At 72.2% G+C, this 57,671-nt stretch carries 27 protein-coding genes (1 of these 27 running past the window's edge); 22 read left to right on the top strand and 5 right to left on the bottom strand.

The features are described from left to right. Positions 1-881, bottom strand: an 881-nt coding sequence (locus NMN56_RS29425) for an AfsR/SARP family transcriptional regulator (protein WP_283742519.1), incomplete at its 3' end; no start/stop codon positions are given. 1,016 nt (positions 882-1,897) lie between these two features. Between NMN56_RS29425 and NMN56_RS29430 the strand changes: the two genes are divergently transcribed. The 4 genes from NMN56_RS29430 (at position 1,898) to panD (ending at position 6,010) form a co-directional block, all read left to right on the top strand. After that, a complete protein-coding gene (locus NMN56_RS29430) occupies positions 1,898-2,971 on the top strand; it encodes an ornithine cyclodeaminase (protein WP_274042093.1) in 1,074 nt (357 codons plus the stop codon). A gap of 282 nt (positions 2,972-3,253) precedes the next feature. Next, the gene (locus NMN56_RS29435; RefSeq protein ID WP_274042094.1) at positions 3,254-4,984 is read left to right on the top strand and encodes an alpha/beta hydrolase; all 1,731 of its coding nucleotides are present in this window, start codon (positions 3,254-3,256) and stop codon (positions 4,982-4,984) included. Between the two features lie 167 nt (positions 4,985-5,151). After that, a complete protein-coding gene (locus tag NMN56_RS29440) occupies positions 5,152-5,538 on the top strand; it encodes a hypothetical protein (RefSeq protein ID WP_274042095.1) in 387 nt (128 codons plus the stop codon). A gap of 100 nt (positions 5,539-5,638) precedes the next feature. After that, entirely contained in the window at positions 5,639-6,010 is a 372-nt protein-coding gene (gene panD / locus NMN56_RS29445; protein WP_274042096.1) for an aspartate 1-decarboxylase, read from the top strand. Between the two features lie 40 nt (positions 6,011-6,050). On the opposite strand, the gene NMN56_RS29450 is transcribed toward panD, so the two are convergent. Continuing rightward, positions 6,051-7,094: a pyridoxal-phosphate dependent enzyme gene (locus NMN56_RS29450; protein WP_280842723.1), complete on the bottom strand. Its 1,044-nt coding sequence runs from the start codon at positions 7,092-7,094 to the stop codon at positions 6,051-6,053. A gap of 163 nt (positions 7,095-7,257) precedes the next feature. Here NMN56_RS29450 and NMN56_RS29455 point away from each other — a divergent pair, with 163 nt between their 5' ends. The 4 genes from NMN56_RS29455 to NMN56_RS29470 are packed head-to-tail and all read left to right on the top strand — an operon-like array spanning position 7,258 to position 10,818. Continuing rightward, on the top strand, positions 7,258-8,142 hold the full coding sequence (locus tag NMN56_RS29455; RefSeq protein WP_274042098.1) for an ABC transporter ATP-binding protein: 885 nt from the start codon (positions 7,258-7,260) through the stop codon (positions 8,140-8,142). Further along, positions 8,139-8,984, top strand: coding sequence for an ABC transporter permease (locus tag NMN56_RS29460; RefSeq protein WP_274042099.1), 846 nt, complete (start codon positions 8,139-8,141; stop codon positions 8,982-8,984). Before NMN56_RS29455 ends, NMN56_RS29460 begins: the two co-directional genes overlap by 4 nt. Further along, positions 8,942-10,186: a sensor histidine kinase gene (locus NMN56_RS29465; RefSeq protein ID WP_274042100.1), complete on the top strand. Its 1,245-nt coding sequence runs from the start codon at positions 8,942-8,944 to the stop codon at positions 10,184-10,186. Before NMN56_RS29460 ends, NMN56_RS29465 begins: the two co-directional genes overlap by 43 nt. Continuing rightward, entirely contained in the window at positions 10,183-10,818 is a 636-nt protein-coding gene (locus tag NMN56_RS29470; protein WP_274042102.1) for a response regulator, read from the top strand. The genes NMN56_RS29465 and NMN56_RS29470 overlap by 4 nt, the downstream gene beginning before the upstream one ends. A 108-nt stretch (positions 10,819-10,926) precedes the next feature. Here the strand turns inward: NMN56_RS29470 and NMN56_RS29475 are convergent, their stop codons facing one another. Both NMN56_RS29475 and NMN56_RS29480 read right to left on the bottom strand, forming a co-directional pair. Then, positions 10,927-11,742, bottom strand: a complete 816-nt coding sequence (locus NMN56_RS29475) for an alpha/beta fold hydrolase (RefSeq protein ID WP_274042103.1) — start codon at positions 11,740-11,742, stop codon at positions 10,927-10,929. A 4-nt stretch (positions 11,743-11,746) separates the two neighbouring features. After that, complete coding sequence (locus NMN56_RS29480) at positions 11,747-13,081, bottom strand: MFS transporter (protein ID WP_274042104.1); 1,335 nt, start codon at positions 13,079-13,081, stop codon at positions 11,747-11,749. A 227-nt stretch (positions 13,082-13,308) separates the two neighbouring features. Between NMN56_RS29480 and NMN56_RS29485 the strand changes: the two genes are divergently transcribed. The 10 genes from NMN56_RS29485 to NMN56_RS29530 all read left to right on the top strand — a co-directional run bounded on the left by NMN56_RS29485 (position 13,309) and on the right by NMN56_RS29530 (position 53,084). Continuing rightward, complete coding sequence (locus NMN56_RS29485) at positions 13,309-18,891, top strand: type I polyketide synthase (protein WP_274042105.1); 5,583 nt, start codon at positions 13,309-13,311, stop codon at positions 18,889-18,891. Between the two features lie 204 nt (positions 18,892-19,095). Continuing rightward, a complete protein-coding gene (locus NMN56_RS29490) occupies positions 19,096-19,308 on the top strand; it encodes an MbtH family protein (protein ID WP_274042106.1) in 213 nt (70 codons plus the stop codon). Further along, positions 19,305-20,276, top strand: a complete 972-nt coding sequence (locus NMN56_RS29495; protein WP_274042107.1) for an LLM class flavin-dependent oxidoreductase — start codon at positions 19,305-19,307, stop codon at positions 20,274-20,276. The genes NMN56_RS29490 and NMN56_RS29495 overlap by 4 nt, the downstream gene beginning before the upstream one ends. Before the next feature lie 35 nt (positions 20,277-20,311). Further along, complete coding sequence (locus tag NMN56_RS29500) at positions 20,312-25,711, top strand: non-ribosomal peptide synthetase (protein ID WP_274042108.1); 5,400 nt, start codon at positions 20,312-20,314, stop codon at positions 25,709-25,711. Then, positions 25,708-29,052, top strand: coding sequence for an amino acid adenylation domain-containing protein (locus NMN56_RS29505; RefSeq protein WP_274042109.1), 3,345 nt, complete (start codon positions 25,708-25,710; stop codon positions 29,050-29,052). The genes NMN56_RS29500 and NMN56_RS29505 overlap by 4 nt, the downstream gene beginning before the upstream one ends. Then, a complete protein-coding gene (locus tag NMN56_RS29510; protein ID WP_274042110.1) occupies positions 29,049-36,389 on the top strand; it encodes a non-ribosomal peptide synthetase in 7,341 nt (2,446 codons plus the stop codon). Before NMN56_RS29505 ends, NMN56_RS29510 begins: the two co-directional genes overlap by 4 nt. A gap of 64 nt (positions 36,390-36,453) precedes the next feature. Next, the gene (locus NMN56_RS29515; RefSeq protein ID WP_274042111.1) at positions 36,454-37,230 is read left to right on the top strand and encodes a thioesterase II family protein; all 777 of its coding nucleotides are present in this window, start codon (positions 36,454-36,456) and stop codon (positions 37,228-37,230) included. Next, on the top strand, positions 37,227-44,072 hold the full coding sequence (locus tag NMN56_RS29520) for a non-ribosomal peptide synthetase (RefSeq protein WP_274042112.1): 6,846 nt from the start codon (positions 37,227-37,229) through the stop codon (positions 44,070-44,072). The genes NMN56_RS29515 and NMN56_RS29520 overlap by 4 nt, the downstream gene beginning before the upstream one ends. Beyond that, the gene (locus NMN56_RS29525; protein ID WP_274042113.1) at positions 44,069-52,006 is read left to right on the top strand and encodes a non-ribosomal peptide synthetase; all 7,938 of its coding nucleotides are present in this window, start codon (positions 44,069-44,071) and stop codon (positions 52,004-52,006) included. The genes NMN56_RS29520 and NMN56_RS29525 overlap by 4 nt, the downstream gene beginning before the upstream one ends. A 136-nt stretch (positions 52,007-52,142) precedes the next feature. Then, entirely contained in the window at positions 52,143-53,084 is a 942-nt protein-coding gene (locus tag NMN56_RS29530; RefSeq protein ID WP_274042114.1) for an ornithine carbamoyltransferase, read from the top strand. Positions 53,085-53,198: 114 nt separating this feature from the next. Here the strand turns inward: NMN56_RS29530 and NMN56_RS29535 are convergent, their stop codons facing one another. Next, the gene (locus NMN56_RS29535; RefSeq protein ID WP_274042115.1) at positions 53,199-53,654 is read right to left on the bottom strand and encodes an Lrp/AsnC family transcriptional regulator; all 456 of its coding nucleotides are present in this window, start codon (positions 53,652-53,654) and stop codon (positions 53,199-53,201) included. Positions 53,655-53,781: 127 nt separating this feature from the next. On the opposite strand from NMN56_RS29535, the gene NMN56_RS29540 reads away from it, so the two are divergent. From NMN56_RS29540 to NMN56_RS29555, 4 genes are all read left to right on the top strand, one after another. After that, entirely contained in the window at positions 53,782-54,942 is a 1,161-nt protein-coding gene (locus NMN56_RS29540; RefSeq protein WP_274042116.1) for an asparaginase, read from the top strand. Next, complete coding sequence (gene aspA, locus NMN56_RS29545) at positions 54,939-56,411, top strand: aspartate ammonia-lyase (protein ID WP_274042117.1); 1,473 nt, start codon at positions 54,939-54,941, stop codon at positions 56,409-56,411. The genes NMN56_RS29540 and aspA overlap by 4 nt, the downstream gene beginning before the upstream one ends. A 97-nt stretch (positions 56,412-56,508) precedes the next feature. Further along, positions 56,509-57,057 carry a hypothetical protein gene (locus tag NMN56_RS29550; RefSeq protein ID WP_274042118.1) on the top strand — a complete coding sequence of 183 codons (549 nt, stop codon included), beginning with the start codon at positions 56,509-56,511 and terminating at the stop codon, positions 57,055-57,057. An 86-nt stretch (positions 57,058-57,143) separates the two neighbouring features. Beyond that, a protein-coding gene (locus NMN56_RS29555; RefSeq protein WP_274042119.1) for a class I SAM-dependent methyltransferase crosses the window boundary here: on the top strand, positions 57,144-57,671 show its 5' portion. The gene runs 375 nt beyond the window's last position; 528 of the gene's 903 nt are visible here — the first part of the coding sequence; it begins with the start codon at positions 57,144-57,146; the stop codon falls past the right edge of the window.

A 57,671-nucleotide genomic window follows, 5' to 3' on the forward strand; every position in this document is an offset into this window, starting at 1 on the left:
AGACCGGTGCCCACACCGGTCTGGACCCCGGCCCTGTCCGTCATGGTCCGGGCCGCGTGCTCCCTCTCGGCGGCGCACGCATGCCCCGCGCGGATCAGCGGCAACCGGGACCTGGGCGGTACGACGACGCCCGGCACAGGGGAGCGGTGGACCGTGCCCCCGACGTTCACCGGCCCCCTGGCGAGGACCACGCGGTACGCCTCCGTCAGATCGGGGCCCAGCTCAAGCCCGTGTTCCTGCACCAGGATCCGGTGGCCCTCCTGGTAGGTCGCGATCGCCTCCTGGCGCCTGCCGACCCGGCCCAGCGCACGGATGAGGTGCAGCCGGAAGCGCTCGCGCAGCGGGTGCGCGCGCACCAAGGACCTGAGTTCGCCCAGGACCTCATGGTGCCGTCCGAGGACGAGATCCGTGCCGACCCGCTCCTCGGTCACGATGATCCAGTGGTCCTGGAGCGTGATCGCGCCGGCGCGTATGCCGGGTGCGGAGACCTCCGGCGGGCGGATGTCCTCGAAGGCGGGGCCCCTCCACAGGCTGAGCGCTTTCCGGTAGCTGCGCGCCGCCTCCTCGAACTCACCGCGTGCCGCCGCCCGCCTGGCTTCCTTGACGCATGTGTCGAAGAAGACCAGGTCGATCGACGAGGGTTCCAGTAACAGCAGATAGCCGCCCGCCTGGTTGACGATCTGCGGCCGGCTTTGAGGGGCCTCGTCGGGGAACGCCTGGTTCAGCAGCTCCCGCAGTTTCCACACCTTGATCTGGATCTGCCGCAGCGCGGTGCGCGGCGGGTTGTCCCACAGCGCGGCGGCCAACGCCTCGCCGCCGACCCGGTTGTTGGCCCGCAGGGCCAGTACCGCCAGAAGCGCGCTCTGGAGAGGGTCACCCACCGGGAAACTACTCTCCCCGTCGGTGAGTTCTGTGATTCCCAACAGGCGCAGTCTCACCGGAATCGTGTCGGCGACGGCCGCTGGCTCAGTGAAGCTCGTCAAGTTTTCCCCCATGATGTCCGTGCTTCCCGCGGTGCTGGTGGTGCCTCGTAGCTCCTACGGGGTCGTGAGCGGTACTTCCTCGGGTGTCCCAGGCGCGGATCGGTTGCCGGGGAGACGAAGGCGTCGTGGAGTAGGGACCGGCGTTCGTGGTCAGCGGTCGGATACGGAGTCGGCGGGTGCGGACTGTCCGAAGGTGAGGCGGAACGGGCGTGCCCATGAGGCGTGCGGCAGCTCGGGCAGTCACCGGTGGGGGGCGGTGACCACGGGCTCGGGACGGTGGGTGCGGAAGCGGCGCCGTCAGCACGGCGGGACCACGGTGAAGCGGCCCGGCTCATCGGAAACGCGGCTCTGCACCCATCGGTCACACCTCTGCCCACAGAGCCGGCGGGCCTCGAACCGCGGCTGCTTCGGGCGGAGATGACGGCGTCATCCTGACAAAGAAAGTGCAAAATGCCCAGTGGAACCAAGCTGTCCGCTTATGTGCGGCGCACGCACGGACTCCGGAAGCGTGATCGCGCGTGGTGGCGGACAGGCGTGCGCGGTCCGGCTCCGCACACACCGGGGACCCACCGGAAGCGGGCAGTCCGCCACCAGGGTCCGTAGTGGCCACGCCGCTCTTCCGTGGGAGCATGCATGTCTGGCTCCGTTCCGCCGTCGAGAGACATGCCCTGCCGCGAAGGAGCGCCTGCGGCCGTCGGGCTGTTCCAGGTCTGTGTCTCGGACCCGACGATCCCCCATCGCAAACGGGACTCGCGTCGCCGCGCGCGGATGGCGACAACACGCCAGCGGCCTTGTGCCCGCATCGTGCCCGGTGGTTGCGTGCAGAGCCCTGATCTTCAGGAGAGCCCTCGCGTCATCTCTACGTTCCGCCGCCGTCAGCGAGGCCGGAACCGAGCGTTTGGATCGATAGCCGGATGCTGCACTTCGACGAGTACCCGAACACCGACCTGCTCTACCTCTCCAGGAACGACGTACGGCTCGCGGCCGAGGACGTCGATGTCGTGCCCGTCGTGCGCGACGCGATCGTGCGGCACGCGCAGGGCCTGACCCTGCTGCCCGACGAGGCGTACCTGGGCTGGACGACCGGCGACGGGTTCTCCGCACGTTCCCTGGCCATGCCCGGTGGCATCCACACCGACTCCGGGCTCGAACTGGGGCTGAAGGTGATCAACGCGTCCCTCGGCAACCCGGGCAAGGGCGTGGCGAGGTCCCAGGGGCTGATGCTCCTGTTCGACCACGAACTCGCCTGGCCCCGCGTGGTGATGGAGGCCGCGTACGTCAGCGCCTTCCGTACCGCGGCCGTCAGCGCCGTCGCCGCGCTCGCCCTCGGCGTCCACCCGGTGCGGCGGCTGGCCGTGCTGGGCTGCGGCACGCTGGCGCGCGCCCACGTGCAACTGCTCTCCCGGGTGCTCGAAGGACTGGAGACGATCACGCTCCACGACCTCGACCCCGCGCGCGCGGGCGCCCTCGCCGACGCGATCAACTCCGACCCGGACTTCGCCGGGGTACGCGCCCAGGCAGCGGCCGATCCGGAGACCTGCGTCAAGGACGCCGAGCTGGTGATCCCCGCGACCGTCACCACGGAGGGATACCTGCGTGCCGAGTGGTTCGCGCCCGGGGCGCTGATCGTGCACGTATCGCTGGACGACCTGCTGCCCGAGGTCGTGACGGCTGCCGGCCTCGTGGTCGTCGACGACTGGGGCCTGGTCAGCCACGACCACCGCAGGCTGCTCGGCCGGATGTACCGCGAGGGCACGCTGCTGGGGCCCGGGGGCGAGAGCGCCGAGGACACCGAGCCGGCGCCCGGCGCGCGCCGCGTCGACGGCACGCTGGGCGAGGTGCTGCTGGGTACGGGGCCGGGCCGCGCGGCGGACACGGACGTGGTGGTGTGCAACCCGTTCGGCATGTCGATCCTGGACGTCGCACTGGGCAGCGCGGTGGCCGCAGCCGCCGAGCGGCAGGGGCTCGGGAGGCGCATCCCCCGCTGAACCCGCGTCGGCCGCAGCGCGTCGGTTGTAGCGCGTTCGGCCGCAGCTCGCCCGCCGCAGCTCGCCCGCCGCAGCTCGCCCGTAGCAGCTCGCCCGTAGCAGCGCGTCGCCTCCCGAGCCTCGGCTGTCACTCGTGCACCGCGGCACGCCGGCGAAGCGCTTCCGTGCCGTCGTACGCGACTGCCTCACGGCGGCTCCACGACTGCCTCACGGCGGCCCCACGACAGCCCCAACTCACGTTGTACGCAGGCCCATTGGGCCACGACCGAGGAGAAGCACACCGTGCTCAGACCCCGCGTCATCGTTCCCGCCACGCTGCTCGCGCTGACACTGGGCGCTGTGCCAGCGAGCGCCAGGCCGTCAGCCGAGCCGGCCGAAGCGGTCGCCACGAAGGTGAGCGAGAGGTTCCGCGCCCAGCAGCTCAAGTGGCAGCCCTGCTTCCCGGAGTCGGCGCCCGGGCTGCCGCCCGGCGGCGAGCGGCTGCAGTGCTCCGTCATGAAGGCCCCGCTGGACTGGAACAAGCCGGACCGCGGCACCGTCGACCTCGCCGTCAGCAGGCTCCGTCCCGAGCACGGCGAACCGAAGAACCTGCTGCTGACCAACCCCGGCGGGCCCGGCGAGGAAGGCACGATCGTGCCGCTGCTGTTCCTCGACCCCCGGCACGCCGCCGTCGCCGACTCCTCGGAGATCGTCGGCGTCGACGTACGCGGAACAGGGCGCTCCACCAATGTGACCTGCGGCGGCGAGACGATCGGCCGCGAACGCGATGTGCGCGACCGCGGCCGTACCAACGAGAACGCGATGCTGGACGACGCGGAGAGCATGGCGCGCGCGTGCCAGACCGCCTCGAAGCCGGTCGGCGACTACGTCAACACCGCCCAGACGGTGCGGGACTTCGACCTGCTGCGCTCCCTGCTCGGTCACGACAGGACCAACTTCTTCGGCTTCTCGGCCGGGACCTGGCTGGGCGCGCACTACGCGACGGCGTTCCCCTCGCGGGTCGGCCGCTTCGTCTTCGACTCCAGCGTGAAGTTCACCGGCACCTGGCAGCAGATCTACGCGTTGCAGCCCATGGGGTTCGAACGCCGTTTCCGGCAGGACTTCCTGCCGTGGGCCGCGCGTTACGACGCGGTGTACGGGCTGGGGGATTCGGCGCGCGCCGTGCGTGCCGTGTACGAGCGCACCAGGGCCCAACTGGCCGAGCAGCCGCTGGACATGGGCGACGGCACGGTGGTGACCGCCACCTCGTTCGACTCTCTGATCGCGGGAAACCTCTACAACAAGGCGTACTTCCCGCAGCTCGGCGGGATCCTCGCCGGACTCGACGCGGCGACGGGCGGCTCCACGGCGCGTTCCGGGGACGCGGGCACGAGCGGCGCGGGTACGAGCGGCGCGGGTACGAAGGGTGCCGCCGGCGCGAACGGCGCCAAGGTGAAGAAGGACCTGGCGGAACTGGTCGACGGGGCGCGCGGCAGCGCCAAGATGCCCGGCGTGCCCACCGGCGCACCGGACGCCATCGACGCCACGTTCTACACCGTGGGCTGCAACGACACCCCGTGGCACGGCAACCGCCGTACGCTCGCGGCGAGTTCGGCCCTGCAGGGCAAGATGTTCCCGCTCATCGGCTGGCGCAGCATCGCCGAACCCTGTCTGTTCTGGGACAGGCCGGCCGTCAAGCTGCCCAAGCCGGACGGCAAGGGCCTGCCGCCCGTACTGATGGTGCAGTCCGAGCACGACCCGGCGGCACCGATGGAGGGCGCGAAGCTCGCCAGCGCCGGGTTCGCCGGATCGCGGCTGCTCACGGTCGAGGACGAGGGCGACCACATGCTCTACGGGAACAGCAACCCGTGCGTCGACAACGCGGTGGACTCCTACCTGGCCTCGGGCAAGCTGCCCAGGCGCGGCACCACGTGCACGGGCGGACCGCTGCCCGACCCGACGGCGCCGGAGGGCGCGCGAGGAGAGCACAGCGCCGAGCGGCTGAGCGGCTTCGCCGACAAGCTGCCCCGCTGACCCTGTAGCACGCACGTCACAGGGCTCCGTACCCCTCTGGGGGCGGAGCCCTGTGGCGTCCGGTCATGCCCCCGCCGGCGTCATGGCGGGTGCGATGGTGACACGGCGGCGCCGGATTCCGTGAAAAACATTGCGGTGCATGGGCGTTGGCACAGTATGCTGCACGAGTGAGCGAATCGACTCCGAAAGAACGCGACCGAACATCCGCGCAGAATCTAGGTATTGACGCCGAGGAAATCCACGGCTCGCTTGAGGCGCGAAGGGCACTCGGTCCCGAAGCGGAATCGGACGTCGTCGCCAGCTTTCTGGAGCGGGCGGCGGGCGCGATCGACGCGCGTGTCGATCAGCGCATCGCGGAGAACGCCCCGGCGAGCAACGAAGGTTCGACGGACAGTGGCGGCTTCTGGCTCGCCGCTGTTTCGATCGGTATGGGAATTCCGGTCACGGGCGTGGCCACCTCGTTCAACGATTCGGGAAGTGTGATCGTGGCCGCCGTCGCCTGGGGTGGTATCGCACTCGTGAATGTGGCCTACAACTTCCGCCGGAACCGGTAACCGGAAAATACCGTGGCGCATCGTCGCCACAAGTATCAGGCAGGGCGGTACCCGACTCGTAGGCTTCCCCTATTCACTGTCCCTAGGGGAGGCGACACCTGTGCTCAGAACAATGCTCAAGTCGAAGATTCACCGCGCGACGGTGACGGCCGCTGATCTGAACTACGTCGGGTCCTTGACCCTTGACCCGGATCTGATGGACGCGGCGGACCTGCTCCCGGGCGAGCAGGTCCATGTCGTGGACATCAACAACGGCTCGCGCCTGGAGACCTACGTCATCGAGGGCACGCGCGGCAGCGGTGAGGTGCAGATCAACGGTGCGGCGGCGAGGCTCGTGCACACCGGTGACCTGGTGATCGTGATCGCCTACGGCATGGTGACCGACGAAGAGGCCAGGAGCGGCACCCCGCGGGTGGTCTTCGTCGACGAGCGCAACGCGGTCACGAACGTGGGGGGCGACCCGGGGGCCTGATACCAGGCCCCCGGGCCTGATGCCAGGACCGGTCCCGGCATCAGGAGGCCGTGACGCGGAAGCGCAGGCCGTCCTCCCGGAACCGCGCGACGGCACCGTGCACATCCTCCGCGATGTGCACGGTGTCGAGCCATGTGTCGTCGTAGACGGTGCCGAGGTACTTGCTCCCGTCGTCGGGGCACAGGCACAGCGCCCTGCGCGGGAAGTGCAGCGGGCCCAGGTCGCCGAGGTAGCCGCACAGCACGCTGCCGCTGGACCCGCCCAGCGCGATGCCCGTGTCCTCCAGGAACATCCGGCACGCCGCCACGGTGGCAGCGGGCGTGATCCGGGCCGCCTTGTCGTACGAGCCCCGTGTGAGGAAGGACGAGGCCCTGCTGGCCCCGAGCCCCGCGATCAGGCGCTGGCCGCCCGTCCCGCCGGTCACCACCGACCCCGTGGCGTCGACGGCCACGATCCTGACGCCGGGCGCGACAGCGCGCAGATGCGCGGAGATGCCGGCCAGCGTCCCCCCTGTGGACACGGCGATGTACACGGCGTCCAGGGCGGCCCCGCCCTGCGCGGCGATCTCGGGGCCCGTGGTGTGCTCGTGGATCAGGGGGTTGGCCTGGTTGTGGTACTGGTTCGGCCAGCGGTACTCGGGGTGCTCGGCGCACAGTTCGCGTACCGCTTTGAGCCGGGTCAGAAGGTAACCTCCCTGGCCGTCCGGCTCGTCGACGAACCGCAGTTCCACACCGCTCTCCGTGAGGGAGTCACGGGTCGGCTGTGGTGTTTTCTCGTCGATCACCGCGATGAAATTGCAGTCCAGCAGGCGTACCAGTCTCGCCAGTGCGAGACCGAGGTTCCCCGAGGTCGACTCGACGATGACGGACCCGGGCACAAGTGGATTTATGCGGTCGATTTCGACCAGCAATCCAATTGCTGTCCTGTCCTTGATGGAGCCCGTTGGGTTAAGACTTTCGTGCTTGAGAGCCAGTTCATGCGTGCGCCCTCGGTATTCGACGGCGATATCCGAAATCGGAGTCGCCGAAATATTTGCACGCAGCTCGCCAATTCGCTGCAACAATTTTCTTCTCCCGGGTCGCACGCAGATAATCCGCCAGCCTCAGGATCCGCTTTGACGCCTGTTTTCGGAAGGTGACTGGCGACTTATGGCCACCGGGCGATGCTCCGTGTCAACCGATCGGTTGACACGGAGTTCCATCCGTAGGTCGCTACTGCTTCGGCGCCCGCCGGACAACGATGGGGACATGACCGAAACTGCAGTGCACGTAAGGGGCTTGAGCAAGAGGTACGGCGGTACACCCGTCGTCGACGGACTGGACCTCGACATCGCGCACGGCGAAGTCTTCGCACTGCTCGGGCCGAACGGCGCGGGCAAGACCACGACGGTGGAGATCCTGGAGGGCTACCGCGACCGCGACGCCGGAACCGTCGCCGTCCTGGGCGAGGACCCGGGCAAGGCGGGACGCGACTGGCGCAGCCGGATCGGCATCGTCTCCCAGACGGCGACGGACGCCTCGGAGCTGACGGTCCGCGAGGTGGTGACCCACTTCGCCGCCAACTACCCCAGACACCGCGACCCGGAGACGGTGATCGAGCAGGTCGGCCTCGGCGAGCACGCCAAGAAGCGGGTCGGCAGGCTCTCCGGCGGTCAGCGCCGCAGGGTGGATGTGGCACTCGGCATCATCGGCGACCCGGAACTGCTGTTCCTGGACGAGCCGACGACCGGCTTCGACCCCGAAGCGCGCGTCAAGTTCTGGCAGTTGATCCGCCAGCTCTCCGCAGAGGGCACCACGATCCTGCTGACCACCCACTACCTCGACGAGGTCGAGGCGCTGGCGAACCGGGTCGCGGTGATCGCGCGCGGCCGGCTGAAGACCATCGGCGAGCCGGAGACACTCGGCGGCCGGGCGACGGCGGGCGCTGTCGTCTCCTGGCGCGAGGACGGCCGACTGATGGAGCGGGAGACCACGAACCCGGACCAGTTCGTCGCCGAACTGGTCGGCAAGAGCGGCGGCCACGTGCCGGGCCTCTCGGTGCAGCGCCCCAGCCTTGAGGACGTCTACCTCCAGCTGATCGGCACCTCGGAGGACCTGGACACCACCCCTGAGCTCCGTAAGGAGACAGCATGACCACGCAGACCACACCCTCCGTACGACAGGCACGTCCGCAGCCCCCGAACGTCATCAGGGTCGGGCTGTCGCGCGGCGCCCTGGAACTCAGGCAGTTCTTCAGGGAGCGGGACGCGGTCGTCTTCACCTTCTCCCTGCCGGTGGTGATGCTGGTGCTGCTCGCCGGCATCTTCAACGACACCATCCCGGACACCGGCGTCAAGGCCAGCCAGGTCTTCGCGGCCAGCATGATCGCGGCGGGCATCATGTCCACCACGTTCGTCAGCCTCGGCACCGGGATCGCCCAGGACCGCGAGGACGGCACACTCAAGCGGCTGCGCGGCACCCCGACCCCGATGACGTCGTACTTCATCGGCAAGGTCCTCATGGTCCTGGTGGTGAGCTTCGCCGAGGTCATCGTGCTTCTCGCGCTCGGCAAGGTCATGTTCGACCTTCAGATGCCGAGCGACGCGGGCAAGTGGCTGACGTTCGGCTGGGTCTTCCTGCTCGGCGTGATCGGATGCGCCCTGCTGGGCATCGCGATCAGCAGCGTTCCCCGGTCGGCGAAGAGCGCATCGGCCGTCATCATGCTGCCCTTCATTGGTCTACAGTTCGTTTCCGGTGTGCTGTTCAACCCGATCAAGGAACTGCCGTCGCCGATGGTCGAGATCGGCTCCTTCTTCCCGCTCAAGTGGATGGCGCAGGGCTTCCGTTCGGTGTTCCTGCCCGATTCGATGACGTTCCAGGAGGTCGCAGGGTCATGGGAACCGGGAAGGACGGCTCTGGTGCTCGTGGCCTGGTGCGTCGGTGGTCTGGTGCTGTGTCTGCTGACCTTCCGGTGGAAGAACAGCCGGCAAGGATAGGCAGGGCCCGGCACGAGTGGCTGCGCGGATACCTCATATGGGACTGCTACTACGCGGTCGCGTTCGCCGCGACCATCACGTTCGTCCTGACCCTTGAGGACACCACCGCCAAGGACGAGTCACTCGCCTCGGTACTGCTGGCCTGCTGCGCCGCCTGGTACGCCGGGTACGGCAGAAGGCTGATGCGCACGGACGACCAGAGCTGGCGGGGATTGCTGTACCTCGGTGTACTGCTGGGCCTCTTCTCGGCGGCCGACACCTTCGCCTCCGCCAGCTCGATCGCGCTCATCGTGATCATCCCGCAGACCTACTGGACGCTGCGGCCACTGCACGCGACCGGCGCCGTGGTCCTGTTCGCGCTGGTGCCGCTGACCGTGAACACCTTCCGTACCGGGGCCTTCGTCCGCAGCGTCGCTGACCAGGGCCCCACGGCGCTCGTGATCATCGTGCTCTCCGCCATCTTCGGCACCTGGGTGCACCGGATCATCGACCAGAGCCGCGAGCGCGCCGACCTCATCGAGGAACTGGCCTCCACGCGCGCCGAGTTGGCCGAGGTCTCCCGGGAGGCGGGGGTGGCGGCCGAGCGCGAGCGGCTGGCGGGGGAGATCCACGACGCCATCGCACAGGGCCTCAGCAGCATCGTCATGCTGGTGCAGGCCACCGGCTCGACGCTGGACCAGATGACGGGTCTGCCGGCGGGACACGGCAAGACGGTCGACCAGGCACGCCACCAGCTCGACCTGGTCGCCCGCACCGCCAGGGAGAGCCTCGCCGAGGCGGGCGCCCTGGTGGAGGCGCTGCGGCCGACGGCGCTCGACACGGGTTCGCTGCCTGAGGCGCTGCGCAGGCTCACCGACCGGGCGGCCGAGGGCGGCTGGCTCACGACCAGCTTCTCGCTGCACGGCGAGCCGGACGCGCTGCCCGTGGCCGTCGAAGTGGTCATCCTGCGCGTGGCACAGGAAGCGCTGACCAACGTACGCAAGCACGCGCGCGCTTCCTCGGCGCAGGTCACCCTCAGCTACGCCGAGCAGACCGTCACCGTGAGCGTGCGGGACGACGGGAAGGGTATCGAGCCCGACGAGGAGCCACACGGCTACGGTCTCGTGGGCATGAGCCGGCGGGTGGAGCAGGTGGGCGGGAAACGCCACCTCGACAGCACGCCGGGCCAAGGGACCATGGTGTCCGTGGAGGTGCCGAGATGACCGGAACGATCGCTGTGCTGATCGTCGACGACCATCCCGTCGTCCGGATGGGTCTGTGCGGAATGCTCGCGAACGAGGACGACATCGAGGTCGTCGGCGAGGCGGGCAGCGCGGACGAGGCCGTGGCACTGACCCACGCGCTCGACCCCGACGTGGTGCTGATGGATCTGCGGATGCCGGGCGGGGGCGTGGAGGCGACCGCACGGCTGGCCAAGGAGAAGCCCAAGAGCCGCGTTCTGGTCCTCACCACCTACGGCACCGACGACCAGATCCTCAGCGCCGTCGAGGCGGGCGCCACCGGCTACCTGCTCAAGCACGCCGACCGTGCCGACCTGCTCCAGGCGATCCGCAGCGCGGCCACGGGCGAGACCGTACTGGCGCCCTCCGTCGCCGCGCGGCTGACCAGGCGGGTACGCGCCCCCAAGCGGGACAGCCTCTCGGCCCGCGAGTCCGAGGTGCTGCGCCTGGTCGCCCGCGGCCTGAGCAACCCCGCGATCGGTGCGGCGCTGTGCATCAGCGAGGCGACGGTGAAGACCCATATGATCCGGATCTTCGGCAAGCTCGGCGTCGACGACCGTACGGCAGCGGTGATGGTCGCCGTCAGCAGAGGCTTCATCACCGTCGAGGACTGAAGGGCCCGAAGGGGCCGAACGGGCCCGGCGGTCCTGCGCGTCCGCGGCGCCGCCGGATCGGTGGCGGTCCCGGAGCGGTGACGGCCCCCGAGCGGTGGCGGTCCCGGCTCAGTGCGGGAGGCTCGCCTTGGCGAGGAAGTCCAGGAGCAGCGCGTTGACCTCGTCGGGGCGCTCCAGGAAGCCGAAGTGGCCGCAGCCGGCGACCTCTTCGTAGCGGGCGCCCTCGATCGCGTCGGCGACCTCTCTGACCAGCTCGGGAGGCATCAGCACATCGTGCGGGAAGCCGACCACGAGGGCTGGGCAGTCGATGCCGGGCAGCTCGTGGGCCCACTCGTCGACGGAGAGCGTGGCCAGGTACTGCCGGGCGGCGCCCTCGCCCTGGACCGGGCTGAGGGTCATCAGGTCGAGCCACTCCCGCGCGAACCGGTCGTCGAGCAGCGTCGCGGGCGCGAAGAGCTGGGACATCGTGGAGGCAGCCGCGTAGTCGGCCGGCACCGAGCCCGAACGGGCCGCCTGCGCGACGGACTTGACGAGCGCGGCCGTGAACAGCGGCGTACGGGCCCTGGTGGCCAGCAGGGTGACCGAGCTGACGAGGTCGGGCCGCAGCGCGGCCAGGCGCTGGGCCACCAGCGCGCCGAGCGACGAGCCGACCAGATGGCAGGGCTCGCCCGCCACGTCCTGGATCACGCGGGCCGCGTCCGTGACGAGTTCGGCGAAGCGCACGGGGCCCTCGGGCACGAACTCAGCCGTGGCACCGCGGTGTTCGAAGGTGAGCGCGCGGTACCCGGCGGCGCTCAGCGCGGGCACCTGGTGCAGGAGCCACACCGCCGACCGGGTCGCCGCCGGGGCGAGCAGCAGCACGGGCCGGCCGGAACCGGCGCTCTGGTGGGGCGGAAGGAGGGGCGGGCGTGGCGGGTGTGTCATCGGGTCACTTCTCTCCGCCTGGTTGGCCGCTGGTCTCTTCGCCTGGCTGCCCTGCGGGCTCGCTGCCCGCATGATAGTCGGGGGACCAGATGCCGTCCTTGAGCTTGCTGAACCCGATGACGGTGAGCACCGTGGCGATGAGCGCGGCGAGGATCAGCGGCGTACGCAGGCCGAACTCCCGGTCCGTCAGGACCTCCGAGCCGGTCACGATCAGTCCGCCGAGCACGGAGCCCAGCGGCAGCGGGCCCCAGGCGAGCAGCCGGTAGATGCTGTTGACGCGGCCCATCATCTCCTCGGGGACGATCCGCTGGCGGTAGCTGACCGTCAGCACGTTCCAGATGGTGGAGAGCATTCCGCCGCCCGCGATGGCAACGGCGACGACGACGGCGTTGCTCGCCACCCCGATGGCCAGGCTGGTCGCGGCGTTGCCCGCCAGGCTGATCAGCAGGATTCTGCGGGCTCCGAGGCGCCGCTCCAGGGTGCTGGTCAGCCAGGCGCCGAGCATCGCGCCCACGCCGCCGGCCAGGAAGAGCAGGCCGAACTGGGCGGCGCCCAGGCCGAGGATGGTCTGTGCGAACAGCACCTGGGTGGAGACCGCTATGGCGCTGCTGAGGTTGAGCAGCCCGAGGAAGAGCCCCAGGGTGCGCAGTTGGCGGTGGTTCCAGAAGTACCGCAGCCCCTCGGCCATCTCCGCGCGCACCGTGCGTTTGGGCCGGTCGCGGTTGCGGGGCGCGAGCACGACGAAGACCATCAGCGCTGCCGCGAGCCCGAACAGCCCGCCCTCGAAGACGAACGGCAGCATCAGCGAGGAGCCGAGCAGCAGACCTCCCAGCCAGGGCCCGATGAACAGGCCGCCCACCGTGTCGGTCATCACCAGATAGCCGTTGGCGCGCTCCAGCAGGGACGAGGGCACCAGCCTGGGTATGACGACCTGGCTGGTGTTCTCGTTGACCACGGTGGCCGAGCCGATGAGGAACGCGACGGTGTAGATCAGGGCCAGCGGGGTGGAGCCGAACGCGACGGCCAGCGCCACACCCGTTGCGACCAGCGCGCGGAAGACATGGGTGACGGCCAGTGTCCAGCGGTGGTTCGTCCGGTCGATGAAGACGCCGGCGGGCAGGCTGGCCAGCAGCCAGGGCAGTTCGAGCAGCATGGCGACGCCCGAGATGAGCAGCGCGCTGTCCGTCACCGAGGTGGCCAGCCAGGGGAAGGCGACCGAGCTGATGCCGGAGGCCAGGTTCGCCAGGAACATCCCTCCGCACACGGCCGCGAAGCCGAGGCCGAAGCGTGGCCGCGCGGCCGGTTCCTCCGTGCTCGGCGCTGTTGCCGTCGGTGTCACGTCTCCCGCTTCCCGTCGCTGAGTTCGCCCCGCATCGGCTCAGGACATGGCAGCGGACGGTGTTCCGTCAACGCGGTGTCGAGTTGTCGCCAGCAGGGCGGGCAGCACTTGTGAACGCACCCGCCGAGTCCACAGGCTTGCGTCTCACGGAATGGTTCCGGCGCTCGTACCTTCGGTGCGACCGTGCGCCTCCAGCATTCCTTGTTCGGTCTTCTGAAGGGGGAACCATGGAGATGGGAAGCAGCGGCCATATCGCCGTCATCGGAATGGCGGGCAAGTTCCCGGGGGCTCGCGATGTCGACGAGCTATGGCAGAACCTTGTCGCGGGCGTCGAATCGATCACGTTCTTCAACGATGACGAGCTGCGGACAGCGGGTGTCAGCGAAGAACGGCTCGCCGACCCCAACTACGTGAAAGCGGCACCGCTTTCCCCGGACACCGAACTCTTCGATCCCGGGTACTTCGGAATGACGGTCCGCGAGGCCGAGGTGCTCGACCCGCAGCACCGCGCATTCCTTGAGGCGTGCGACGGGTCGCTCCAGTCGGCCGGTTATGCGCCGAGCAGCTTCTCCGGCCGTATCGGGGTGTACGGCGGCGTCGGGATCAACACCTACCTCGACCTCTATGTGAAGCCCAACCCGGACGCGTACAAGCTCCTGGGCGGCCTCACCGCGAACATCGCCAACATCAGCGACTACGTCGCCACCGGCGTCGCCTACCGGCTCGGCCTGGAAGGACCCGCACTCACCTGCCTGACCGCCTGCTCGACCTCGCTGGTCGCACTGCACCTGGCGTGCCAGGCGCTGCGCAACGGCGAGTGCGAGATGGCGCTCGCGGGCGGCGTCGAGGAATTCTTCCCCGAGATTTCCGGGTACATGTATTCCGAGGGCGGCATGTACTCGCCCGACGGGCGCTGCCGCGCCTTCGACGCGAAGGCGCGCGGCACCATTTTCGGCAGCGGCAGCGGTGCCGTTCTGCTGAAGCCGCTCGAAGCGGCGCTTGAGGACCGGGACAACATCTCCGGGATCATCAGGTCGACCGCCATCAACAACGACGGTTCGCAGAAGGGTGCCTTTTCGGCGCCGAGTCCCGCCGGCCAGTACGCGGCCGTGATGGACGCCTGGAACAAGTCGGGTGTCGACCCTTCGACCGTCTCCTATGTCGAGGCGCACGGCACCGGAACCTTCGTCGGAGACCCGATCGAAGTGAACGCGCTGAGCCGTGCGTTCCGCGCGCACACCGACCGCAAGCAGTACTGCGCCATCGGTTCCGTGAAAACAAATGTGGGGCATCTGGGAGCAGCCGCAGGAGTCGTCGGTCTCATCAAGACGCTGATGTCGATGCGGCACCGTATTCTGCCGCCGAGCCTGAACTTCGACGAGCCCAATCCGCAGATCGACTTCGACGCCTCACCGCTCTATGTGAACACCGAACTCTCCCCCTGGACGAGCGATTCGGGTCCGCTGCGCGCCGGGCTCAGCTCGTTCGGCGTCGGCGGCACCAACGCGCACGTCGTGCTGGAAGAGCCGCCCGCGCTGCCCGCTGCCACACCCCCGGCCCGCGACCACCAGCTCATCGTGCTCTCGGCGCGTACACCGACCGCGCTGGAATCCAGCGCCACCGCCCTCGGCGAGCACCTGCGCGAGCACCAGGACGAACTGCCCGACGCCGCCTACACCCTGGCCGTCGGCCGGGAGCAGCGCGCCGTACGCGGCTACCTGGTCGCCGAGGGCGCCGAGGCGGCTGCCGACCGGCTCGCTGCGGGTGTGCCGCAGCCCAGCCCCGCGCTGGTACCCGCCAGGGACACGGAGCGTTCCGTGGTCTTCCTCTTCCCCGGCCAGGGCGCGCAGTACGTGCAGATGGGCAGGGAACTCTACGAGCGGGAACCGGTGTTCGCCGCCGAGCTGGACTCCTGCGCCAAGGTGCTGGCCGAACACACCGGCTGGGACCTGCGCGAGGTGCTCCATCCCGTCGACGAGGGCGAGGTGGAGCGCGCGACCGAGCGTCTGAAGCAGACCGAGGTCACGCAGCCCGCGCTGTTCGTCTTCTCCTACGCGCTCGCCAGGCTCCTGGAGAGCTGGGGCGTACGGCCGGAAGCGTCGGCGGGGCACAGCGTCGGCGAGTTCGTCGCCGCGAGCCTCGCCGGGGTGTTCTCGCGCGACGACGCGCTGCGCCTGGTCGCCGACAGGGGACGGCTGATGCAGGGCCTGCCTTCAGGCTCGATGCTGTCGGTCCCGCTGGCCGAGGACGCGCTGCGGCCGATGCTCCCCGACGACGTGAGCGTGGCCGCCGTCAACGCGCCCCACGCCACCGTCGTCTCGGGCCCCGACGAGAGCGTCGAGGACCTCAGGGCGCTGCTGTCCTCGCAGGGCGTCGAGGGCCGGCTCCTGCACACCTCGCACGCCTTCCACTCCAGCATGATGGACCCGATCCTGGACGACTTCCGTTCCCTGGTCGCCGGCGTCGAACGCCACGAACCCGCCTCGCCGTTCGTCTCCAATGTGACCGGAACGTGGATCACGCCCGAGGACGCCGTCGACCCCGACTACTGGGCCAGGCACCTGCGCGGCGCCGTACGGTTCGGCGACACCGTCGCCCTGCTGGCCGAGGGCGGCAAGCGGGTGCTGATGGAGGTCGGACCGGGCAACACCCTGACCGTGCTCGCCCGCCAGCAGCTCGGTTCCGAGCGCGCGGGGCTCGCCGTGCCGACCGTGCGCCACGTCAAGCAGCGGCAGTCCGACGTGGCCGTGCTGCTCGGCGCCGTCGGCCAGGCATGGCAGACCGGTGTGCCGCTCGACCTGGGCACGCTGTGGAACGGTGAGCGCAGGGGCCGTATCCAGCTCCCTCCGGTGCCGCACGAGAAGATCCGCTGCTGGCTCGACGCCAAGCCCGGCGCCGCCGGTGGCGAGGCGGGCGCCCTGGAGGCGGCGGCGAGCGCCGAGACCGGCCCGTACTACGTGCCGAGCTGGCGCGAGCAGACGCTGCTCGGCGGCGTCACTGTCGACACCGAGGCGACCTGGCTCGTGTACGAGTCGGAGACAGCGCCCGTGACCGGACTGGTGGAGAGGCTGCGCGCAGCGGGCGCCACCACGTACGTCGTCAGGGCCGGCAGCGCCTTCGGCCGCGACGGCGAGTACGGCTTCACCGTGCGGCCCCGCGAACTGGCCGACCACATCGAGGTGTTCGGCGCGATCACCGCGACCGGTCCCTCCTCGCTGCGGGTGGTGCACGGCTGGCTGGTCGGCGACATCCCGGGCGAGACCCCGAGGGAGCGTGCGCGTACGGGCCTGGACATCGGGTTCTTCAGCATCCTGACCGCTGTGCACGCCGTCACCAGGAAGCTCGTCAACACCCCGCTGGACCTGGTGCTGCTCACCAGCGACGCGGAGCCGGTGACCGGCGGCGAGCGGATCGAGCCCGTCAAGTCGGGTGTGCTGGGCTTCGCCAAGCTGCTGCCGAAGGAGCTGGCCGACACCAGGTGCCGCGCCGTCGACGTCACGCGCGACGGCGTTCCCGGCACCCAGATCGGGCAGATCCTGCGGGAGATCGCGCACGGCGACGACGAGCGTGTCGTCTACCGGGGCGGGCGCAGGTGGGTGTGGGAGCACCAGGAAGTGGCGCTTCTGCCGGCGGGGGAGGGCGCCAGGTTCCTGCGGGACGGCGCCGTCTACCTGATCACCGGAGGGCTCGGCGGCATCGGCCTGGTGACGGCGAAGGACCTCGCGCGCAAGCACGCGGCCAAGCTGGTGCTGCTGGGCCGCAACGGGCTGCCGCCCCGCGCCGAGTGGGACGACCACCTGGCGGCCGATGAGGGCAAGGACGCGACCAGCGAACGTATCGAGGCGGTACGTGAGGTCGAGGCGCTCGGCGGCGAGGTGCTGGTCTGCGCGGCGGACGTGACCGACCCCGAGCAGCTGCGCGCCGTACGCGCCGAGGCGGAGAGCGCCTTCGGGAAGATCGACGTGGTGCTGCACGCCGCGGGCGTCACCGGCGGCGGCATGCTGGAGACGCGCTCGCAGGCCGATGCCGAACGGGTCATGGCAGCCAAGGTGTTCGGCACGCTGGCGCTGGAGGAGGTGTTCGCCGACGACGTGGACGCGCTGGTGCTCTACTCCACCTTCGCGATCTTCACCGGCGACTTCGGCCTCGGCGACTATGTGTCCGCCAACGCGATCATGGACGCCTACGCACACGCACGGGCCGCACGGGGCGGCAGCACACATGTCGTGGCCGTCAACTGGCCGATCTGGCAGGGCCTGGGCATGGCCGACCAGGTGGACGCGCCTGACCTGCTCCTCGACTTCGAGATGGGCGACCGCTACCAGGAGGTCGCACACCCGCTGCTGGGCAGCAGGCTGATCCGGGCGGGCAACGACAACACCATCTTCGTCAAGAGGCTCTCCACCGACGACTGGGTGACGGCCGAGCACACCGTCGCCGACCGCCCGACGATGCCGGGCACCAGCCTCATCGAGATGGTGCGCGCCGCCTACCAGGAGGCGACGGGCTCCCCGACCTGCTCGATCACCAACCTCGTCTTCCAGCGCCCGCTGTCCTTCGACACCTCGCACTCGGTGCACATCCTGCTCGTTCCCGAGGGCGCCGAGCGGTTCACCGTCGTCATCAGGGACGCGGACAACGACGACGGCCCGGTGCTGGACTACACCACGGCCAAGGTCGGGCCCCCGGCGAGCACGCCGGCGCCCGTCCACCCGCTCGACGAGTGGCGCGCGCACTGCAGCAACCCGGACGAGGGCGAACGCCTGGAGAAGTCCGAGGGGCTGGTGTGGCTCGGCGACCGCTGGGACAACATCGCCGGCCACTGGCGCAGCGACCTCGCCGAGGGCGGCAGGTTCGACGAGCTGGCCACCCTCGAACTGGCCGAGAAGTACCGCGCCGACCTGGACGACTTCCTCGCGCACCCGGCGGTCCTCGACTGCGCGACCTCCATCGCGCAGCACATCATCGGCACCGGCGAGGGTTCGTACCTGCCGTTCGGCTACGACAAGATCGTGGTACGGGCCCCACTGCCGGCCAGGGTGCACAGCAGGATCCAGCACCTGGACGACACCAAGGGATCGCTGGTGCGCACCAACGTGACCGTCGTGGACGACCAAGGCAATGAACTGATCGCCATCGAGGGCTTCACGCTGATCGCGGTCGGCGGCGCCGACGCGCTCCAGGCAGCGGCGGCCGATACGTCCTCCGCGAGCGCCGTTCCCTCGCAGGGGGCCGCGCAGGGCGGGTCTTCCGTGGATGTCGGCAAGCAGCTGGAGCTGGCCCTGTTGCGGGTCAACGAGCGGGAGTTCGGCATCCGTGCCGAGGACGGCTACCCGATGCTGTGGGACCTGTTCGACTCCGCCGTCGCGCCGCAGCTCATCATCTGCCCTGACAGCTTCACCCGGCGCCTCGGCTTCGCCAAGGAGGTCACCAGGGACGCGCTGCGCGAGCAGCTCGCCGCCGCTCCGCAGCGCACCGTCACCGCCAGCCCGCGCAACCTCGCGACGCCGTACGTGGAGGCGGAGACCGAGGCCCAGCGGGTGATCGCCGAGATGTGGGCGGAGACCCTCGCGGTGGACGCCATCGGCATCGACGACGACTTCTTCGACCTCAACGGCAACTCGCTGGTGGCCGTCCAGCTCGTCGCCCGTATCCGCGAGCGGTTCGACGTGGACATCGCGGTGGCCAGCCTGTTCGAGGCACGCACCATCCGCGGCCTGGCCCAGGAGATCGAGAACTCGCTCCAGGCACTCATCGAAGGGCTGTCCGAGGAAGGGGCGGCCAGCAAGCTGGCCGCGAACGCGAACTGACCCGGAACCGGCCGCGGACCGGCCCGTGCGGTGCGGGCGACCCCGCCGTACGGGCCGGGTGACCTCGCTGTACGGGTCGGGCGACCCCTCCGTACGGGTCGGCGGTCGGCCACATGAACCGAGCAGCCGGCCCGTCAGGACCGGGCAATCCGCCGGGCAACCCGCCGTGCGGGCCGCAGCGCCACGAGGAAGGAACACACGCGCATGTTCGACGACGAAGACAACCGCGACTACACCGTGGTGATCAACGACGAGGAGCAGTACTCGATCTGGCCCACGGGGCGCGAGGTACCCGCCGGCTGGCACGAGGTGGGCGTCTCGGGTGCCAAGGACGTCTGCCTGGCCCACATCAAGGAGGTCTGGACCGACATGCGGCCCAAGAGCCTCCGCGACCAGATGAGCGCCCGGTCGGCATGACGGGCGACCACGGCGCGGCCAGGACGAGCGGCATCGTGCTGGAGGGGCAGGACATCCCGGTGTCCGAGCTGATCCGGCGGGCCAGGATGGTGGAGAAGGCCGGGGTCGACTCGGTGTGGCTGGTGCAGCTTCCGACCATCAGGGACAGCGCGAGCGTTCTGGCGGCCCTGGCCGTCTCCACGGAGACGGTCCAGCTCGCCGCGGGAGTGCTGCCCTACTACAGCCGCCCGCCCGTGGTGATGGCCCAAACGGCCGCCACCGTCGACGAGTTGTCGGGCGGCCGGTTCCGGCTGGCGCTGGGGACGGGGCACCGGATGATCGCCGAGTGGAGCCTCGGCAGGAAGCCGGGTCCCCCGGTGGCCGAGATGCGCGAGTATCTCGGCGCCGTACGCGATCTGCTCCACGACGGCGAGGTCAACGCCGCGGGCGACTGGTACCGCGCACACGCGCTCTACAGCTCACCGCGCCGCGAGACCCAGCCGGTGTACCTGGGCGCCTTCGGGCCGAAGATGCTCCGGCTCGCCGGTGAGCTGGCCGACGGGATCGCCCTGTGGATGTGCACCCCGCAGTACGTGCATGACGTCGCACTGCCCGAACTGCGGGCCGGGCTGCGGCAGGCGGGGCGCGATCCCGAGGGCTTCCCCGTCACGGTGATGGTCCCCGGCATGGTCTCCGACGACCTGGAGACCGACCGAGAGGTGCTGCGCAAGTACCTGTCGACGTACGCCCGCGTGCCCAACTACCGGCGCATGTACGAGGCGAGCGGATTCGCCGACGAGGTGCACAGCAGCCGCATCGGTGACCGGCTCCTCGACGGCGTCGGTGTGGTCGGAGACGAGGAACAGGTCAGAGCCGGCGTCGCGCGCTATCACGACGCCGGCGCCGACGAGGTCGTGCTCACCCCGATGGCCAGCGCCCACTACGACCCCGTGCTGCTCCAGCGCACGGCCGAGGCGCTGGCCGGTTGACCCGCGAGGCGGCTTCGGCCGGAACGGAGGAAACTGTGGTTGCTGAGGCAGCGGGCGTGCCAGGCACCCTGCCGGCGCTCGTCGAGCGCTGGGCGGTGCGCACCCCTGACGTGTGCGCGGTGCGCGAGGGCGAGCTGACCCTGACCTACGCCGAGCTGGACGCCGCCGCCTCGCGGCTGGCCCGTACGCTGCGCGCCACCGGGGTGGGCACCGAGGATGTCGTCGGGGTGCACACCGGACGCGGGCTGCGGCTGGTGGTGGCGGTCCTCGGCGTGCTCAAGGCGGGCGCCGCCTTCCTGGCGCTGCCCCGCGACCTCCCGGCCGCCCGCCTGGCGGGCCTCGCCGCGGACGCGGGAGCCACCGCGCTGGTCACGGTTACGGACCTGCGTGCGGGGCTGCCCGAACTGGGCTGCCCCGCGGTGGTGTTGGCCGAGACCGGACTGGGGAGTGGGACCGGGCCCGAGCCCGAGACCGGACCCGGGGGCGGGGCCAGGCCCGAGGACGGCGCGTCCGGTGGGCCGCTGTCCGGCGCCGGCCCGTCCCATGCCGCGTACGTCATCTACACCTCCGGTTCCACCGGAACGCCCAAGGGCGTGGTGGTGGAGCACGGCGCCGCGGCGGCCCATGTGCGGGCCATGGCGGACCGCATCGGAGTCGTTCCCGGTGACGAGGTGCTCCAGATGGCGGGGGAGTCCTTCGACGTGGCCGTTGAGCAGCTCTTCGTGGCGCTGGCCTCCGGCGCGACGGTGGCGCTGCGCGGCGACGAGCCCTGGGGGCCGGCCGAACTCTGCGCCGAGCTGCGCAGGGGCCGGGTCACGGTCGCCGACCTGCCCACGGCGCTCTTCGCCGAACTGGTGAGCGCCCCGGGCGCCTACGATCTGCCGGAGGTGTTCGCGCGGGTGCACACCGTTCTGGTCGGCGGCGAGGCGTTCCCCGCCGGCGCCCTCGACCGGTGGCGGGCCGCGTTCGCGTCCGCCGGGCACGCGCCCCGCGTGGGCAACGCGTACGGACCGACCGAGGCCGTGATGACCGCCACGCTGTGGCTCACGGAACCGGCCGCGCCCGACGCCGCCGTCACACCCGGCCCCGGCCCCGGCCCCGGCACCGCGCCGGACGCCGCCGCGACGTCGGGCGCTGCCGCCACCGCCCGTTCGGTCCCGGTCGGCACCGTCGTCGCGCCGCGTACCGTACGGCTGCTGGACGGCGAACTGGCGCCCGCCGACGGCGCCGGAACGCCCGGTGAGCCCGGTGAGCTGTACGTCGGCGGTCCTGCGCTGGCCCGTTGCTATCTCGGGCGGCCCGAGCTGACCGCGGCGCGCTTTGTGCCCGATCCGGCTGGGCCGCCGGGTTCCCGGATGTACAGGACCGGGGACCGTATGACGGCGGCGCCCGACGGTGAACTGACCTTCGTGGGCCGGGTGGACGACCAGATGAAGGTCAGCGGCTTCCGGATCGAGCCCGGCGAGATCGAGGCGGCCCTGGTGAGCCACCCGGCCATCGGCCAGGCCGCGGTCACGGCCGAAGGCGACCGGCTCGTCGGCCACCTGGTCTCCGCCGAGGCGGGGTCCCGGCTGCCCGTCACCGCGCTCAGGGACTGGCTGGGCGCGCGGCTGCCCGGCTGGATGGTGCCGACGGCATGGGCCTGGCTGGACCGGCTGCCCGTCACGGCGAGCGGCAAGATCGACCGGGCGGCTCTGCCCACGGCCCGCTCCGACCGCGCGGACGCCGGCAGGCCCTACGAGCCGCCGCGCGACGCCACGCAGCGTGCCCTGTGCGCCGTATGGGCCCGCGTGCTGAACCTGCCCGAGGTGGGCATACACGACGACTTCTTCACGCTCGGCGGCACCTCGCTGCTCGCCGCACGCGCGCTCGCCGACATCCGTACCGAACTGGCGGCCGACCTGCCGCTGCGTACGCTGTTCGCCGCTCCCACACCGCTGGAGCTGAGCGCGGCGCTCGCACAGGGCGGCGCCGGCGCCCCCACGCTGCCGCCCGTGGTGCGTGGCGAGCCGGGCGGCACGGCGCCGCTTTCTCTGATGCAGCGTCAGGTGTGGGTGGTCGAGCAGATATCGCCCGACAGCTCCGCCTACAACGCGCCGACCACTCTGCGGCTGCACGGCCCCCTCGACCTCGTACTGCTGGAGCGCGCCCTCAGCGAGATCGTGCGCAGGCACGAGATCCTGCGCACCACCGTGGAAGAGCGTGACGGCGAGCCCGCACAGATCGTGCACGCGCCCTACGCGGTGCCTGTGCGGGAGCTGGACCTGCGCGGTGAGCCCGACCCCGAGGCCGCAGCCGAGGAGTTCGTACGGACGGACATCGGGGTCCGCTTCGACATCGCCACGCTGCCCCTGATCAGGTGGACGGCGCTGCGGCTCGCCGAGCAGACCTGGGAACTGGTGCTGGTCGAGCACCATCTCGTGCACGACGGCTGGTCGTTCGCGCTGCTGGTGGACGAGCTGAGCCGGGTCTACACCGCGCTCGCCGAGGACCGCACACCGGAGCCGCCCGCTCCGGCCCCCCGGTACCAGGACTTCGCACGCTGGCAGCGACAGGAGCTCGAAGGCCCCGTGATGCGGGCCCAGCTCGACCACTGGAAGCGGCAACTCGACGGCGCGCCCCAGCACTTGGACCTCCCCTACGACGGGCCGCGTGCCGAGCACGACGACACCAGGGGCGCGGTGCACCGGATGGAGCTGCCCGCGGCGCTCTGCGCCCGGCTGCGGGAGCACAGCAGGGAGAACGCCGCGACCCTGTTCATGACGATGCTCGCCGGATACGCGGCCCTGCTGCACCGCTACAGCGGCCAGAACGAGGTCTGCGTGGGCTCGGCCTTCGGCAACCGTGGCGTGCCCGGGACCGCCGGGGTGCTCGGCATGTTCGTCAACCCGGTGGTGCTGCGCTGCGCCGTACGCCGCCAGGGAGAGCCGGAGCCGGGCTTCGCCGACCTGCTGGAGCGGGCGCGCGAGGTGGTGCTCGACGCGCAGGCCAACCAGGAACTGCCGTTCATGGAGCTGGTCAGAGAGCTGGACCCGCCGCGGGCGCCGGGCCGCAACCCGGTCTTCCAGGCCATGCTCAACTTCGACGACTCGCCGCTTTCCGAACTGCGGCTCGGGCCCGTGGCGGGCAGCTACCTCGAACGCAACAACGGCACCGCGAAGCTGGACCTGTCGGTGCTCGTGGTGCCACGCGCCGAACGGCAGCTCGGCACGCCCAGCGCCGAACGGGACCGCAGGATCACCCTGATCTGGGAGTACAGGACCGACCTGTTCGCACCGGAGACCATCGAGCGGCTGGCCCAGGGCTACGCCGAGCTGCTCGAAGCCGCGCTCGCCGACCCCGCGAGGCCCGTCTCCGAACTGCCCGCCGGGCGGCCCGTTTCCGTGGCTGACACGGCAGCCTCCGACGGCAGCGGGACACGTACGGGGGCCGCGCTCGGCACGCCGGCGACCGTGCCCGAACTGTTCGCCGCCGCCGTCGCCAGGGACCCCGGGGCCGTCGCGGTCACCGAACCCTCCGGCGCCGAGCTGACCTACGGCCGCCTCGACGGCGCCGCCAACCAGGTGGCGCACGCGCTCGCCGCACGCGGAGTCGGAGCCGGTGACGTCGTCGGGCTGCACCTGCCCAGGTCGGCCGCGCTCGTGGTGGCCATGCTGGGCGTGCTCAAGGCGGGCGCCGCCTATCTCCCGCTCGACGCGAACGGGCCCGCCGCGCGGCTCACCGACGTGCTGGACGACGCCGGACCCCGACTGGTCCTGACCTCTTCCGCGCCGATCTCTTCCGCGCCGACCTCTGCCGCGCCGACCTCTGCCGCGCTCGGCTGCGACGTTCCCGTAGCGCACGACGTTCCCGTAGCGCACGGCGTCCCCGTACTGCACGGCGTCCCCGTACTGCACATGGAGGCGCCCGAGATCACCGGGGCCGCGCGTACGGACCCGGGAGTGCCGATCGCCCCCGGCGAACTCGCCTACGTCATCTACACGTCGGGCTCGACAGGGCGGCCCAAGGGTGTGTGCATTCCGCACCAGGGCCTCGTCGACAAGTACCGGGCGTGGGAACTGGCGTACGGGCTCGACGGCCCGCGTGGCACGCATCTGCAGATGGCGTCCCCGGTGTTCGACGTGTGCACGGGCGACGTCTTCCGCGCGCTGCTCTCCGGCGGCCGGCTGGTGCTCTGCCCGCCCGACACCCTGCTCGACCCCGGCCTGCTGCTGGCCCTGATGCGGGACGAGCGGGTGGACCACGCGGAGTTCCTGCCCTCCGTGCTGCGCCTCCTGGTCGATCACGCCGAGCGCGTGGGCGAACCTCTGCCGCCCGCGCGGCTGTTCGCGGTGGGCGGCGAGGCGTGGAGCGGCGCCGATCACCGGCGCTTCCGGGCCGCAGTGCATCCTGACACGCGGATCCTCAACGTCTACGGCGTCACCGAGGCGACCGTCGGCAACACCTACCATCGGCCGACCGAGCACGACACCGGCGTGCTGCCCATCGGCTGCCCGCTGCCGGGCGTACGCGCCGCCGTACTGGACACGGCCGGCCGGCCCGTGGCGCCTGGCGTCGTCGGAGAGATCTTCCTCGGCGGCACCGGACTCGCCCGCGGCTACCACGGCGACCCGGCGCGCACCGCCGTACGGTTCGTCCCCGACCCGGACCCCACCGTGCCGCAGGGCAGCCGCCGCTACGCCACCGGAGACCTGGGCCGCCACCGGCCGGACGGCGTCATCGAGTTCCTGGGCAGGAGCGACGACCAGGTGAAGGTGCGCGGCTTCCGGGTGGAGCCCGCCGAGATCGAACAGACACTGCGCGCGCACCCACGGGTGGCCGAGGCGGTGGTGACGGCACGCGCGGGCGCCGACGGCGTCCGGCTCGTCGCCCACTGCACAACGGTGCCGCCCGCGTCTCCGGATGCGGCCGGGTCTCCGGGAGCGGCCGGCTCTCCTGACCAGGACGTGGTGGCCGAGGAGGTCAGGGAGTGGCTCCGTGCGCGGGTGCCCGGCTATCTGGTGCCCTCCGCCTTCATGGTGCTGCCCGCACTGCCGCGTACGGCCAGCGGCAAGGTCGACAGGAACGCGCTGCCCGAACCCGTACCGGCCGACCGGGGGAGCGGCGCGGCGGGTGCCGAGCCGCGCACGGAGGCGGAGCGCTCCGTCGCGCGCATCTGGCAGCAGGTGCTCGGCGTCGAACGGGTCGGCCTGCGGGACGACTTCTTCGACCTCGGCGGGCACTCCCTGCTGGCCGTGCGCCTGGTCGCCAGGCTCCGCGCCGAACTGGACCTCGTCCTCACGGTCCGGGACCTGATCACGGAGGCCACCGTGGAGGGCGTCGTGGGCCGCGCCGCCGCGGCACCAGCCGACGGCGGACACGCGCCCGCACCGACCGCCCGTAACAGGAAGCGGGTGGACCCCATGCGGTTCGACCAGCAGGAGAGCACGGGATGAGCGACGAAAAAACCGGGGCGGGGCAGTCCGTTGTGGCCGCCGAAGCCTCCGAGGAACAGCGCCGTCTGCTGCTGCTGGAGCAGCTGGCAGGGGACACGGCGCTCTACAACGTCCACTTCGGCTTCCGCTGGCACGGGGAGGTCTCGGCCGGCCTGCTGGAGGCGGCGCTCGCCGCCGTGGTCGCCCGGCACGAGGTGCTGCGCACCACGTTCAGGTCCCTCGAAGGAGAGCCGCAGCAGATCATCGCGGAGCGGGGTACGGCACGGCTGGTGCGTACGGTGCGCGAGGGCGTACCGGAGGAGGAGCGCCCGCACGAGGCGCTGCGGCTGGCGGGCGCGCACGCGCGTGCTCCCTTCGACCTGGCCCGGGGGCCGCTGCTGCGGGCCGAGCTGGTGTCGTTCGCCGCGGACGACCACGCCTTCCTGCTGACGCTGCACCACACGGTGTTCGACGGCTGGTCGGCCGGTGTGCTCTTCGACGAGCTGTCCGAGCTGTACGCGGCGGGCGCCGAGGACAGGCAGGCACGGCTGGAGCCGCTTCCTCTCCAGTACTCCGACTTCGGGGACTGGCAGCGCGAACTGCTGGAGTCCGGGGCCTGGGACGGGCAGTCCGACTATTGGGCACGGCGCCTCGGCGAGGCTCCGGCGGCGGCCGAACTCCCCGCCGACAGGGCCCGGCCCGCGAAGCGCAGCTTCCAGGGAGAGCTTGTCGAACTGGCGCTCCCCGCCGCCGTCGGGTCCGCCGTTGACGCGGTGTGCCGCAGCCACCGCTGCACCCGCTTCGGCGTGCTGTTCGCCGCTTTCGCCGCTCTGCTGCACCGGTTCACCGGGGCGGACGACCTGGTGGTCGGCACCGTCGACGCAGGGCGCGGCAGGCCCGAACTGGAGCCGCTGATCGGCCTGTTCACCAACACCCTCGCGCTCCGCGTGCCGGTGCGCGGAACCGAGTCGTTCGCCGAACTGCTCGACACCGTGCGTACCTGTGTCGCCGAGGCGCAGTCGCACCGCGATGTGCCCTTCGCCCGCGTCGTGCGGCGGGTGAGCCCGGCACGCTCACACAGCCACAACCCGCTGTTCCCGTTCATGTTCGACGTACAGCCGGGAGGGGCCGACAGGCTGCGGCTGCCCGGAGTGCGCAGCGCGCCGCTGCGCGTGCGGGACCGCCGCGTCTCCCTGTTCGACCTGTCACTGTCCGTCGAGACCGGCACCGAAGGCACCCGCCTGGTCGCGGAGTTCGCCACCGACCTGTTCGACCGCGCCACGGTCACCCAACTGCTCGGCTCCTACCGCACGCTGCTGGCCGCACTGCTGGCAGCGCCCGACCGCGCCGTGGGCGAGGTACCGCTGCTCACGCCCGAGCTGCGGACGGCGCTGCTGGTCAGGCACGAACGCGCCGTCGGTACGCCGCAGGTGCCGCCCGTCACCGAACTGCTCGCACGCCGGCTGCGCGAGGGAGGCGCGGCACCCGCCGTCATCGGCGCCGACGGCGCGGCCCTCAGCTACGCGCGGCTGGACATCTGGTCGGCGGCCGTCGCGTCGGCGCTCACCCGTGCGGGCACGGCGCCGGGCGACACCGTCGCGCTGTACCTCCCGCGCTCGGCGGGTGCCGTCGCCGCGATCCTCGGGACCCTGCGGGCCGGCGCGAGCTATCTGCCCCTGGACCCGGCGCAGCCCCGCTCCCGTACCGAGGCGATCCTCGCCGCCGCACGGCCGGCCGCCGTGCTGGCACCGCACGGCGCGCTGGACGGGCTCGACACCGGCACCGCCGTGCCCGTCGCCCTGCCGCCCGAGCGCGGAGAGGCCCCCTCGGGCCCCGTGCCCTGGTACTCCGCGCACCGCGACGCGCTCGCCTACACGCTGTTCACCTCCGGCTCGACCGGCACCCCCAAGGGGGTCATGGTCACCAGGGGCGGGCTCGACACCTACGTCGCGGCAGACCTGGACGTCTACCGGCTCACGCCTGCCGACCGCGTCCTGATGTTCACGGAGCTGACCTTCGACGTCAGCGCCGAGGAACTCTTCCCCGCACTCGCGGCGGGAGCCGCACTGGTGCTGCGTACCCCGCTGATGCTGGAGACCCCGGCCGACTTCTTCGCCGAGTGCGACCGGCTCGGCGTCACCGTCACCCACCTGCCGACCGCGTGGTTCCACCAGCTCGCCGCCGGACTGGACGACGGCGTACGGCCGTCGGCGGCCCTGCGTGCGATGGCGATCGGCGGTGAGGCGCCGGGTCCCGCGCAGGTCGCACAGTGGCGGGCCGCCGTGCCGGACATGCTGCTGACCAACGTGTACGGGCCCACCGAGACCACGATCGTCGCGACCCTCGCCACCCTCGCCGGAGGGCAGGGACAGCCGCACACCGGAGACCGGGTCCCGCTGGGCGAGCCCCTTCCTGGCGTCTCCTGCCATGTGCTCGACGGCCACCTGGAGCCCGTACCGCCGGGCGCCGTCGGCGAGTTGCACATCGGCGGCGCCGGTCTCGCGCGCGGCTACCTCGCTGACCCGGCCCGCACGGCGGCCTCGTTCGTGCCGCACCCTTTCGCGGCCGGGCAGCGGCTCTACCGCACAGGAGACCTCGTACGCCGGTGCGCCGACGGCGGCCTGGAGTACCGGGGCCGCACCGACCAGCAGGTCAAGATCCGGGGCTACCGCGTGGAGCCGGGAGAGGTGGAGGCCGCGCTGCTCGCCATCCCCGGCGTCGTCGCCGCCGTGGTCGTCCCGCACCCCGACAGGACCAGCCTGGTCGCCTACGCCGTTCCGGCACCGGGCGCCCAACTCCCTGCTGCGGCCGAGCTGTCGGACGCGCTGGCGAACACCGTGCCGTCCTACCTCGTGCCCTCGGCCTTCGTGGAGCTGCCGGAGATCCCCCTGACCCCGCACCACAAGGTCGACGTGGCAGCGCTGCCCGCTCCACCCGCACGCCCGGCCGCCGCGCCCCGCGCGGCACCGGCCGAAGGCGCCGAACGCGCCGTCGCCGCTGTCTGGCAGCAGGTGCTGGGCGTGCCCGCGCTCAGCAGGCACGACGACTTCTTCGCACTCGGCGGGCACTCGCTGCTCGCCACCCAGGTCATCAGCAGGCTGCGCCGGGAGTTCGGCACGTCGGCCCGGTTGTCCCTGCTGTTCGAGCGGCCCGTGCTCGCCGACTTCGCCGCCGGCCTCGACCACGCGTCCGCACCCTCGGGACCTGCCGCACCGGCGCTGGTGCCGCGTACGGCGCTTACGGCGCATCCGGCCGATGCGACGGCCGAGCTGACGGCCGGCCTGTCGGCCGAGGAGATCACGGCGTTGCTGGGCACCACAGGCACGCCTTTCGAGGGGCGTAAGGGACGGGGGCAGGGATGACACGGACGCACGGAGCCGCACCCGAAGGGGAGGCGGAACCTCTCGCGGGGCGCCGCGAACTGCTGGCCAAGCGGCTGGCGGCGGGCGGTACCCGGATCTGCCCCGTATCGGCCGCGCAGCGCAGGCTGTGGTTCGAGGACCAGCTCAGGCCGGGCCGTACCGACTACACCGTGGTGTGGCCGCTGCGGCTGACCGGACGCCTGGACGTCCAGGCGCTGCGCGCCGCGCTCACCGCGCTCGTGGCACGGCACGAGGTGCTGAGGACCCGCTTCGTCGGCGTCGACGGCGAGCCGGTGCAGGTCGTCGACCCGCCCGCCACCTTCGACTGCCACCTCACCGACCTTTCTGCGGCCCCCGGTCACGCCCCTGATCCGGCCCACGGTCCGGCCCATGGTCAGGCGGCCGGTCCGGTCCTCGGACTGCCCCCGGCCACCAGGGAGGCCCCGGTCCTGGACGAGGCCCCGGTCCTGGACGAGGGGCCGGTCCTGGACGAGGGGCCGGTCCTGGACGAGGGCAGGGCCCGGGACGAGGCCACGGACGCACGGGTGCGGGAGCGGGTCGCCGCCGCCGGGGCACGTCCGTTCGATCTGGCGTCGGGGCCGCTGTTCGCCGCCGAGGTGCTGCGCGAGGACGCGCGCCGGCACGTGCTGGTGCTCGCCGCGCACCACATCGTGTTCGACGGCTGGTCCTGGGCGGTTCTGCTGAGCGACCTGTCCGCGCTCTACGAGGACTTCAGCGCGGGCGGCGAGGGCGATGTGCTCAAGCCGCTGCCCGTGCAGTACGGCGACTACGCGGTGTGGGAACGGGAGCTGCTGTCGGGCGAGACGCTGACGGACCATCTCGGCTTCTGGCGCGAGCACTTGAGCGGTGCGCCCGAAACCCTCGACCTGCCCACCGACCTCGATCCCGGGCCCGCGGGGCGCTCGGGCGCCGGCGCCCGCCGTGCGGTGTCCGTTCCCGCAGGAGCCGCCGGGCGGCTGGCCGCGCTGTGCGCCGAGGAGGGCGCGACCACGTTCATGGGCGTCCTCGCAGCCACCGGGGTCGTGCTCGGCAGGTACGGCGGCGTCGAGGACGTCGTGCTCAGCACGCTGGCCGCCAACCGTTCACAGCCCGAACTCGAAGACCTCATCGGCTTCTTCGTCAACCCGCTGCCGCTGCGCGTCGACCTCTCCGGCTCCCCGACCTTCCGCGAACTGCTCGCGCGCTGCCGCGCCACGGCCCTGGGCGCCTTCGCGCACCAGGACCTGCCGTTCGACCGGCTCATCGAGGAGCTGGCCCCCCGCCGCACCCCGGGAGTCACCCCGTACGCGCAGGTGGCGCTGGTGATGCAGAACGGGCCCGAAGAGCCCGCGACGCTGGGCGGGCTGGGGGCCGAGTCGCTGCACACCGAGGCCCGTACCGCCACCTTCGACCTCTCCCTCCAGGTGTGGCCGGCGGCCGACGGTGGCCTGGACGGCTTCGTCGAATACGCCACCGACCTGTTCGCCGAACCCACCGCGCTGCGCTTCGCCGGGCACGTCAGAAGCGTCCTGGAACAGCTGGCCGCCGAACCCGACCGCCCCATGGGCGAGTTCGCGCTGCCGACGGGCGACGAGCTGGCCACGGCGCTGGCACAGGCACGCCCCGCCCCGGCTCCCGGGGAATCCGTGCCGGCGCGGGAGCGCGCCACCCCGGCCTGCCTGCACGAGCTGGTCGCGGCTCAGGCCGCCCGTATCCCCGACGCACCGGCCGTACGCTGCGGCGACGAGACCCTTACGTACGCGGAGCTGGACCGCGCGGCCGAGGCCGTCGCCACCCGGCTGCGCGCGGAGGGCGTCGGCACCGAGGACCTCGTCGGCGTGTGCGTGCAGCGCTCCCTGTGGTCCGTCACGGCCCTGCTCGGTGTGCTCAAGGCGGGTGCCGCCTATCTGCCGCTGGAGCCCGACAACCCGGCCGACCGGCTCGCGTATGTGATCGCCGACTCAGGGGCGCGCACCGTTCTCGTCGAGACGGACCTGCGCGACGAGTTGCCCGCCGGCGGGTTCCGCACGGTGCTGCTCGAAGAGGCGCTGCGTACCCCGGTGGTCCCGGTGGCACAGGTGACGCCCGCGGACCCGGCGGCCTCGGCAACGTCTCCGGCCCTCGCGGCCCCTCCGGCCCCGGTGGCGCACCGCGCGGAGGTGTCCCCTGACAACCTCGCCTACGTCATCTACACCTCGGGCTCGACCGGGCTGCCCAAGGGCGTCGCCGTCACCCACCGCGCGGCCGTCACCCGTGTCCACGAGCCCCGGTTCGTCTCGCTCACCGAACAGGACGTGATGCTGCACGCGCTGGCACTCTCGTTCGACGTCTCCGTTCTGGAGGTGTTCGGCGCGCTCACCAACGGCTGCCAGCTCGCGGTGCTGCCGGGGAAGGCGATGCCCGAACGGGTCGGCGCCTTCCTGCCCGCCTACGGGGTCACTGTCGGCTGGCTGACGGCAGCTCTCTTCCACGCCGTCGTGGACACGGCGGGTGAGGGCCTCGCGGGCATGCGCACCCTGATAGCGGGCGGCGACCAGCTCTCCACCCACCACGTCGAACGCGCCCTCGCCCTGCTCGACCCGTCGGCGCTCCTGGTGAACGGTTACGGTCCGACCGAGGCCGCCATCTTCGCCAGCACCCACCCGATGCGGGCGAGCGGCGGAGCCCAGGGCCGCGTCCCCATCGGGGCGCCGATCCCGGACACCGAACTGTTCGTCATGGACGCCCAGTTCCAGCCCGCGCCCGTCGGTGTCCCCGGCGAGCTGTTCATCGGCGGTGACTGCCTCGCGCGCGGCTACCTCGGCCGTCCGGGGCTGACCGCCGAGCGGTTCCTGCCGCACCCGCTCGGCGGCCGTGGCGCACGTCTCTACCGCACCGGCGACCTCGTACGCCGCAGGGCGGACGGGCTGCTGGAGTTCCTCGGCCGTACCGACCACCAGGTGAAGGTGCGCGGATTCCGTGTCGAGCTGGGCGAGATCGAACAGGTGCTGCGCGGGCATCCGGCCGTCGGCGAGGCGGTCGTGGTGGCCAGGCCCGACGAGCGCGCCGAACAGACCCTCGTCGCCTACGCCGAGCCGCTGGCCGGCCTGACCCCGCACACCGGCGAGCTGCTGGAGCACTGCCGAGGCGCTCTCCCCGGCTACATGGTGCCCGCCAGGATCGTCGTGCTGGACGCGCTGCCGCTCAACCCGAACGGCAAGGTGGACCGTGCGGCGCTGCCGGAAGCCGACGGGGCCCGGCCCGACCTGAACACCGGCTATGTGGCACCGCGCGGTCCGCTTGAGGAGACCGTCGCCGGGGTCTGGCGCGAAGTCCTCGACCTGGACAGGGTCGGCGCGCACGACGACTTCTTCGACCTCGGCGGGCACTCGCTGCTGGCCAGCAGGCTGCTCGCCCGGGTACGCCGCACCTTCGACCGCGATCTGCCGCTGGCCGTGTTCTTCGCCGGGCCGACCGTTGCCGCGCTGGCAGCCGCGCTGGAGAGCCGGCTCTCCGACGGTACGCAGACCTCGCGCCCCGCGCCGCGCGCCGGTGCACGCCCCGACCCGCTGCCCGCCTCGCTCGGCCAGCGCAGGCTGTGGTTCGCGCACCAACTGGACCCGGACAGCGTCGACTACACGATCGTGTGGCCCCTGCGGCTGTCCGGCGCGCTGGACACCACGGCGCTCCGCAGCGCCCTCGACGGCGTGACGGCCAGGCACGAGGTGCTGCGTACGCGCTTCGGCAGCGTCGCGGGCGAGCCGGTCCAGCTCATCGACGATCCCGGCGAAGGGCTCGACTGCGCCCTCACCGACCTGAGCGGCCTGCCGCGTGGCGAGCGCGCCGCTGTGGTCGGGGAGCGGATCGCCGCTGCCGGAGCGCACCGGTTCGACCTCGCGGCCGACCGGCTGCTGCGGGCCGAACTGCTGCGGGTCTCCGAGCGGGAACACGTACTCGTGCTCTGTGTGCACCACATCGTCTTCGACGGCTGGTCCGCCTCGGTACTGCTGCGCGACCTCGCCGCGCTGTACGAGGCCGAGCTTGCCGCCCCGTACGGGGGCGAACTCTCCGGGCTGTACGAAGGTGAACTCTCCGCGCTGTACGACGGCGAAGTCGCCCTGCCGCACGAGGGCGAGGGCGAGGGAGTGGGCCCGGACGGGGACGCGGACGGGGGCGAGGACGCGGCCGGGGGCGTGGGCGCCGGAGGACGCGACGGCGGCGGTGGCCTGCCTCCGCTCGCCGTGCAGTACGGCGACTACGCGGTGTGGGAGCGCGACTGGCTCTCAGGGCCCGTGCTGGAAGGGCAGCTCGACCACTGGCGCGCCCAGCTCGCGGGGGCGCCCGAGAGCACGCGGCTGCCCACCGACCTCGGTCCGCCGGAGCAGGGCGGCCGTTCCGGCGCCGGGGCCCGGCACGACGTGGCACTGCCGGGCGCCACCGGGGCCGCGCTGTCCGCGTTCTGCGCCCGTATCGGCGCGACCCCGTTCATGGGGCTGCTGGCCGCGCTCGGCGTGGTGCTGGGCCGCTACGGCGAGACCGAGGACGTGGTCGTCGGCACATACGCGGCGAACAGGAACAGGCCCGAACTGGAGGAGCTGGTCGGCTTCTTCGTGAACACGCTGCCGCTGCGCATCGACCTGTCGGGGGACCCCGGCTTCCGCGAACTCGTCACCCGCTGCCGCGCCGTGGCGCTCGGCGCCTTCGCCCATCAGGACGTGCCGTTCGACCGGCTGGTCGAGGAGCTGGCGCCGCGCAGGGGAGCGGCGGGCGCCACGCCATATGTGCGGGTGGCCCTGGTGATGCAGAACGTGCCCGACGAGAAGGTCTCCCTCGGCGGGGTCGAGGTGGAGTCCCTGCCGTCCGACACCACGTCGGCCACCTTCGACCTCGCACTGCACGTGTGGCCGAACCCGCGCGTCGGCACCGGACGGGACCGAGAGGGCGGGAACGGCGCCGGCGGGGAAGGCACACGCGGGGCCGGCACACGCGGGGCCGGCGCGGGCGCTGAGGACGGAGGGTTCGCCGGATTCGTCGAGTACGCCACCGACCTGTTCACCCGTGAAGCAGCCGCGCGCTTCACCGGCCATGTGCGCCAGGTGCTGGAGCAGGCGCTCGCCGAGCCTGACCGCCCGGTACGCGAACACACCCTGCTGACCCCGCCCGAGGCCCACGCACTGACCGCGGGCGCCGACGGCGGCACCGAGCGCTTCCCCGGCGAGCGCTTCCCCGACGAACGCTTCCCCGAGGAGAGCATCGCCGCCCGCTTCCTGCGCCAGGCCGGACGCACCCCGGCCGCGGCGGCGTACCTCGTGGAAGGAACCACGCTCAGCTACGCGGAACTGGCCCGCGACAGCGCCGAACTGGCCGCCCGGCTGCGGCTCAGCGGCGTCGGCCCCGAGACCCCGGTCGGCGTCTGCCTGCCCCGTGGCCGCCTGCTGCCCGTCGCCGCGCTGGGCATCTGGCGGGCGGGGGGCGCCTACCTTCCGCTGGACCCGGAGAGCCCGCCCTCCCGGATCGCCCACCTGGCCACCGACTCGGGCGCCCGCCTGACCCTCACCGACACGGCACACGAGCACCTGCTGCCGCCCGGTGCGCCCCGGCTCGTACTGGACGCGGCGCCGGACGGGACGACGGAGTACGGGACGACGGAGTACGGGACGACGGAGTACGGGACGACGGGCGGGACGACGGAGTACCGGGCGACGGACAGGGCGACGGAGTACCGGGCGACGGACAGGGCGACGGTGGGGGCATCGGCGGCCGGCGCCATGGCTGCTTCCGGCACTGGGGCAGCGGCGTACGACGACCACGCGGCGCCGGGGTCCGGCGTCGACGCGCTCGCCGCCGTGATCTACACCTCCGGCTCAACGGGCCTGCCCAAGGGCGTGGCGCTGACCGCGCGTTCGGTCCTCAACCGGATCGACTGGATGGCCTCTGCCTGGCCCCTCAGCGCCGACGAGGTCATGTGCCAGAAGGGCCCGCCCGGCTTCGTCGACGGACTGTGGGAACTGCTCGGCGGCCTCCTGCACGGGGTACCGACCGTCGTGGCACCGCCCGAGACGGGACGCGACCCCCGAGCACTGACCCAACTGCTCGCCGAACACCGGGTCACCAGGCTGCTGGTGGTCCCCTCGCTGCTGCGCGCGCTGCTGGAGATCCCCGGCCTCGCGGAGCTGCTCCCGCACCTGAACCGCTGGGTCAGCTCGGGCGAGGAGCTGCCCCCGCAGCTCGCGCGGCTGTTCGGCGAGCGGATGCCGGGCCGTGAGCTGCGCAATCTCTACGGTTCCTCCGAGGCGTGGGACGCGCTGTGCCAGCCCAACGGCGCCGGAACCGAACCCGGAACGGGAACCGAACCCGATGCCGGACCGGTCACAGGACCCGGTGCCGGCCGCCCGGTCCCGGTCGGCGTGCCCGTCAGCAATGTGCGGGCCCATGTGCTCGACAAGGAGCTGCGCCTCGTACCTGCCGGGGTGACCGGCGATCTCCACGTGGCGGGCGCGTGCCTGGCCCGTGGCTATCTGGGCAGGCCGGACCTGACCGCCGAGCGGTTCGTGCCCGATCCCTTCGGCGCGGCGGGCGGCAGGCTCTACCGCTCAGGGGACCGCGCGGTACGCAGGGCGGACGGCCAGATCGAGCTGGCGGGCAGGGCCGACCTCCAGCTGAAGATCCGCGGCATGCGGGTCGAACCCGCCGAGGCGGAACGGGCGTTGGAGGACCTGCCCGGTGTCCGGCACGCCGTTGTCACCGGCCGTACCAGGCCGGGGACGGGCGACCAGGGCCTGGAACTGGTGGCGTACGTCGTGCCGGAGGCCGGGGGCACGGTGGAGGTGCAGGATCTGCGCGCCGCACTGGCCCGCGTCCTGCCCCGGCACCTGGTGCCCGCGGTCTACACCGTGCTCGGCGAACTGCCGCTCAACACCAGCGGCAAGGTCGACCGCGCCGCACTGCCCGAGCCGGAACCTCAGGACCGTACGGAAACGAGGGCGGCGGCGGACAGCGGCGAGCAGACGACGGATCAGGAGCGGGCGGTGTCGGCGCTGTGGGCGGAACTGCTCGGCGTGCAGACCGTCGGCCCGCACGAGGACTTCTTCGACCTCGGGGGCCACAGCCTGCTGGCCATGCGGCTCGTGGACGGTATCGCCGAGTCGTTCGGCGTCCGTTGGGGCGTACGCACGGTGTTCGAGCACCCCACCGTGCACCTCCAGAGCCGGCTTCTGCATGCGTCCGAAGGCCCGTCGCCGAACGGCCTTCCACAGGGCGGCCCCACGCGAGACGGCCTTCCACAGGGCGGCTCCACGCAAGACGGCCCTCCACAGGGCGCTCCTGCCCGGGCTGACGACCCGGCACAGGAGACGTGATGGCTGAGTCACCGAACAGACCGCGGCACACCGGACGTGTCCGGACGACAACCAGGAGGGCCTGATGGCGGCTTCGACGAACCCTTGGACAGCCCGGCTGCGTCCGGCGAGCGACACACGGCTGCGGCTGATCTGCTTCGCGCACGCCGGCGGCGGCGCCGCGACCTTCCGGGGCTTCGCGCAGCACCTTCCCGACGACATCGACCTGTGTGCCATCCGTCTCCCGGGCAGGGAAAGCAGGCTGCGGGAGCCCCCGGTGCGCAAGATGGGCGAACTCGTCGGCCTGCTCGGCGAGGCGCTGGAGGACCTGTTCGACGTGCCCTTCGGTCTCTTCGGCTACTGCTCAGGCGCGCTGACGGCGTTCGAACTGGCCAGGTACCTGCGCGAGAACGGCGGCCCGCAGCCCGCGGCGCTGTTCGCGTGCGCCTGCCCTTCGCCCGCCATGGTGCTGCGCGACAGCGGCGTCCACGAGCTTTCCAAGGACGAGCTGACCGAACACCTCGCGGCGCTCGGCATCATTCCTGACACCATCCTCCGCACACCCGGGCTCCTCGACATGTTCGAACCGAGCGTGCGCGCCGACTACGAGGTGTACGAGACCCACGAGTACGTGCCGGACGAGCCGCTCGACATCCCCGTCAGCGTGTACGGCGCGACCGCCGACCCCAGCACGACGGAGCCGACCCTGCTGGGCTGGCGCGAGGAGACGACCCGGACCTTCTCCATGCGGCTCTTCCCCGGTGACCACGGCTTCTTCGAGGACGACAGGGCAGCCCTCGCCGCCGGTGTGAGCACCGAGCTGCGTACGGCCGCCGCACAGACCCAGGTGGCGGCCAGATGACCGAACGCGAACTGTCCGAAGTCAAGCGCGAACTGCTCGCCAAGCTGCTCGCGGGCGGCGCCGCACCGACGGCGCGGCGGGTGACCCAGGCCGAGCCCGGCAGGCGGGTACGGCTCTCCTACGCGCAGGAAAGGGTGTGGCTCACCTCCCAGCTCGCTCCAGACGTACCGGTCTTCCACCTGGTGGTGCTCGCGGTGCTGCCGGTGCGGCTGGAGGCCGGGCTGATGGAGGAGAGCCTGCGCGCCCTCGTGGCCCGGCACGACTCGCTGCGGATGACGGCCGAGGTGGAGGACGGCGTCCCGCTGATGGCGGTGCACGACCCCGCGGACATCGCGGTGCGTGTGCCCGTCACCGACCTGTCGGCCGAGCCCGACCCCCGCGCTGCGGCCGTCGAGCACGCCGGACGGGCAGCACGCGAGCCCTACCGGCTGGACCAGGCGCCGCTGTGGCGCGCAGAGATCATATGGCTCGGGCCCGACTCCTCCATGCTGATGTTCGCCGTCCACCACCTGATCGCGGACGCCGGCTCGCTCGACCTGATCGCCATGGAACTCTCGGGGGTCGGACAGGACACTGAACTGCCCGTCTCCTACAGGGACTTCGCCGCCTGGCAGCGCGACGGCATCGAGTCGGGCAGCCTGACCGAGGAGCTGGCCTTCTGGCGCAGCGAGCTGGCCGGGGTGCCGACCTCACTGGAGCTGCCGGCCGACAGGGCCAGGCCCGCGCTGCCCGATCTGTCGGGCCGTACGCTCCAGTTCGACATCCCCGCCGCGACCACCGCGCGGGTCCGGGCGCTGAGCAAGGCCGAGGCCGTCACCCCGTACGTCGTGCATCTCGCCGCGCTCGGCGTCCTGCTGGGCAGGTACACGCACCGCGCGGACGTTCTGGTGGGCACCTATGTGTCGGGGCGGAGCGAGCCAGAACTCCAGCAGCTCGTCGGCATGTTCGTGAACCTGGTTCCGATACGTGTCCGGATGGCGGGCGAGCCCACCTTCCGTGAGCTGGCCGACCGGGTGCGCGGGGCGACCGCGGGAGCGTTCGCGCACCAGACCGTGCCCTTCGAACAGCTCGTCCGGCAGGCCGAGCGCGGCCCCAGCAGGGGGGAGCCGCCGCTGGTGCAGGTCGGCTTCAACATGCTGCGGCTCAAGGGCGCGGCGTTCGGCGAGGCGATCGACCTGCCCATCTCGCAGGACGTTTCCCAGCTCGACCTGACCGTGCATGTGGTGGAGCGCGCCGACGGCTCGCACAATCTGATGCTGGAGTACGCGACCGCGCTGTTCGACAAGGAGACGGTCGAGCAGCTGGCCCGGCACTACCTCAGCCTGCTCGACCGGCTCACCGACGACCCCGATCTCCCGCTCGCCAGGACGGAAACGCTCACCGACGCCGAAAGCGCCGCCCTCACCTCCCTCGCCGACATCGCCGACCTCACCGAGCACCGGGACAGCTCGCGGGGAGCGGGAGCGGGGACGGAAGCGGGGGCCGGCTCGGTCGGCGAACAGCCGCTGCTCGCCGACGCGTTCGCCGAGCAGGCGCGGCTGCGTCCGGACGCGGTGGCCGTACGCGCAGGCGAGGAGGCGCTGACCTACCGCCAACTCGACGCGCGTACCGCACGCCTCGCCGACCAGTTGCGCGCACGCGGCGCGGGGCCCGAGGCCGTGGTCGGTGTCTGCCTGGAGCGCGGCCTGCCGCTGGTGATCGGCCTGCTCGCGGTCTGGCGGGCAGGCGCTGCCTACCTGCCCCTCGACCCCGAACACCCGCCCGCACGCTGGTCCACCATGCTGACGGCGGCCACCGCACTGCTGGTGCTCACCGACTCCGACCACGAGGCCGGTATCGCGGCGCTGCCGTCCGCCGTACCCCTCGTACTGGACGCGGCAGGCGACCTCCGGGCTGCCCCCGCGCCCCCGGCCGACCCCGCGCCCGCGACGGCCCCCGTACAAGCGACGGACTCCGCGCAAGCGACGGCCGCCGTGCACGCGACGGACTACGCGCCCGCGAAGGATTCCGCGCACACGCCCGACGACGCGCCGCGCGGACAGCACCGGGACGGCGTCGCCTACGTGGTGTTCACCTCGGGTTCCACGGGGGCGCCCAAGGGCGTGGTCGTCAGCAACGCCGGTATCGCCAACCGCGTGTGGTGGACCGTACGCACGCATGGCATCGGCCACGGGGACAGGGTGCTCCAGAAGACCAGGACCGGCTTCGACGCCGCGTGCTGGGAGATCTTCGCCCCGCTCGCCGTCGGCGGTACCGTCGTGATGGCCCCGCCGGGCGCCGAACGTGACCCGGCGGCGCTGCTGCGGGCCGCCGCCGAGACGGACGCCACGGTGCTCCAGGTCGTACCCTCCGTGCTGCGGCTGCTCGTCGAGGAGCCGGGCTGGGAGCGGTGCTCCTCCCTGCGGCTGCTCTTCTCCGCCGGCGAACCGCTCGACGCGGCGCTGTGCCGGCGGGTGCGCGAGCTGGCCGACATCGAGGTGTGGAACACCTACGGACCCACCGAGTGCTCCATCGACGTCACCGCGCACCCCTACGACGCCCGGCAGCACGCCGGTACCGTGCCCATCGGCGTGCCGATCGACCACACGCGGATCACCCTCGTCGGCCCCCAGGGCCACCTCGTCCCCGACTCCGTGCCCGGCGAACTGCTGGTCGGCGGCCCTGGGGTGGCCAGGGGGTACGCGGGCAGGCCGGACCTGACGGCCGAGCGCTTCGTGCCCGACCCGTACGGCCCGCCGGGCGCCCGCGCCTACCGCACCGGCGACCTGGTGACCCGGGGCCGCGACGGCGTACTGCGCTTCGCGGGCAGGGCCGACGACCAGGTCAAGGTCAACGGCGTGCGGATCGAGCCGGCCGAGGTCGCGGCCTCGCTGCTGCACCACCCCGAGGTCACGGCGGCACACGTACTGGCGGCGCCGGGGCACACGGGCGAACGGCGGCTGGTCGCCTACGCCGTGCCCGCGCCCGGGTGCACGCCCGAGCCGGGTGCGCTGCGTTCGTGGCTCGCCACCCGGCTGCCCGCCACGATGCTGCCAGCCGTCGTCGTACCGCTGGCCGCGCTGCCCCTCACCGAGAACGGCAAGGTCGACAGGACGGCGCTGCCCCCGGCCGAGGCGGCGGCCCCCGCGGCTGCCGCGCGTCCGGCCCCGCGCACCCCGGACGAACGGCTGGTCGCCGAGGTCTGGTCCGAGCTGCTCGGTGTCGAACAGCCGGGCGCCGAGGACGACTTCTTCGCACTCGGCGGCCACTCGCTGCTGCTCGCGCGGCTCGCCGCACGGCTCGGCGAACGCGCCGGAGTCCCGGTCGCCGTCCACAGCCTCTTCGGCTCGCTGCGGCTGTGCGACCAGGCCGCGCTGCTCGCGCCCGGCGGCCCGCGCACCGACGCGCCGCCGCCGGTCCCGGCCGTGCCCAGGCCGGCACCCGGCGAGCCCGGCCTGCCGCTCTCCTCGGGGCAGCGCAGGCTGTGGTTCCTCGACCAGCTCACCCCGCACAGCCCCGAGTACGTGCTGCCCGTGCCCGTACCGCTCACCGGGAGCGCCGAACTGGCCGCGCTGCGGGGCGCTTTGGCCGACCTGGCGGCCCGGCACGAGATCCTGCGCACCCGCTACGTACGGCATGAGGGCGAGCCCCGCCAGCTGATCGACCCGCCTCCGCGTGAGGGGGAGTGCGAGGTGGTCGACGGCCCGCTGGAGACCGTGGTCGCCGTGCTCGGAGAGCGGATACGGGACGGCTTCGCGCTCGCCGAAGGCCCCTCGTGGCGTGCCGTGCTGCTGCGCGGCACGCAGGAGCCGGGCGCGGGGGACGTACTCGTGCTGCTGCTGCACCACATCGCGGCCGACGGCCTCTCGGTGCCTGTCCTCGGCCGTGACCTGCTGGAGCTGTACCGTGCCCGCACCGAGGGCGGACCGGCGCGGCTGCCCCAACTGGCGGCCCAGTACGCGGACTTCGCCGCATGGCAGCACTCCTGGCTGTCCGGCGAACGCGTCGAGAGCGAACTGGCCTTCTGGCGTGACCGGCTGGCCGGAGCGCCCTACCTGGCGCTGCCGACCGACCACCCGCGCCCGCCGGTACGGGACGCGGCGGGGGCCGTCGTCGGCTTCCGTGTACCCGCCGAGGTGGCGGCGCCCGTCGTCGCAGCGGGACGACGGCGCGGAGCCAGCGAGTTCATGTCGCTGCTGGCGCCCTTCACCGTGCTGCTCGGCAGGTACTGCCGCCTGCACGACGTCACCGTAGGAGTCCCCGTCGCCGGCCGGGCCAGACCCGAACTGGACGACCTCGTCGGCTTCTTCGTCAACACGCTGGTGCTGCGCACCGACCTGTCCGGCGGCCCCACCACCGGGGAACTCCTGGACCGGGTGCGTACGAGCGCGCTGGACGCCTTCGCCCACCAGTACCTGCCCTTCGAGCGCCTCGTGGAGGAGTTGAGCCCCGAACGCGACCTCTCGCGCACGCCCCTGGTCTCCGTGCTGTTCGACGTGACCGACTCCGCCGGGTCCGCGGGGGACCCGGGCGCAGCCGCGCTCGACGAACGGTTCGCGGAGCTGTGGCAGGCGGCGAAGTTCGACCAGACTTGGACGCTGCGCGCCGAGCCCGACGGCTCGTACACGGGCACCGTCGAGTACGCGACCGCGCTGTTCGACGCCGAGACGGTGCGGGAGATGACGGGCCACTTCGTGCAGGTGCTGCGCGGAGCCGCCGACCCGGAGCTGCCCGTCGCCGCGCTCGACCTGATGCCCGGGACACGGCGCGAGGCGACCAGGGCCGACGGGCCGCGGCAGGCCCCGGCGCCCCTGCTGCCCGACCGGATCGCCGCACACGCGGCCACGGCGCCCGGAGCCCTGGCGGTGACCGGCACCGCGCCCGGGGACCAGGACCTCGGCTACCGCGAACTGCTGGACCGTTCGCACCAGTTGGCCCATCACCTCCGCGCGCGCGGCATCGGCGAGGGCGACGTGCTCGGCGTCGCGCTGCCCCGTGGCACCGAACTGCTGGTGAGCCTGCTCGCCGCATGGCACGCGGGTGCCGCCTTCCTGCCGCTCGACCTCACCCACCCGGCAGCGCGCCTGGCCGCACAGTGCGCCGACGCGCGCGCCGTCGCCGTGCTCACCGACGGCACACTCCCGGAGGCCGTCCCGCACGCGGCGCGCGTCGGGACAGGCCGGCCCGACCTGACCACGGTCGACCTGGTCGCTGAGGCGGCAGCCGTCGCCTCCAGGCCCACCACCCCGCCACCCGTGCGCCGCACGGCAGCCGACGCCGCCTACGTGATGTTCACGTCCGGCTCCACCGGACGCCCCAAGGGCGTGGTGGTCGAACATGGCGCCCTCGCCAACCGGGTCGCCTGGTCGGTGGCGGGACAGGGCCTCGGCCCCACCGACCGTCTCCTGCACAAGACGAGGCCGGGGTTCGACGCCTCCCTGCTCGAACTGTTCGCGCCGCTCGCCTGCGGCGGCACCGTCGTCATGGCGCCACAGGGCGCCGAGCAGGACCCCGGGGCCCTGCTGCGCGCCGTGGCCGACGGAGCGGCGACCGTACTGCAACTCGTCCCTTCCGTCCTGCGGATGCTGCTCGACGTTCCGGTGTGGCCCGCGCTGCCCGCACTGCGGCAGGTGTGGCTGGCGGGCGAGCCGCTGACCGCCGAACTGGTCGCCGCGCTGCGGGAACGCATCGGAGCCCAGGCGCGGGAACGCACCGATGACCGGGCGCGGGAACGCCCCGACGACCAGGCGCGGGAACGCACCGACGTGCAGGTGTGGAACACCTACGGGCCCACCGAGTGCGCCGTCGACGTCACAGCGCACCCCGTCGGCACGGCCCCGCGCACCGGCCCGCTGCCGATCGGCACGGCGCTGCCCGGCGTCCGGCTGCGTGTGCTGGACCAGGCGGGCTGCCCGGCACCGGCCGGAGTGCCCGGCGAACTGTTCGTGGGCGGCGGAGCGCCCGCACGCGGATACGCGGACAGGCCCGATCTGACGGCCGAGCGGTTCGTTCCCGACCCCTATGGCCCGCCCGGCACCCGGCTCTACCGCACGGGCGACCTCGTACGCCTCGGCACCGGAGGGACGCTGGAGTTCGCGGGGCGTGTGGACGGCCAGGTGAAGATCAACGGCGTACGGATCGAGCCGGGCGAGGTCGGCGCAGCGCTGGCGGCACACGCCTCGGTCCGCGAAGCGGTGGTCGTCGCACGTGAGGTGGGCTCGGGTGGCCGCAGTCTGGTCGCCTACTACCTGCCGGAGGGCGCCGCACCCGAACCCGCCGAGCTGACCCGCCACTGCCGGGGGCTCCTGCCCCAGACACTGGTGCCCGGCGCCTTCGTACCGCTCGGCTCCTTCCCGCTGACCGGCAGCGGAAAGCTGGACCGCGCCGCGCTGCCCGACCCGGCGGCGGAGCCCGGGGCGGGCGAGGACGGGCCGAGCGGCCCGCTGGAGGAACTGGTCGCGAAGCTCTGCCGCGAGCTGCTGGACCTGCCCGAGATCGGCGCGCACACCAGCTTCTTCGCGCTGGGCGGCAATTCGCTGCTGGCCATCCGGCTGATCAGCGCGCTGCAACGGGAGTTCGACGTGGAGCTTCCCGTGCGCGTCGTCTTCGAGGGTCCGACCGTGGGCGAGCTGGCCACCGCCGTGGAGTCCGCCATCCGTGCCGAGGTCGAGGCACTGTCCGACGACGAACTGGCCGCCGAGGCAACGCTGCTGGCGGCCGAGCCCGCCGGCGAGGAGCCCGGCACGGGCACGGCCCCGTATCCGACGAGCACCGCGTATCCGAACAGCACCGCGTATCCGAACAGCACCGCGTATCCGAACAGCACCGCGTATCCGCACAACAGCGAGGAGCGAGCGACGTGACGGGGAATCAGGGAGCGCGGGAAGCGGCCGAACTCAGGGCCGAGGTCCTCGCCAAGCGACTGGCCGGGCGCCGGAGCGGCAGCAACCGCCGCCGCGGCGCGATCCCGCCCGCCGACCGGCAGGGCCCGCTGCCGCTGTCCTTCGGCCAGCAGCGGCTGTGGTTCCTCGACCGGCTCACGCCGGGCAGCCCCGAGTACCTGGTGCCGTGGGCGGCCCGGCTGCGCGGCGGCCTGCGCGCCGCCGAACTGCGCGCCGCCTGGGGCGATGTCGTCGCGGCCCACGAGATCCTGCGCACCCGCTACGCCCTGTCGGGCAAGGAGCCCGTACAGGTCGTCGGCGCCGCCACCGAGACCGACTTCGCCGTCGTCGACCTTGGTGACAGGCCCGAGGGCGAGCGCGAGAAGCTCGCCCTGGAGTACGCCGACGAGCAGGCCCGCACACCCTTCCGACTCGACGCCGACCTGCCGGCCCGGCTGCGGCTCGTACGCCTCTCCGACGGCGATCACCTGCTGGTGCTCGTGCTGCACCACATCGCCTGCGACGGCTGGTCGCTCAACCTGATCGCTGAGCAGCTCTTCGCCGCCTACCAGCGGCGCTGCGACCCCGAGAGCGCCGAGGGCACGGCTGTGCCGGCCGCCGGGGTGCAGTACGCGGACTACGCCGCCTGGCAGCGGGCCCGGCTCTCAGGCACCGAGCTGGAGCGGCAGCTCGGCCACTGGCGCGCCGAACTGGCCGGACTCGGCACCGCCGACCTGCCGGCCGACCGGCAGCGCCCGCAGATCAGGGACGCCAACGGCGCCACCCTCTGGTTCACGCTCCCCGCCGAACTGGGTGAGCGCGTCAGGCTCCTGGCCAGGGAGCGGGAGACCACGGTTTTCACCGTGCTGCTCACCGCCTTCCAGGTGCTCCTCTCCCGGTACACGGGCCAACGGGACATCGCGGTGGGCACCCCCGTCGCGGGGCGCGAGCGGCCCGAACTGGCCGGGCTCGTTGGCTTCCTCATCAACACGGTGGTACTGCGCGGCCGTTGGGAGGGCGACCCCTCCTTCCTCGACCTGCTCGCCTCGGCACGCGGCACCGTCGAGCGGGCACTCGCGCACCAGGACGTGCCGTTCGAGCAGCTCGTCGAGGAGCTGGCGCCCGAGCGCGACCTGGCCCGCACCCCGCTGTTCACGGTCATGTTCGGCCTCCAGGACGGTGTCGGGGGCGGCGGTACTCAGCTGCCGGGGCTGACCGTCGACCGGGTCGAGGTGGACTGGACCGTCGCGAAGTTCGACGTGAACCTCCAGCTCGCCCAGCTTTCCGACGGCAGCGTGACCGGCTTCCTCGAATACGCCACCGCGCTGTTCGACGAAACCACCATGGACCGCTTCGCGCAGCGGTACCGCAGGCTGCTGGAACACCTCGTGACGGCGCCCGAACGCCCCGTATCGCACGCCGACCCGCTGTCCCCGGGCGAGCGCCGGCAGCTGCTCGGCGACTGGGCGGGCGGCGCCTCGCCCGACGCCGTGCTCGACGAGGACCCCGCGCTCGGCTCCGCCGTCGGCATGCACCAGGCGTTCGAGGCGCACGCGGCTGCTGCCCCGGACGCCGTCGCCGTCACGGCCGAGGACGCCACGCTGACCTACGGCGAGTTGAACGTCCGGGCCAACCGGCTCGCCCACGTGCTGCGCGCACGCGGCGTCGGACCCGACAGCCTGGTGGGCGTCTGCCTGGAGCGCGGCGCCGACCTCGTGGTGAGCCTGCTCGCCGTGGTCAAGGCGGGCGGCGCCTACGTACCGCTCGACCCCGCCTACCCCGCGGCGCGGCTGGGGCACATCCTGCAGGAGACAGGGCTGCGCCTGGTCGTCACCCGGGACGCGCACACCGGCCTGTTCGCCGAGCTGCACGACGACATCCACGCCGACCTGCACGCCGACATCCACGGCGACCGGCACGGCGCCGGACTGGTCTGCCTGGAGTCGGACGCCGCGCTGGTCACGGCGCCCACGACGAACCCAGTGCCGGTCTCAGGGCGGGACCACCTCATGTACGTCATCCACACCTCCGGTTCCACCGGCAGGCCCAAGGGCGTCTGCATGACCCACCGCAACGTGCTGCGGCTGTTCGCTTCGGCCCGCGAGCACTACGACTTCGGCCCCGAGGACGTCTGGCCGCTGTTCCACTCCTACGCGTTCGACGTCTCGGTCTGGGAGCTGTGGGGAGCGCTCGGACACGGCGGAACGCTCGTCGTGCCGTCCTTCGAAGTGACCCGCTCGCCCGAGGAGTTCCTCGACCTGCTCGTGCGGGAGCGTGTCACGGTGCTCAACCAGACCCCGTCCGCCTTCCGCACGCTGCTGGCAGCGCTCGCCGCTACGGGGCAGGACGACCCGCGCCCCGCCGCCCTGCGGCTGCGCAAGGTGATCTTCGCGGGGGAGCGGCTCGAACCCGCCGAACTCCTGCCCTGGCACGCCGTCTTCGGCGAAACAGGCCCCGACCTGATCAACATGTACGGCATCACCGAGACCACCGTGCACACCACCCACCACCACATACGGCCGGCCGAACTGGCGCCCGGCGCCCCCAGCCTCGTCGGGCGTGGCCTGTCGGACCTGCGGGTCTATGTGCTCGACCGGGACTGCGCCCCGGCGCCGACCGGCGTCGTCGGCGAACTCCACGTCGGCGGCCCCGGGCTGGCGCGCGGCTACCTCGGCAGGCCCGATCTCACGGCGGAACGCTTCGTTCCCGACCCCAACGGTCCGCCGGGCGCCCGGATGTACCGCAGCGGCGACCTGGCGCGCTGGCGCGAGGACGGCGTGCTCGAATCCGCAGGCAGGGCCGACAAGCAGGTCAAGATCCGCGGATTCCGGATCGAGCCCGGCGAGATCGAGGCGTCCCTCGCCGAACATCCCGCCGTACGCACGGCCGTTGTCCTGCCCAGAACGGGGCACGACGGAACGGCGCACCTCGTGGCCTACCTGGTGCCCGCGCGGGAAGCGCCCGCGCAGACCGTGCCCGCCCAGACGGCGCCCGCGCAGGAGGCGTCCACCCAGGCAGCGTCCGCCCAGAAGCCCCCCGGGCTCGACCGTGCGGAGATCAGGACATGGCTGGCGGCACGGCTGCCGAGCCACCTCGTCCCCGCCTCCTACATGGAGATCCCCGAGGTCCCGCTGACGGCGAACGGCAAGCTCGACCAGGCGGCGCTGCCAGAGCCTGACTCCACCGCCGTGGCAGCGCACAGCCGCTATGAGGCCGCGCGCACGGCGGGGGAGCAGCGGGTGGCCGCGGTATGGCGTGACGTTCTGCGCAGCGAACGCGTCGGCGTGCACGACAACTTCTTCGAGCTGGGCGGCGACTCGCTGCGCGCCGTCGCCGTGGTGGGCGCCCTGCGTGCCGAGGGCCTCGACGTCTCCGTACGCGACCTGTTCGAGCACCGTACGGTCGCAGGGCTGGCCGAGCTGCTGTCGGGACGTACGGGTACGGCCGAACCGCTGCCGCGCGTCGAGCCGTTCTCGCTGGTCTCCCCGGCGGACTCGGCCCGGCTCCCGGCGGGGCTTGAGGACGCCTACCCGATGTCGCAGGTCCAGGTGGGCATGGTCATCGAGATGCTCGCCGGTGAGCTGCGCAACTACCACAACATCACCTCGTTCAGCATCCGTGACGGGGAGCCGTTCGAAGCGGAAGCCATGCGTGCCGCAGCGGCCGAACTCATCCGCAGGCACGAGATCCTGCGCACCTCGCTGCACCCCACCGAGTTCTCCGAGCCGCTGCAGCTGGTGCACCCCTCGGCCACCCTGCCGCTGACCGTCACCGACCTGTGCCGGCTGCCGTCCGAGGAGCGGGAACGGCGGGTGCGCGCCTACATCGCCGAGGAGCGCGAGAAAGTCTTCGACCTGTCGCTGGCACCCCTGCTGCGGCTGGGTGTGCATCTGCACGAGGACGGATGGCGGCTGTCGATCACCGAGTGCCACGCCATCCTGGAGGGCTGGAGCTACCACTCGCTGCTGATGGAGCTGCTGCACCTCTACCGTGCCCTGCGCGACGGCGCCCCGCTCCCCGAGCCCGGCACCGTCTCCACCCGCTACGCCGACTTCGTCGCCCTCGAACAGCGCACGGCGCGCTCGCCCGAGCACCAGGACTACTGGCAGGGCGTGCTCGACGAGCACGCGCGGCTGCGCGTCCCGGAGACCTGGGCCGCGCCCGCCGAGCCGGCGCCCGAAGGGGAGGAGCAGCGTGCGCCCGTCCCGTACCAGGTGTGGGTACCGGTCGCCGACCTCTACGACCCGCTGCGCGCCCTCGCCGCGCATGCCGGGGTGTCCCTCAAGAGCGTGCTGCACGCGGCGCATCTGAAGGTGATGAGCACGCTCACCGAGGAACGGTTCTTCTACTCCGGCCTCGTCTGCGACACCCGCCCCGAAGTGCCGGGCGCCGACCGGTTGTTCGGCATGTTCCTGAACACCGTGCCGTTCCCCTTCCAGCTCACGGCGGCGACCTGGCGCGAGCTGGTCTCGGACGTCTACGCCCGCGAGTCCGAGGTGTGGAGCCACCGCAGGTACCCGCTGTCCGCGATGAAGCGCGCCCAGGGTCAGGGCGGCAGCCGCCTGATCGACGTGTTCTTCAACTACCTCGACTTCCACATGGTCGACACCGAACTGGTCGACTTCGGCGACAGCATCGACGAGAGTCCCAACGAGTTCCCGCTCGCGGTCACCTCGCTCGGCGGCCACATGATCCTGACCACGAGCACCGATGTCCTCGACCGCCCGCACGCCGAACGGCTGGCCGCCTCCTACCGGCGCGTCCTGGAGACGATGGCGGCCGACCCGGACGGAGACTGCCGCCTCGGCCACCTCGAACCGGGCGAGGAGGCGCGGCTCCTGGCCGCGTACGACAACACGGCGCCCGCCACACCCGCCGGGTCCCTCGACGCTGCTCCGGGGGCTCCCGCCGTCTCCGCCGTGCGGCCCGCTCTGCCCGCGACGCTCGTACAGCGCGTCAGCGAGCACGCGCGCCGGGCACCCGAGCGGCCCGCCGTGACGGACGCCGGGGGCACGCTGCTCAGCTACCGCGAACTGGACGAGCGAGCCGCGCTGCTCGCCCACCGGCTGCGCGCCCGTGGCGTCGGCACCGACGTGCGGGTCGGCATCCTGCTGGCCCACAGCCCCCAACTGCTCGTCGCGCTCCTCGCCGTGCTCAAGGCGGGCGGCGCCTACGTCCCCATGGACCCCGAACACCCCTCCATGCGCTGGGACTTCGTCCTCGCCGACAGCGGCGCCTCGCTGATCCTCACCGACGAGGTCCGCGCGGCCGAACTGGGCCCCGGGCACGCCGGGCGCACCGTCCTCATGGACACCGCTGAGCCGGAGGCCGCCGAAGGGGCCACCGGCGGTCTGCCGCAGGCCGCGCGGGACTCGCTCGCCTACACGATCTACACCTCGGGCTCAACGGGCACTCCCAAGGGCGTGATGGTCACCCACCGGGGCCTGGCGAACTACGTCGACTGGGCCGTACGGCGCTACCGCGTGACGGAGGGCGGCACCGTGCCGCTGCTCGGTTCGGTCGCCTTCGACCTGTCGGTGACCAACCTGCTGGTCCCGCTCGCCGGCGGTGCGACGGTGCGGCTGCTGCCCACCGAACGGCCCGTCGACGCGCTGGCCGGGCTGCTGCGCGACGGGACAGCCTTCGACCTGATCAAGATCACCCCGGCTCACCTGGAAGTGCTCAAGGCGCACCTCGCGGGCGAGGGTCCGATCGACACCGTCGGCACGTTCGTGGTGGGCGGCGAGGAACTGCGCGCGGACAGCGTGCGCTCCTGGCGCCGTCTGACGCCGGACGCCACCGTCGTCAACGAGTACGGCCCCACCGAGACCGTGGTCGGCTGCGTCGTGGCCGACGCGGGAACGCCGGCGCCCGATGCCGTACGGGTACCGATCGGCAGGCCCATCGCCGGCACCCGCGTCCACGTTCTCGACCGGTTCGGCAACCCGGTAGCGCCCGGTGTGGTCGGCGAGCTGTACCTGGGGGGTGCCGGGCTCGCGCGCGGCTATCTCGGGCGGCCCGACCTCACAGCCGAACGCTTCGTCCCCGACCCGTTCACCGCGGCGGGCGACAGGCTGTACCGCACGGGCGACCTCGTCAGGGCCCTGCCCGACGGCGAGTTGGAGTACCTCGGCCGCGCCGACAGCCAGCTCAAGATCGCTGGTTACCGTATCGAGCCCGGCGAGGTGGAGGCCGCGCTGTGCGCACACCCCGGTGTCGCCGAGGCCGTGGTCGTCGCCGGCGAGCACACACCAGGTGACCGCGTGCTGGCCGCCTATGTCGTCGCGGTCGAGGGCGCCGAGCAGCCGGGCCCCGCCGAACTGCGCGGCTTCCTCGCGGGGAGGCTGCCCGTCCACCTCGTGCCGGGCGCCGTGCTGCTGCTCGACGCGCTGCCCGTCACCCAGGGCGGGAAGATCGACCACAGGCGGCTGCCCGCACCCCGGTCCAGGAGCGCGCTGAGCGCGCCGTTCGACCGCACCCGCAACACGGTCGAGGCACGCCTCGCCGACATCTGGGTCAAGGTGTTCGGCCTGGACAGGGTGGGCAGGGACGACAACTTCTACGAACTGGGCGGGGACTCCATGGCCAGCCTGCGCGTCGTGGTCGAGGCCGCGGCACGCGGTATCGACCTGGAGCTGCGCGATGTGCTGGCCCACCCCACGGTCGCCGAACTGGCCAACAGGCTCAGGGGCGGAGAGCTGGCCAACGTGCTGGACAGCGTGCGCGCCGACGCCGTGCTCGACCCCGCGTACGCGCCCGCAGGACCCCGCCCCGCGCCCGCCGGACCCCGCCCGGCTGACGGTGCCGAAGCGCCCGTCCTGCTGACCGGCGCGACCGGTTTCGTCGGTACGTTCCTGCTGCGCGAACTGCTGGACCGTACGACGGGCCCGGTGCGCTGCCTCGTGCGCTGCGACGACGCGGCACAGGGAAAGCGGCGGCTCCTGGACGCGATGCGGGCTCTGGATGTGCCGACGGCCGACGTCGAGCGCAGGGTCGAGGTGGTGCCCGGCGATCTGGCGGCCCCCGAATTCGGCCTGGGAGCCGAGGGGTTCGCCGCGCTCGGCGACGGGCTCGCGGCGATCTACCACAACGGCGCCCAGGTCAACGCCGTGTACCCGTACCCGGCGCTGCGGGCAGCCAACGTGCTCGGCACCCGCAGGCTGCTCGACCTGGCCGCCGCGGGCAACACCCCGCTGCACCACATCTCGACCATGTCCGTGTTCTCGCCGCTCCAGGCCGAGAGCGGCCCGGTCACCGAGGACACAGCGACCGACCACCTGGACGGCATCCCCGACGGGTACTCCCAGAGCAAGTGGGCAGCCGAGGCGCTCGTACGGGAGGCTGCGGCGCGCGGGCTCCCGGCCAGTGTCTACAGGCTCGGGAACATCTCCTGGCACACCCGTACCGGCGCTGCCAACCCCGACGACGTCATCTGCCAGGCACTCGCCGCCTGCGCCCGCCTCGGCGCCGTCCCGATCGCCGACCTGGAACTCGACCTGGCCCCTGTGGACTTCGCCGTGGCCGCGATCGTCGAGCTGTCCCGGCAGGAGGGCGTCGAGGGCGAGCTGTTCCACATCGTCAGCGGCAGGCCGAGTCCCTGGAAGGACACGGCGGAGTGGCTCGCCGACCACACGGGCAGGCCGGTCGAGTCGCTGCCGTACCTCACCTGGCGTGCCCGGCTGCTCGAAGCGGCCGAACTGCCCGGCGGCAGCGAACTGAAGCGGCTGCTGCCGCTGTTCCCGAACATGGACTACGACCCCGACCTGCCCCTGATGCAGCGCGACCACAGGGCACCCCGCACCGAAAGGCGGCTGGCCGCCGCGCGGCTGCGCTGCCCCGAGGTCGGCAAGGAGGAGGTGGCCCGCTTCCTCGACCGCAGGCGCGACCTGAAGCCCCTCGGCACGACAGCCACCTGAGGCCGCGGCCCCGCACGACAGCGGGCAGCGCCCCGTACGCACCGCCCCCGCACACCGCGGGGCGCCGTAGTGCGGGGCGCGCCCCCGTACGAACACGACACCTGCCTCAACCGGTAACTGGGACTTGGAGACTTCGATGTGGCAACGGCGCCGGCACCTGCTGTCGATCGCGGACCTGACGGACGCGGAACTGCACCACCTGGTCGAGGCGGCGAGCGGCCATGCCGCCGCGGCGGCCGAGGGGACCGCCCCCGCCTCCCCGCTGCGCGGACTGGTGGTGGGGACGTACTTCCGTAAGACGTCCACCCGCACCCGCACGGCCTTCTCGGCCGCCGCGCTGCGCCTGGGTGCCCAGGTCATCGCCTTCGGGCCCGCCGACCTCCAGGAGAACACCGGGGAGAGCGTGGAGGACACGGGCCGCGTGCTCTCGCGCATGCTCGACGGCCTGGTCGTCCGCACCTCGGGACCCGACAAGGAGATCGCCGCCTACGCGGCGCAGGAGCGGATGTCGGTCGTCAACGCGATGAGCGAGGGCGAGCACCCCACCCAGGCGCTGGCCGACCTCACCACCGTCCACCGCGTGCGCGGCCGGATCGACGGCGCACGCGTGCTGTACGTCGGCGAGGGCAACAACTCCGCCGTGGCGCTCGCCCTCGCGCTCACCCGCTTCCCGGGGACCGAACTGCACGTGGTGACCCCGCCCGGCTACGGCCTCCCCGAGGCGACACAGCGGGCGGCGCAGAAGTACGCCGCCGCCTCCGGCAGCACGTTCACCCACGGGCACGACCTCGCCGCTGCCCCGGAGAACACCGACTTCGTCTACACGACCCGCTGGCAGACCACCGGCACCACCAAGCCCGACCCTGACTGGCGCACCGTCTTCGAACCGTTCCGCGTCGACGAGGCCCTCATGGCCCGCCACCCCGCCGCCGCCTTCCTCCACGACCTCCCCGCACACCGGGGCGAGGAGGTGTCGGCCGCCGTGCTGGACGGCCCGGCCGGCATCGCCTTCGACCAGGCCGAGAACAAGATGCACAGCGCCGCAGCCGTCCTGGAGTGGTGCCTCACCGGGGGCTGACCCCGCCACGGCCGGCCTCGTACGACGCCGCACCCGGGGCCGCCCGCACCCAGGGCCGCCCCGGGGACGTACGCCAGGCCGGCGAGTACGGGAGCGTGGCCCTTCCCGCCGCGCTCACCCCCCGACGGGCAGCCCTCTGGGCTCCTTGATCCGCTTCATGATGATCTGCGAGTTGACCTCGGCGACCCCGTCCAGCGCCGTCAGCCGTTCGATCCACAGCCGTTCGTACGCCGCGAGGTCCTCGACGGCGATGCGCAGCAGACAGCCGGGGCTGCCGAACAGCCGGTACGCCTCGATGACATCGGGGATGTCCTGGAGCGCGGCCTCGAACGCCTCGACCGTCTCGCGGTCCCGCTGGACCTCGACCGAGACCAGCACCTCGAACCCCCGCGCGACGGCGGCCGGGTCGATGACGGCGCGGTAGCCCTGGATCACCCCGTCCTTCTCCAGCTGCCGCACCCGCCGCATACAGGGCGAGGCGCTCAGCCCCACCCGCTGTGCCAGCTCCTGGTTGCTCAGCCGGCCGTCGCTCTGAAGCTCACGCAAAATACTCAGATCAATCTCGTCCATCGCGCAATTATGCACCTCGGATACGCGGGTAGCGCGAGATTTTCGCAATCTGATTGCGCGCTGACTGGCCTATCCTTGCGAATGACCTTTGCGGGGGAAGACCACCGAATTCTGGGGCTGAACACACATGGAATGGATACGTGCCGAAGGACCACGGCGCCTCGTCCTCATCAGCACGGGCGGCACCATCGCCAGCCGCTGGCAGGGCAGCGGATACGCCGCTGAGGCTTCGGGTGACGACGTACTCGCCGGAGCCGCCCTCCCCGCCGGCATCTCGGTCGAGGTCGTCGATCTGTTCAAGGTCAACAGCTCCCGGATGACCTCGTCCCTCCAGCTCACCCTCCTGCGCGCGGTCCACGACGCGCTCGCCGACCCCGGAGTCGACGGCGTCGTGGTCACCCATGGCACCGACACCCTGGAGGAGACGGCCTTCCTCCTCGACCTGCACCACACCGACCCGCGCCCCGTGGTGTTCACCGGAGCGCAGCGGCCCCTCAGCGCCGAGGACTCCGACGGACCCGGCAACGTGTACGACGCGCTCCAGGTCGCCGCCTCCGTACATGACCTCGGCGTCCTGGTCGTCTTCGACGGCCGCGTCCATGCGGCACGCGGCACCGTGAAGACGCAGACCCTCGCGGCCAACGCGTTCGCCGACCCGCTCGAAGAGTCCGTCGGCCGCCTCGGCTTCGGCAGCGTCGCGATTCGCCGTACGCCCGAGCGCCCCGAACCCCTGCCGCTGCCCCCGGCCGCGCACGCCCCGGCGGACGAGACCGCCGGCTCCCTGCCCCGCGTCGACATGATCGCCCACCACTCCGACGCCGACCCGCTGTTCCTGGACACCGCCGTCGAGGCGGGCGCCCAGGGCATCGTGCTGGTCGCCACCGGCGCGGGCAACGCCACGCCCCGTATCGCCGAGTCCGTCTCGGCCGCGGTCGCCAAGGGAGTCCTGGTGGCCGTCACCACCCGCGTGTTCGCCGGGCCGGTCGCCGAGCTGTACACCGGCGGGGGAGCCGTCGACCTCGTGCGCGCCGGCGCCGTCCTCACCGGAACGCTGCGCGCCGGCCAGGCCCGTATCGCCGTACTCTCCGCGCTGCTCGCCGATGTCGCCCCCGCGCGCCGCACCCAGCTGCTCCGCCGGCTCCTCGACGGCTCGGCGCACCCCGAACCCACGCTGCTCCCCGGCGGCGTCCGTACGTCCGCGCCCGCGGAAGCGGCGGCGCCCGCGGCGCCCGCGGCGGCCTCGGCCTCCGAAGCGCCGGCTGAGCAGCTGAAGGCGAGGACGGCATGAGCGGCTTCCGGCGCGAACACGACCTCCTGGGAGAGCGCGACATCCCGGAAGACGCGTACTGGGGTGTCCACACCCTGCGCGCCACCGAGAACTTCCCGATCACCGGCACGCCCATCTCCACGTATCCGCTGCTGATCGACGCGCTGGCCGCCGTCAAGGAGGCGGCGGCGCTGGCCAACGAGGAGCTGGGGCTGCTCACCCCGGCCAAGGCCGGGGCTCTCGTGGCGGCCTGCCGTGAGATCCGCTCGGGCAAGCTGCACGACCAGTTCGTCGTCGACGTCATCCAGGGCGGCGCCGGAACCTCGACGAACATGAACGCCAACGAGGTCGTCGCCAACCGCGCACTCGAACTCCTCGGCCACGCCAAGGGCGAGTACCAGCACCTGCACCCCAACGAGGACGTCAACCTCGGCCAGTCGACCAACGACGTCTACCCCACGGCCGTCCGGATCGCGACGATCAACGCCGCACACGGACTGCTCCAGGCGATGGCCGTGCTCCAGGAAGCGTTCGCCGCCAAGGCAGTTGAGTTCCGTACGGTCCTGAAGATGGGCCGCACCCAGCTCCAGGACGCCGTCCCCATGACGCTGGGCCAGGAGTTCTCCACCTACGCGGTGATGCTGGAGGAGGACCGCGACCGGCTGGCCGAGGCGGTCGAGCTGATCCACGAGATCAACCTCGGCGCCACGGCCATCGGCACGGGCCTCAACGCCCCGGCCGGATACGCGGCAACCGCCCGCCGCCATCTCTCCTCGATCACCGGCCTCCCGCTGGTGACCTCCGCCAACCTCGTCGAGGCCACCCAGGACTGCGGCGCCTTCGTGCAGCTGTCCGGAGTCGTCAAGCGGATCGCGGTCAAGCTCTCCAAGACCTGCAACGACCTGCGGCTGCTCTCCTCAGGACCGCGCGCGGGACTCAACGAGATCAACCTGCCGCCCGTACAGGCCGGTTCGAGCATCATGCCCGGCAAGGTCAATCCGGTGATCCCCGAGGTCGTCAACCAGGTCGCCTTCGGAGTCGTCGGCCACGACATCACCGTCACCATGGCAGCCGAGGCCGGACAGCTCCAGCTCAACGCCTTCGAGCCCGTCATCCTGCACGCGCTCTCCCAGAGCATCACCTCACTGCGTGCCGCCTGCCTCACCCTCGCCGAGCGCTGCGTCCAGGGCATCACCGCCAACACGGAGGCACTGCGCGCCACCGTGGACAACTCCATCGGCCTGGTCACCGCGCTCAACCCGCACATCGGCTACACCGCGGCCACCGCCATCGCCAAGGAAGCCCTCGCCACGGGCCGCGGCGTGGCCGAACTCGCCCTGGAGAAGAAGCTCCTGCCCCCCGAACAGCTCGCTGCCCTCCTCACCCCCGAGCGCCTCACCTCCGCCCTGCCGGAAGGCCCCACACCACAGGGCCCCACGCAGGAAGGCCCCACACCGGAAGGCCCGCCCTCCGCACCGGGCGACGCCTGACCGGTGGCCGCGCCGGGTGACCGGGTAGCGGCGCACAACATTTCGGGCACGCCCGAATCGTCTTCCACGGCTCACGCCCTCCCGGCACGGTGGGGCCATGAGCATGCGGATGAGAGTACGGGCGTCGGTCGCGGCGGCGGCGGGAACGGCCGCTGTCGCCTGGCTGCTCGCGGGCTCGGCGCCCGCGGGCGCCGCCTCGGGCGGCGGTCTGCACGGGCCCGTCGTCACCCACCCGGAGATGACGCCGCGCGACAACCCCGCGGGCGATGTGTGCGCGTTCGACATGCACACCGAATTCCCCGTAGCCGACCTGACGTTGCGCACGTGGACCAACGACGCGGGCGACCCCGTCTACGCCATCGAGAGCGGCCCCCTGGTCGCGCGCGTGACGAACACCGAGACGGGCAGGACGGTGGAGCGCGACATCTCCGGCACGGGCACACACACGTACCCCGACAAGCACACCGACATCCTCAGCGGCAGCGACTGGGCCGGGGTGCTGCACAAGGGGGACAAGCCGGCGAACAAGCTGCTGATCTCCCGCGGCTTCATGTCCGTGAAGATCACAACCGAGGGCGACCGCACCCACCGCGAACTCCTCGCACTGGACGGGAAGTACGAGGACCTCTGCGAGACGCTGGGCTAGGGCCCTGGCGACGCCGCCAGCGTCACCGGCCGCGGCGTGGATATCCGGTGGTGCGCACGGGATGCGTCTGATTAGCGTCACCGGTCATGGTCTACGAGCATCCTTTGGCCTACGTGCTGGGCCTTGAGGGCATCGCCCTGATGCGGGCGTTCGCCGGGGAGTACGACAGGGATTTCACCGAGGCGCGGATCGCCGAGGTGCGGCGGCTGCTGGACGACGCGTCGCTCGCGCACGGCGGCGTGGAAGCGGCCCGGCTGGAGCCGCCCGAGGGGTACGGGATCTGGGCGGACACGTACGACGCTCCCAACCCGGCCTTCGGCTTCGACGAGCCTCTGGTCACCCGGATCGCGGCGCGGCTGCCGAGCGGCGTCGCCCTGGACGCCGCGTGCGGCACGGGCCGGATCGCGGCGCTGCTGGCAGGGTACGGCCACCGGGTGCTGGGGGTGGACAGCTCGCCCGGGATGCTCGACCGCGCCCGCCTGCGCGTACCGGAGGGCGACTTCAGAGCCGGGGATCTGCGTGAACTGCCGGTGGACGACCGCGCGGTCGACCTCGCCGTCTGCTCCCTGGCGCTGACGCACGTGCCCGAACTGCGGCCCGTGCTGGCCGAGTTC

This window comes from Streptomyces iconiensis, assembly GCF_028657195.3.
Classification (GTDB): domain Bacteria; phylum Actinomycetota; class Actinomycetes; order Streptomycetales; family Streptomycetaceae; genus Streptomyces; species Streptomyces iconiensis.

Coding starts and splice junctions, on each gene's coding strand:
- NMN56_RS29430 (WP_274042093.1), top strand. CDS start 1,898: ATGCTGCACTTCGACGAGTACCCGAACACCGACCTGCTCTACCTCTCC.
- NMN56_RS29455 (WP_274042098.1), top strand. CDS start 7,258: ATGACCGAAACTGCAGTGCACGTAAGGGGCTTGAGCAAGAGGTACGGC.
- NMN56_RS29460 (WP_274042099.1), top strand. CDS start 8,139: ATGACCACGCAGACCACACCCTCCGTACGACAGGCACGTCCGCAGCCC.
- NMN56_RS29470 (WP_274042102.1), top strand. CDS start 10,183: ATGACCGGAACGATCGCTGTGCTGATCGTCGACGACCATCCCGTCGTC.
- NMN56_RS29475 (WP_274042103.1), bottom strand. CDS start 11,742: ATGACACACCCGCCACGCCCGCCCCTCCTTCCGCCCCACCAGAGCGCC.
- NMN56_RS29485 (WP_274042105.1), top strand. CDS start 13,309: ATGGAGATGGGAAGCAGCGGCCATATCGCCGTCATCGGAATGGCGGGC.
- NMN56_RS29490 (WP_274042106.1), top strand. CDS start 19,096: ATGTTCGACGACGAAGACAACCGCGACTACACCGTGGTGATCAACGAC.
- NMN56_RS29495 (WP_274042107.1), top strand. CDS start 19,305: ATGACGGGCGACCACGGCGCGGCCAGGACGAGCGGCATCGTGCTGGAG.
- NMN56_RS29505 (WP_274042109.1), top strand. CDS start 25,708: ATGAGCGACGAAAAAACCGGGGCGGGGCAGTCCGTTGTGGCCGCCGAA.
- NMN56_RS29510 (WP_274042110.1), top strand. CDS start 29,049: ATGACACGGACGCACGGAGCCGCACCCGAAGGGGAGGCGGAACCTCTC.
- NMN56_RS29515 (WP_274042111.1), top strand. CDS start 36,454: ATGGCGGCTTCGACGAACCCTTGGACAGCCCGGCTGCGTCCGGCGAGC.
- NMN56_RS29520 (WP_274042112.1), top strand. CDS start 37,227: ATGACCGAACGCGAACTGTCCGAAGTCAAGCGCGAACTGCTCGCCAAG.
- NMN56_RS29530 (WP_274042114.1), top strand. CDS start 52,143: ATGTGGCAACGGCGCCGGCACCTGCTGTCGATCGCGGACCTGACGGAC.
- NMN56_RS29535 (WP_274042115.1), bottom strand. CDS start 53,654: ATGGACGAGATTGATCTGAGTATTTTGCGTGAGCTTCAGAGCGACGGC.
- NMN56_RS29540 (WP_274042116.1), top strand. CDS start 53,782: ATGGAATGGATACGTGCCGAAGGACCACGGCGCCTCGTCCTCATCAGC.
- aspA (WP_274042117.1), top strand. CDS start 54,939: ATGAGCGGCTTCCGGCGCGAACACGACCTCCTGGGAGAGCGCGACATC.
- NMN56_RS29550 (WP_274042118.1), top strand. CDS start 56,509: ATGAGCATGCGGATGAGAGTACGGGCGTCGGTCGCGGCGGCGGCGGGA.